Below are 54643 nucleotides of genomic sequence, written 5' to 3'. Positions count from 1 at the left end.
GTTGCTCCCGTTCCTCCAACGCAATCAACCGGGATCATCCCCGCAGGCGCGGGGAACTCCCCCCTGTGGAACGAACGGACTTTCGCTAACCGGGATCATCCCCGCAGGCGCGGGGAACTCCGTCCTTCTGTCTTGGTGATGAGGTCCCCAAGGGGATCATCCCCGCAGGCGCGGGGAACTCTCGCCATTTGTTCTATCCTTATCGTTGTTTCCGGGATCATCCCCGCAGGCGCGGGGAACTCGCCCGCCGTGCGAGCTCTGCGTTCGTCCAGCGGGGATCATCCCCGCAGGCGCGGGGAACTCATGTCCGACCTCACGGCTACGACGTCGCGCGCGGGATCATCCCCGCAGGCGCGGGGAACTCAAGACGGGGCTCTCTAAGGCGCTCATCGGCCGGGGATCATCCCCGCAGGCGCGGGGAACTCACTTGGATCCCATTGGGTCTAATGTACCTTGGTGCGGTCAAAAGATTCACTTTAGACAATACTCGGGAACATTAGTTTGATCTGCGTCCGTAGCGGCGCCATTTCGATGCGTTGCTGGAGCCAACCTTGGCTGAGCTCGAGGAAGGCTGATGCGGTCGCATCATGAGCGTTATCCCATCAAAGTCCACAGGCTCCCAATGATGCCCGTGAATCAAAAACTCAAGACCTTGTTCACTATTCGATTGCCAAACCAGGATCGCCCGGCCAGTGCGGACCGAACCCCGGATCTCTTCCCAAAGAGCCTCACGCACCCTCCGGGAAACGCTCCCAACGAAAACGCCAGGAGAAATCTCTAACAACCACCGAGTCACATGCCCCCGCAACCCTGCAGGCACCGCGGACAGAACTAACACCAACATGACTCAGCCGCCATAGTTGGTATTTGCTGCAACATCCTCACCAAAGCCTCCCCAGAGAAACAGCGGTGAAGAATCAGGATCTTCTTTACTATCCGCCCCCTCATCAAGGAGAAGAGAACGGAGGTCATTCACACACCGTTGAAGAAACTTTCCACCAACCATAAGGTCACGCACTGCACGCCGAGCGGCCGAACCCATATCGGGCGGCTGCTCCGCGGCCAGCCGGAAAGCCAGAGGGATAATCAACTCCGCCTTATACAGATCAGCGACATCCAACACAAACGATCTAACATTCCCAGTGTGAACAAACCCTAAACCAGGCGATAGACCCAACCCGACGACAACTGAATGAACCACTCCATAGAGAGCCGCGTTAGCCGCAGAGAGCGCTTGATTAACCGCATCGCCGTCCGCGAAATCATTCGGATCATACTCACGCGAAGACCACTGGATGCCATATTCCTCTGCAGCCGCACGGTATGCGCGGCGCATCCTAACGCCCTCACGCCCCCGCAACTGTTGCAACGTCAACCCAGAAACATCCTCGCCGGGGAAACGCATCTGATACATCGCTTTAGCTACCTTGAGTCGCCCCCGCGTAGTTGAGAACAACTTCGCCTGAGCCTCCAGCAGCCGCGAAGACTCCGCTAAAGGACGCCCATGACCGTAATAACGGACACCCTCCTCACCCGTCCAGACAGCACAAACACCCGACTGGTGAAGCAAAGTCATCGCCTGATGCGTCACCGTCGTACCCGGCCCCAACATCAGCGTCCCAAGCGTAGACGCCGGGATATGAACCGTGCCGCGCTCATCCGTCGCCGTAATCGCATTAGCGTCACGGTGTACACGGCACCGCTCCAAGTAGACGAAAGTCAACCTGTCAGCCGCCCGAGCCAACTGAGGAAGCTCGGGCGGGACGAACCCCGGCGGCGTTCTAGACATCGCTCGAAGCACTCACAGGCGCCAACGTCAGCAAGCCACAGCCGTACGCCTTCGCAGGACCAACACCCGAAACCAGAGCAGATCTGACAAGCTCCGCATCAGTGACCCTCAGAATCCCCTCGAACACCACCGCACGAATAGTGACAATCCGTCCACTCTGCTTAGAGAACTGCATGTTTTCCTGGCCATAGACCAGAACTTCAGGCTGCCCCATCCGTGAATGCGCCAACTCGAAACCGTGACGCTCAGCTTGACGCTCAAGCCAACCAAGCTGCGCGTCCAGCCCCACGATCGGAACCCGTGCAGAACGCTGGTTCCGCTCTTCCCGGTATTTATTAATGATCGGGTTGGCACGCAAACGGAAACGGAACTCCTGCCCATTCGACAGGGAATCCAGCAACGGCTGGTAATCCCGCGAAGCGATCGCATCTTCGTCGACAAGCAGCTCCTGCGACAGGCGAGAGACATCTGGAGCATCGGGCGAAACGACATACAACGTACGTTGCGCAGCTTCGCCGTCGATGCGCCACAAAACACGACGTTCAGCCCCAGCATCCGTTGCGGCGGCGATAACGGCGTGCATCACCTGCTCGCTTGCAAGCTTCCGTCGCGTACCGCTACGAGTCAGATCCAGCGGAACCCGCGTCAGAGTTGTAGACATCAAGACACTCCTTCGTCATCAGCCTGATCGAGTAACGCCATCGGGTCGTGAGCATCACGCGGCTCTACAGGCTCGCCCTCGCTGTCAGTAATCGCTTCCAACGCGACATAGTCGTGTGTCATGGCCCGGAAATCGTATTGCCGGTGTTCCATCGAGAAACTCACTGGGTTATCTGCAACTGTTTCCGCGGTCGCGAAAGTAGCGTCTCCTGGACGCGACTCGACCGTCAGATGTAGGCGTTCGGAGTCACCCCGTTGCAGGTTTCGCAAGCGTTTAGCCTGGTAGTCGGATGCCTGCCACGGGTAGGCCTTCAACACATCTTCGAGGCCGCCTTCACATATTTCCGTGTGTACTGGGCCGGCAGGTGGGAGAGCCCGACGTCCCAAATACAGAGGGTAGGCAGGTGCCTTGACAGCCTCGAAATACTTCTCGAGCTGTTCCCGGTTAGGGGATTCGAATCCAACGACAAAAACAGCATCCTCAAGCATGTGACGGCGAGTCACCGGCATAACTAATGGTTTCGGCCCCAAGGTTCTAGCGGTTTGGTAGTCCACAGTTAAAGTGCCCGGAACATCAGTACGAGTACCGAATCGAAGCTCGCGGAACTCCGAAAGGTCCGCGCTCCGCTCATAGCCAAGCGCTGAAGCCAGCAAGCCAGCCACACCGCTCTTGGTCGGTTGAGGTTGCGTTGTTCTCCGATTGAACCGGCTCCGGACACCCCAGGCTTGTAGTGGACCCCGTAAAACAAGTACGAGGGTGTACACCATGGTCTAGGCCTCCAGACGGCTCTCTACGGTTTCACCCAGTGCCGTAACGAGCCCTTCAAGGGAGGTGGACTCGCCTAGTTTGCCTAACTCTTCGATGTCGTCGTTGAGGTTGATCACCCACGACTTCACTGGGGTAGTGCCGTACTTTTCGTCGATCTTTTGCGACCACGCGGCCAAACGAGCGGCAGCAACGTCGCTCACGCGGGCGCCCCGAACGGGTTCTTCAAACGCGCCCACCAAGTTGACTGACTGTGAATCACGGACCTGAACCACAACCACCTCAGGCAACGTACGGTTCGCGAACGTATTCATTTTTCCGGAAGGCATCGATGTCAGGAACGCACGCACAAAAGCCTCGACACCAATACGCGTGGCTTCAACATTGCCGAGGTTTGCGGCCAGCGCGTTCACGTTCACAGTTGCGTAACGGTACAGAGTTGATGAGTTGAACTCGATGCTCTGGATCATTGCTGCGCCGGTATTCTCGTTATCATCCTCACCGGCCTCGCTGAATTCGTCCACTGCCGTGAAATAGTCAGCTTCCGTAGGCGTGTCGTGGACGCTGATCGCGTGTGCGACCTGAGCCGCCGCGTCAACGTTTAGGTAGGAAACGTTTGCGACCATCCTGCCGAACAGCGAGACGTCCACCGACGCGTCCTGGGCTGCTGCCTCTTGGATTTTCTTCTTATTTCCGCGGTCTTTCACGAAGGCCTTAACATCGCCCGAGGCGAGGGCGTCCACCGCCAGTTGCGCAAGATTGTTCACCTGAGCTGTAGAAAAGAATACAAGTGCTGGGGCTTGTTCGAGTTTTTCCTTTTCGCCTTTGCGAGCCTTTGGTTTAGCAACTTTGACATCAGCAGCGGTCAAAATTTCAATAGCGGCGGCTTCAAGTTGATCTTGAGCGATGTTTGGATTGAGTTCGTGCATCTTCGAAGCTAGAAGAGCCACAACCTTCACGGTGCGTACACCCAGCAGACCATCCGTTGCGATGTCACGGAACATCATACGTATTGCGCGCTTCCAAGCCTGACTTGAAACACGGGCACGAGTCACACCCCCAAAAAGCGCAGTCTTGGGAGAGCCCGTATCATCGCGGTTCAAGTTTGAAGGTGGGACTGTTTGGAGTGCGTGGATGTCAATAATGGTACGGGTCATTGGAAGAGCCTTTCTGGATGGATTAGGAATCTGAAGTGTGTGGGGTGGTCATCGAGGGGAGGCTGTAGAAATCACGGCCCCAACGGAGGCGTACGGTGTTTCTACGCTCGGGGAATTGCCAATCGAAAAGGTCTTTAGCTAGTTGCCCGTAGTCGAAGGCGTGGCGATCCTGTTTCAGCAGTTGAATCAGGGAACGGAGTCGTCCTACCAATTGGTCCCAGGAAGTAGCCGCTCCGAACTGTTCGAAACGGCGTTCAATACCGGTGCCGTTGGCGGCCGAATTAACAGCCTGGCGTACCGCCTGACCAAACTTCACCGCATCGGTGTGTGGCGAGGTGTCCTTTCGGGAACGGTGATGAACAGCGAATAGAGTCAGGGCCGCGTAGGCCGCCAACTCTGCGCGGGACGCTTGGCCATCTCTACTGACCCAGCCAGCAGGAGCCTGATCAATTGTCCATTTCAACGCTTGCAAAGAAGACCCGATGGGACGCCCCGCAGCCTGGGCAAGGACCGCGGTAGCTTCGACCGCACTCGCCCGATTGGAGCGATAGCCCTCTCCTAGAGTGTGCGCCCGGTGAAGCACAAAACGGACGAGCTCTGACGTCGTTGTGGCGCGGTTTTCAGGTGAAACCGTGGACATGCTTACGCCCTCTCTTCAGTAGTCGTGGGAGGAATGAAAGATTTACGGATTTTCGCTAGCGCGGAACGGAACCAATCTTCGGACAATGGTGCGTTGTAGCGGTGCTTTTCTAGTTCTCTGCCGGAAAAGGAAATTGAAACAGCGCGCGACGTCATGTCGAGACCGATAGCCCGGATCAGAGCTAGAGCCTGTTCGACCCACTCGGGAAGAAGATCAGTAATGTTCTCCGGGGTAGCCCGGGAAAACCACTCACGGAAGGGCGCGTCGAGCGCGTCATAGGCAAGAGTGCTAGCTTCATCCCTCCGCCCTGTAGCATTAAAGCCGCGGCTAGTGGCAAGGTTGGCGGCAAGATTGCGCAACGCTAGGACGGCTTGCTCGGATGCTTCGATCGCGTTGTTGATGGCTTGTTGCACGTGTGGGCTAGTGCTTGCAAACGTTGCAAGCTGGCCGCTGACAACATCGTCATACATTTCTTCGATGACGGAACTGTTTGTCCCATACGTCAAACCAACACCGTGCAAACGCACCGGATATTCACGGGGGAACATCTCCTCGAGGTAGAGGCGGCTCATCCATTCGAGGCTTTCGGATGATTTAAAGCGTTCCCCGACAGAGGTGCTGTTAGGTCCTGTAGGTAGCAGTGCACCGACGTTTCGCCACATCATTCGAGCCGGGTTATGCACCTGAGGCATATAGACAGCGTCAAGCGGCCTACGACTCTTTTTCTTAGCATTGATATTTTGCCAGCCAGACATTGGTTCGAGGTCATACTTGTCTTGCGTCGGTAGAGGGTCGCCTTGCGCAACCATCACATGTTTGATGGCACCGTCCTCCGGGAAGAGACGGACGCGACGGCTTTGCCAGGTGTACAGTGCTTGCGGTCCGGTGGCTTCGAGGTCCGGATTTACGGCAGCCTGAGCATCGCCGGCGGTCCAGTGAAAGGTTTCCCACGCGGGGGCGTCGTCTCGCCACCGATCGCCGCCGCCCGGATGAGTACCTGCCAGGTTGAGCATAAACGTGTCGTGAAGGTTGACGCCTTCGAAGAAGATTCCTCCAAGACGACCGCTCCAACCGGTACCTATTCCGAAGCCTTTGCCGTCTTTGACTCGTGGATCACCTATGGCACCGGTTTTGTTACCGGCAATGTCGAACGCGTGCAAGGTGACGAGGGCTCTGGCGCCTTCGCTGTAGGAGATCGATTCGAGACCTTCACCGATGCGCGTGGTCATGAATGGTTTGTTTGGAGGGACATCCAGAATCAAGCGTTCCAGGCCGAAGCGTTCGTCTTTGGAGTTACGTAGGCCAGCGACTTGGAAGAATGGTGTTTCCGGGTGAAACAGGTCGAAGTAATCCGAATGCTCCGCAAGATAGTGTTCGATCTCCTCGACCGGTAGCCCTTCGTCGAACCATTCAGCCCAAAGTTCGGTATCTAGAGTTTTATCGCGATGTGCGGCGTAGATGATCGCGAGGCAGAGTCGTAGCAGCGCGAAGTTTGTGATTGGCAGCTCCGATGCAATCGCTTTGAGTTGCTTCGCTTCTTTGAACACATCGATGAGTGAGTATTCTTTGACTGCGCCGTCCATTCCAAGGCAAGGAATCCACGGCTCGCTGATGAGCGAGAACGAAGGACGCTCAAGTGTTGCTTCAGTCATGTTTAACCACTTTCAAACCGAAGGTTGGGTCATAGTTCATGGTGAACCAATCTGTTGAATACGTTAGATCTTCATTAAAAATAAGTATGAGTTCGCCACGCAGTTCGGGTGAATTTTGCCAATCAAAGACTGCAGTCCGTTCCAGATGCTCGATGAACGAATCGATGCTTGTCTTGTGGAGCAAGTGTTCTGTGATGTTGAGGCTGCACCGTTTGAGGACGCGGGCAACATCAGCGGGAGGTGCTTCGTACATGGGCAGTGGAGTCCCACCGTGCTTGGAGACCCACTGTGGAATGCACAGCTGGCCGTCGATCATCTGCGCCATGAGCACTTCCACGTTGTCTGCGGCGTCGCGCACACCCATCGAAACGCGTTCATCGGTGCCGTCTTCACTCAGGCCACCTGAAACGAGTCCGAAAATATCTTTCATAGTGGAGGGCCCGTGAAGCAGTGCGGCCCGGGGCTTTCTCCGTGCCTCCTTCGTTTCTTCGCCGAACTTCTGCTCGGCTTTCTCGAGTGCATCTTCCCAACCCGCTGGCGGATGAACCGGCCTCTCATAAGTGCGGTCGACGAGCTCGGGGATATCTGCCGGGATCTGAACTTGGACTTCGCTCTTGTCAATGAGGCCGAGAGCCAGGGTTGTACGCAGCAGGAGGTGCTCGCCATATACCGCGCATGAACCCGTGGATGGAGCGAACGGTGTTGCGTTCCAATCGACTCCGCTGATCCACAGTTCAGCCTCACGCAACAGGGGCGGGCGGATAGCGTCCCGTTGCGTGTGCCGGTGTAGACGTCCTGAGCGCTGCAGGATCAAATCGACTGGGGCAAGGTCGGTGATCATGAGATCAAAGTCCAGGTCGAGTGACTGTTCGATGGTTTGGCTCGCAACAACGATGCTGAGTTCGCCTTCGGGTGCTGAGCCGCCCTTGCCGAAGCGATCCAGCAGCAAGTTGTCTCGTTCTGCACGGTCATTGCCCATGAACCGAGCATGAGAAATGTAGTGGTGGGCATCGGGGAACGCATCATGCAGTAACTCGGAGGTTTCTTGGACTTCGCGAACCGTGTTGCGGATGACGGCAACACGTCCTCCGTCTTTACCTTTGCGTTTGATCAGCTCGATGAGGTCTGCCGAGGTATTGCCTAGGCGATGGACGGTCAGCTCGCGCACCACGCCGGTGCTCTCGGAGGAGCGTTCCATAACACGACCCGAACGTTCCGCTAGGGTCAGCCGAGGGTACGCCTCGACGGGGAGGGTCGCTTGCCGGGGCTCTTCACGCCTCTTCGTGTGGCCCTGGTAAGCGCGGATGAACGCCCCCCTGCGACTGGCTGGAAGGGTGGCCGACAGCATGACTACGGGCACGCCCATCGCGCCGAGCCAGTCGAGCGCACCTTCGAGGAACTGGGACATGTATGTGTCTGCGGCGTGAACCTCATCCAGAACCACAACCTTGCCTGCAAAAGCAAGGTGCCGCAGGGTTACGAAACGCATTTTGAGAGCCAGCATCAACGCGTGGTCAATGGTGCCAATAGTGAAAGGCGCCAACAACCCACGGCGCCGGTCGGTCAACCAAGAGTGGGCCACAACGGAGCTGTGCAGCTTCTTCTTATTGGATTCGTCGCGGACGTGAGGGCCAAAGTAGCGGCGCCAGGCTTCTTTGTATGCGGCGTGATACGTCTCGTTGAGGTCACGCTTTCCGTGAGCCAGGAAGGTAGTAGGAGGGGCTTGGCCTTCTGTGAGCGGGAACTGCTCGAGCCAATGGGTGACCCGTTCAAACATCGCGTTTGTGGAGGCCTGGGTTGGCAAGCCAACGAAGACACCACCGTGGCCGAATTTCTTGGCAAGAATCTCTGCACACATGAGCGCAGCTTCGGTCTTACCTTCACCCATGCCGGCTTCGACGATGATTAGCCCCGGTTCTTGGGACTCTGAAGCAAGTTGGCGTGCCGTGGACTGCATTGGGCGGGCCTGGGCGGAAGCATCTAGGTTGAAACGCTCTCGGAGATGTTCATCGGCATCGGCGGGATGATCCCACGATGTCCATGGACCCGGAAGAGCTAGAGATTCCCAACCTTCTTGGGCTCGTTGCTGACTTGCTTCGACAAAGTCCAGAGGAAAATAATGCTCGTTTGATGCAATCCAGTCCGACATGATGACTGCACCGGAAAGAATCGTTTGAGCGTGCGAGGTCAGCCGGGGGAGAGCAGGAAGCTTTTCTTTGATGATCTTCGAGAAGCCTGTTACGGAATCAATATGATCGAGGAGAACGTTGCGGGCATCGGTCCACATCGGATCTCCTAGGCTCAAGGAATCGTCCAGAGCTGCGCAAAGGATTTGGCTGGATGCAGGTGCTCCGTGATGTGCAAGAACCGGGCCTAACCAGCTATGAACGATAGGAAGCCACTTCACAGCAAATGTGTTCCGCAACCAATGTCGTAATGCCACGCCGGAGATGACTTCGTGGCGCAACCGTGGTGTCAGTAACGTACCGGGGGCCAGCTGTGGGGGGTGGATGAAACCTGCGGCCTGTGCTTGATCAGCTGCGCGTCGATGTTGGGTTGAGAATACCGGGGCGGCCTTGCCTACGTCGTGCGTGCCGGCGAGGAATACGAAGGAAGCCCGCGCCACTTCATCTGAGCCAAGCTCAACTGCGAGCATCTCTTTAATATGTGGGGCAAGAAAGTCGTCCCAAATATGCCCGGCAACAGCGGCGGCATCTTCGAGATGCTGCCGGATCGAAAGAGTCTGCAGTGGCTCAACGTCACTCGAGGCATAGGGGCGAGCCTTAGCCCAAAGTGACTCTACATCTGTGATCTCCACCTTCGCTCCCTTACAGCTCGACTCGTTTATTGAGGAATATAGTCCAACAGCTACCTGTGCTCTGAGTATCCGATAGGGGTCTGACAGTTTGAAACCAGCCGCGTTTCAAGGGGCGTGAAAGCAAGTTGTCAGTCCCGTCTCTTGGTCCATGGTTAGTTGACCCATGCGGCACTCCTGCGCCCCGCGTCTACAGGTTCCAGGTGCGGGCCTTAGCGAAATCAACGAGGGCTTGGACCTTCGTTGAAGTCCTGTGGATGGCCGGCCAGATAACCTCTACTGCTACTGGGGTGACCCGGGGTGTTATCTCTCTTATAGTCAGCGCCAGGTCTTCATAGCTTGCGTCGTTTTCTGGCCGTTGCACGAGGATTCCGTAACCCAGCCCGCGAGCCACGAGGGTCCGAACCACTTCGAAACTCGATGTGCGGTGACGAACCTTCGGCTCAACCCCACGCTCAGCAAACATAGACAACGTATGTTCCCGTGACGGCGGCGAATCAAGCAGAATCATGTCGTGATCCGCTAGTTCCTCCAGCCGCAACGCTTCTTTAGCGGCCAACGGATGGTCAGGCGAAAGCACTACGTAGGCAGGCCTTTCCATGAGTTTGGCTCGCCGTGGTTTTCCTGGCACCAGCGTCTCGTAAACGAAAACCACATCTACTTCGCCGGAATCCATCTGAGCAAACAAACGGTCTTGGGAATCCTCCCTTATTTCAAGAGTCACAAACGGATGCGCAGCCCCGAACTCATCCAAAAGAACCGGCAGAATCTTCGGTGCAAGGGTTCGATAACAACCAATAGTCAACGAGCCAGCCAGCTGACCCTCAGGAGCTTTAGCATCCGCCTCAATATCCTGAGCCGCGGCAAGCAAAGGCCGTGCCTGACTCGCGAGACGCTTACCGGCAATCGTCAGCGTCAGCCCCTGAGACTGCTTCCTGACGCACAGTTGCGCCTGGAAGATCCGCTCCAGCTGAGTAATCGTATCTGACACAGCGGAAGGTGAAACATGCAGCTCAGCTGCCGCGCCGGCGATCGTTCCGTTTCGGGCAGCTGCCAGCAAGTACGAAAGCTGCCTCAAAGTGAAATCTGGCGCCTGCTCCAAAGCATAATTCGATTTTCCTCATCTAATGGTCGGAATAAACCGCTTTTCCTTCTTTCTTTGATTGTCCAGACTAATTATGTGAGGCACATCACAGCAAGGTTTGAATTGAGGAGTGGACCATGCTTACGCGGGAAGAAATGAGCGCGACCACCCAATCGCGTATTCCATCTGGAGCAAAGGAAGCCCCAGTAGCTGACTGGGTAACCATCCCGGAACTCTACAAAGACCCGTTCCCCATCTACGAACGGCTACGCACAGAAGGCGGCGTGCATTGGGTACCTGCAGTTGGCCGCTACCTCATCACGTCCTACAGCGCTGTCAGCGCAACGGAGCATGACCAAGAAACCTACTCCGCCAACGAAGAAGGGTCGCTGCAGATCTGCGCGATGGGGCACTCGATGCTACGCAAGGATGACCCGGAACACTACATCGAGCGAGCCGCATGGCAGCCAACGCTCAAACCCGGCTATGTGCGGCGAGTCTGGGCGAGCATGTACCGCGACCTCGCGGAAAAACAGCTCCAAAAACTCATCGAGAAAGGCCCTGGCGCGGACCTGATCTGGGACTTCGCGGCCCCGTTCGCATCGGATGCCCTCCGAAACATGATCGGTCTTTACAACGCAACGCAAGAGGACCTTCAGCGTTGGTCGCAAACCATGATCGATGCCACGGGTAACTACGCTGACGACCCAGACGTATGGGCCGCCGGTAAACGCTCCTTCGACGAGGTCGATGAGGCACTCGATGAGATGCTGAACTACCACGCGAAAAACCGCGACAACTCTCTCATCTCAGGGTTGCTGTCCATCCCTGACTATCGGATGCCGATCGAACAAATCCGCGCCAACATCAAGATGACAATCGGCGGCGGTCTGAACGAGCCCCGCGACGCCCTCGGAGTGGCCGCCTACGCGCTCATGACGCACCCTGAACAGCGCGCCGACGTCATGGCGAACCAGGCGTTGTGGCCAACAGTCTTCGAGGAAACCATCCGTTGGGTCGCCCCCATCGGTATGTATTCCCGGCAAATCACGCGCGACACTGTCCTCGACGGGACCTTCTTACCGCAAGGGGCACGCCTGGGTATCTGCGTGCTTTCTGCCAACCGTGACGAAAACGTCTGGGACAGCCCCGAGACATTCAATATCCACAGGGAAGCTAAACCACATCTCGCCTTCAGCAAGGGAGTGCACGTGTGCCTGGGTAGTTGGGCTGCGCGATCGCAAATCGCGGATGTCGCTCTACCGCTACTGTTCAACTCGTTCGAAGGCCTGGACCTCCACCCGGATAAGCCATCGGAGGCCGGAGGTTGGGTCTTCCGCGGAATGTTGAGCCTTCCGGTGACCTGGAAGTCAGTAGCTAAAACCCCTGGCTACGGTTCCTCCGGCACTACTGCTCGCTCTGGCAACCAAGCTGGGCCGCGGGTCGCAATCATCGGTTCCGGGCCATCCGGCAGCTTCGCCGCGAAGGAGATTCTGCGCAAGGTCGATGGAAGCAAGATCGACGTATTCGACAAGCTTCCTGTCCCGTATGGTCTGCTGCGCTACGGTGTTGCAGCGGACCACCAGGGAACGAAGACCGTGGAAGCGCAATTCGACAAGGTCTACAGCAACGCACGCGTACGTTTCATCGGTAACACGAGTATCGACCTGGATAAGGGCCTCACCCAGCTACGCGAAAACTACGATGCGCTGGTCCTGGCAACAGGTGCCGCTGATGACCGCGCGCTGGGCCTGCCAGGCGCTGACTTAAATCACGTCTATACAGCGGGTCGCGTGACGCGGTTGCTCAATGGGCACCCGGACGAGTTCAAGACCACTGAGGCTGGCGCGATTCTTCCGGAGCTTGGCTCTACCGTGGCTGTAGTTGGACAGGGAAACGTCGCGATCGACCTTCTGCGCCTGCTCGGCAAGAGCACGGAGGAACTGCATGGCAGCGACATCGGGGATGAGATCCATGGGCATCTTCGTGCGGGAATCCAGCGGATCCACGTGATCGGGCGTTCACCGGCGCATCAAGCGAAATTTGACCCGGTCATGGTGCGGGAACTCGCCCGTGTTCCTGGCATGACCCACACCTTGCACGGTGTCGATCTAGCAACAACACCTGAAGGTAAGGATGCCCGCCTAGACTCACTACGCGACCTGACGGAAGGTAGTGCAGCCCTCGCAGCTGGCGGTCAACCCATCGAGGTTCACTGGCATTTCGACGCTTCCCCGCAGGCCTTCGAAGGGACTCAAGCAGTTCAAGCAGTCCAGATCCAGGACCACACGGGTGAATCAGTCTCGCTTGATGTGGATTCTGTTGTCACTGCTGTGGGTTTCGAAAACCGTGAATACGGTTCACACGGACTCCAACATCTTCCGGCAGTGATCCCGGCAGACGGTCAGCTCGCCCAGGACGTGTACGCCATCGGTTGGGTGCGGAACAACGGCCGTGGAACCATTCCAGACCAGCGAGTTGCGGCTCAAGAGCTGGCCACAAAGATCGCCTCCGAGGTTTCGGCCGGCCGCATCTCCACCGGTGCGGCAGGCATTGAATCCGACCAAGAAGCGGTCGATTTCCGAGGCTGGAAGCGCATCGACCTCAAAGAGAAGATGACTGCACGAGCCGGCCGTTGCCGCGAAAAGATCGTGGACTGGGACGCACTCCTCGAAACTGCGCGCGATGATTCCCTTGACACCGCAGAATCTTCGGTCCACTCCGAAGCAGATGCGGAGCTGGCGGTTGACCAGCCGATCAGCATTCTTTACGGAACTGAATCCGGTAACGCAGAGCTCGTTGCTGAGGAGCTCGCAGAATTCCTGAGTGCACAGCCCGGCCTGGAGGTAAAGAACCTCGCCAACGTCACCCCAGAGGAACTACGCACCGACCGTTTCTACATGGTCATCTGCTCGACCTACGGTGACGGCGAAGTACCAACCTCCGCTCAGGCGTTCTACGAACAACTTGTTCGCGATGGCGCGGACCTCAGTGGCGTACGGTTCGCTGTTTTCGGGCTCGGGGATGCAAGTTACGCCAAAACCTATTCGCGAGGTAGCGAACTCGTTGCCGAAGCGATGGAAAAGAACGGTGCAAGCCGCCTTGGTGAATATGGACGCCACGACGCTGGAGGGCTGATTCCAGCTGACGAGGCTGCATGTGAATGGGCAGAAGGAATTCTGTCAACAGTTGGTGCAGCGGACAAAGAGTTCGCCGCTTAAGTTTCCGCTTTCGGGAATGTTCAGGGTCAAGGAGACCACATGTCTACACAAGTATCTAATGCGAAACCGCCAACAGGTTCGATGGACCGTAAAACTAATCAACGGCGTGTAGCCTTCGCAACCATCGTCGGTACCACCATCGAATGGTATGACTACTTTACGTATTCCGCGGCGGCGGCTTTGGTTTTCGCGCAGCTCTACTTTGCCCCAGCGGGACCAGCTGTTGCGCAGATGCTCTCGTTTGCGACCATCGGAATCTCATTTCTTTTCCGCCCACTGGGCGCGTTCCTTGCGGGACACTACGGTGACCGGTACGGACGCCGTGTCGTCCTCGTGGTCACGCTCATCACGATGGGTTTGGCAACCGCGCTCATCGGCCTGGTGCCAACATATGAATCCATTGGCGTGGCAGCACCATTGCTGTTGATTCTTCTGCGCATTATCCAGGGCCTTTCCGCTGGCGGTGAATGGGGTGGCGCCGCGTTGCTCGCCGTGGAACACGCGAATGATGACCGCCGCGGTCGTGCAGGATCCTGGCCACAGCTTGGTGTGCCCCTCGGTATGTTGCTTTCATCCGCCGTGGTTGCGCTGATGACCGGTTGGATTTCCCCGGGCGATGCGTTCCTCGAGTGGGGCTGGCGTGTTCCATTCCTGCTGTCGATTGTGCTGATCGGCATTGGCTACTGGGTTCGTCGCGCAGTCGAGGACACCCCGGTATATCAGGAGATGACTAAAGAAGCGGCTAAGCAGAAAGCCCCGATTGCGGTGCTCTTCAAGAAACACTTCCCGCTGGTCCTTGTGGCAGCGCTGATCTTTGCCGGTAACAACGCGAGTGGCTACATGACCACCGGCGGCTTCGTCACCAAGTACGCAACGGACCCAGTAGGACTCGACCGCACGGATGTGCTCCTGGCAATCACCTTTGGCTCATTCGTGTGGCTCGTTACTACGGCCATTGCCGGTGTCCTCGCGGATGTCATCGGCCGAGTGCGAACCTACGTTATTGGGTTCGTCCTCCTGACCCTGACAGCCTTCCCGCTGTTCTGGCTCATCGATACTGGCAATTTGGGTGCGCTCTATCTCGCATTGAGCATCTTCTCGCTCGGGTTGGGTCTAACTTACGGGCCGCAAGCCGCGCTCTATGTGGAGATGTTCCCGGCGTCGATTCGCTTCAGCGGCGTTGCCATCTCCTACGCTCTCGGCGCGGTTCTCGGTGGTGCTTTCGCCCCTACGATCGCACAGGCGTTGCTCGAAGCTACCGGAACTACCGCATCGGTATCTATCTACCTGCTGATCATGGCGCTGATTTCTTTGGTCGCGGTTAGCTTGGTCAAGGACCGCCCAGGAATCGACCTATCCGTGGCCAACGAAGCCGAACAGGAAAAGGGAGTCTGGCGCTTCAGCAAGAACTGAAAATCCCGTTGAACTAACCAGCGTGGGATTCAGTACATAACTACATAAACGATGGGGCGCGGACCGTTTGCGCGGTTCGCGCCCCAAACTGTCAGGCCCTTCGTCCACAATGGAGGCATGGCTTCTACCGGGAACGTCTCAGTCGCGCACGGCTTTCTCGCCGGCCCACGCGGGCGGCGCTTGTTGCTTGAGTATGCCCTCGAATCGGAACGGATCGAGGGACTGGATGAGCACGACGGCTCACTCGCTGAACTCGAGTTTTTCGCCTCCTACCGCCTCGACCCAAACCACGGAACAAGCGCACTCCGCGTCGTCGGCTCCGGAGATTCCATACCGAAAATCCCCGCCGTCACCCCAGCGCAAGTCGCCGAGCGGCTCGAAACCGTGCTCCTCGCCGACGTCACCCCGCGGCTTCTACTGACCTGCCTCGTCAACACAGTAGAAACCGCAAGGTACTGGCAAGAACCCGACGGCACCGACGTCCTCGCCGCAACCAAAGCCATGCGTGACGGACTGCGTCGCGTCGCCGAGCACCTCACCGCATCGGAACACACCGCCTGGTGGAACACCCCCATCGACACATCCACGCAGTGGACCGTCCAATGGGACAACGAACCCGGCACCATCCCGGCGGACCCGCTCGCCGTGCTGAAGACAGCGCGGGTACACGCCGTTAAAGAGGAACGCCGCGCTGCCCGCGAACGCCCCACCAACCCAACGGCATCCTGGAGCGGCGAATGGTGGTCCACACCCCACGGCGTCCCCGCATCAACCCGGGAACTCTTCGACACAACCCCCGCCGGGCTGTGGCTCGTCGAAGACAGCCTGGGATGGGAAACCGCCGAAACACTCCGCCTGAGCGTCCCCGGAGGCTGCGGATCTACGAGATCGACTCCGCAGAAGCTTGGGCCGAACTATGCCGCCGCTTCCCGCTCAACCAGACCGCACATAAACGCCACGACTGGTACCGCACCACCGGCCGCAACGGTAAATGGGTCACCCCAGACTGGGCCGAAATCGCCCAACACTACGATGCGGTCCACCTCCCCGTCGCAACCTACCTCGCGGCCGCGGGAACCGCGATCCCGGTCGATGATGCGACGCTCGATGGCGACACCGCGAGTGTCATCGCCGGCTGGGGACCCGACGTAACCTACTGGTTCACGCCACGCATCAACCACATCGGTAGCCCTGTCACTTGGGTTCTGAAAGAACACGACACCGGCGAGAACTGGGAACGCGAGTGACGACGGGTGGTCGCCGTGCTGCAAGGGAAGCGGGCGATGCGGTGGACCAAACTGTGAGACCCCTCCTTCACAATGGATGCATGGCTTCTACCGGGAACTGCTCAAACACGCATCCCTTGTTTGACCTGGATGTGATCGGGGAAGGGCTCGTCTTCGCAGACTCCCTCCCCGAGCTCGACGCCGCCCTCACAACCCACCGCGCCGCCGTCGTCCAAGCCCCACCCGGAACCGGTAAAACCACACTCGTCCCACCCGCGGTAGCCAACCACCTCGCCAGCGCAAACGCAGGTACGCCGCCCGGCCGGATCATCGTGACCCAGCCCCGCCGCGTAGCCGCCCGCGCCGCCGCCCACCGCCTCACTCAACTCACCGGAACCACACTCGGCGAACGCATCGGCTACACCGTCCGCGGCGACTCCCACACCAGCGCCGCCACCATCATCGAATTCGTGACCCCCGGAATCCTCGTCCGCCGGCTCCTCGCAGACCCCATGGCAGACGGCACCGCCGCGATCATCTTCGACGAAGTCCACGAACGCCACCTCGAAACCGACCTCCTCCTTGCGCTGACCGGCGAAACCCAACAAGTCCGCGACGACCTCACCATCATCGCGATGTCCGCAACAGTCGACGCCCCAACCTTCGCCCGCCTCCTCGCAAGCGACGGCACAGAAAACGATGGGATGGGAACTGGTCTTGAAAGCCTGGAACCCGTCCCGCACATCAGCTCCGCAACCGCACTCCACCCACTCACCATCACGTACACTCCACACACGGGAGACCGGATCGGGCCGCGCGGCGTCGAAACCAGCTTCCTCAACCACATCGCAACCACCGCGCTCGCTACCCACCGCGAAGCGCTCGCGACCAACCCGGATACCGATGCGCTCGTGTTCGCGCCCGGAGCCCGCGAAGTCGACCACATCACCCAACAACTCCGCGCAGCCGCAACAGACATCGACGTGCTCCCGCTCCACGGGCAACTACCAGCCCAACAACAAGACCACGCGATCCGCGGACGTGAACCCGGCGGGAAACCACGCATCATCGTCTCCACCACACTCGCCGAATCATCACTCACCGTCCCCGGCGTACACCTCGTGATCGACTCCGGCCTCACCCGCGAACCCCGCCGCGACGCAACCCGCGGAATGAGCGGACTCGTCACCGTATCCGCATCCCAAGCCAGCGCCGAACAACGCGCAGGCCGTGCCGCCCGCCTCGGCCCCGGAACCGCGATCCGCTGCTACAGCGAACGCACCCACGCCGCCGCGCCCGCACACATCACACCCGAAATCACCACCGCAGACCTCACCGAAACCGCCCTCACCCTCGCCGCATGGGGAGCACCCCGCGGCCACAACCTCCGCTGGATCAACCCGCCACCCGCAGCCGCCCTCAACGACGCCGAAAAAACACTCCACGCCCTCAACGCGATCGACAACACAGGACGCATCACCGACCACGGGCGAACCCTCGCTGCGATCCCACTCAACCCACGATGGGCACATGCCCTTGTAGACAACGCGGCGCGTTACAGGGCGGAAGATGTAGCGGCCGTGATCGCCGTGGCTACCGGTGAACAGCGCATCCCTGGCGCCAACCTCCCCGACGCGATCCGCCACCAACAACGCAAACCCCACCGACCAACCCAACGCGAAACGCAACGCCTCACGCGGCTCGCACACAAACACGCGGCAGCGGGAGAGGGAGTAGGCGAAGGGTCAGAGCATGGGGCAGCGCACACCAGCGCGGCAGAGCTCGCCGGCATCGTGACCGCAACAGCCTGGCCTGACCGGATCGCGAAACACATGGGGGAGGGGATCTACCTCCTCGCCTCCGGAACTCGAGCCGCACTCGCACCAGACGCCACACTCGGGCGCCCCGAATGGCTCGCAATCGCCGACGTCACCCGAGCACACGGCCACGCCGCCGCCGGAACCGGCGCCATCATCCGCGCCGCCGCACCCCTCACCACCGCCGAAGCCACCGAGGCCGCCGGGAACCTCGCCGGAACCACAACCCGCATCACCATCACACCCAACGGCACCATCAGCGCACGCAGCATCGAAGCGATCGGCGCGATCGAACTACGCGCAACCCCCACCAAACCCAACCCCGACCAAGCCGCGGAAGCGCTCGCCGAACACCTCACAACCCACGGGCTCAACGCACTCACCTTCAACACCAACGCCACCGCGCTACGCAACAGGCTCGCGTTCCTCCACCACCACATCGGCGACCCATGGCCAGCGATGGACGAACACCACCTAGCCGCGACCGTCACCGAATGGCTCGGCCCAGAACTCAACGACGTCGCACACGGCGCAAGCCTCAACAGCATCGACCTCACCGAACCCCTCCGCCGGCTCCTCCCATGGCCAGAAGCCGCCCACCTCGACGAACTCGCACCCGCCCGCATCACACTCCCATCCGGAAACACCGCGGCAATCCACTACCCAGACGCCAGCGAATACGGGGACGCGGATGGCGTGAGCGAGAGCGAGATACAGGCAGAGCCTCCACAACCCGTGGTCGCCACGAAACTACAAGAAACCTTCGGCTGGACCGAAACACCACGCCTCGCCGGCGGCCGAGCGCCCGTCCTCTTCCACCTGCTCTCGCCAGCGGGCAGGCCGCTAGCCGTCACCTCAGACCTCCACTCGTTCTTCACCGGCCCCTACGCCGACGTCCGGGCAGAAATGCGCGGCCGCTACCCGAAACACCCCTGGCCAGAAGACCCACTCACCGCCCAACCAACCCACCTCACCAACCGCAAACTCCGCGAAAAATAGCCAGCCAACCGGCATCCGATAAACTTAAACGCTGGTGCCCACACGCACCCAAAAGCCTCAAAAACAAGGGGATCGAACACACATGGTGGACAGCGCCAACAGCGCCAGCGCAAACAAGAACAGCGCCAACAACACCCGCACAGAAGCAACCACGGCAGACTACAAACGAGTCCTCGCCAAACCAATGCTCTACCGCGGCATCGTCAGCGCACTCTTCGCACTCGTCGGCGTCTTCTTCAACACCACCCCAACCGTCGGCGCCATCAGCGCAGCCTTCGCGATCCTCTTCCTCACCAGCGCCCTCTTCTACTGGCCCATCATGCGGCTCGCCCTAGCACCCAGCTACCGCACCGCCATCACATCCGCCGTACTCGCATGGGCCATCGCCGGCGTCCTCGCCATCATCATGCGCGACCCAGCCGGCATGGCCATCGCCGTAGCATTCGGCTACACCATCGGCGGCGCCTCAGAACTCTACGGCGGACTCAAAACCCGCGAAACCGGCCGCCCAAGCAAAGACACCACCATCTCCGGCGCACTCGGCGTCATCGGCGGCATCATCATGATCTTCATGACCACCAGCGACCCCCACGGCATCTTCGGCATGGCCTCCATGATCACCGCCGTCATCGCCGCCCACCACCTCATCGCCAGCATCGGCTACATGCAAGACCAACGCCGCGCCAACTAAACTAGAGGCAAACACAACACCAGAGCGCAGCGCAGACAACCCGCGCAGACCACGCACAAAGGAGAATCAGTGGCCAACAAGCCATCCACGTCCGGATCGAAAAAGTTCGGCTGGAAGCAAAGCGTCAAACCAGCACTCGTGCTATCGCTGGTCTTCGGCGTCGTCGCCGGCGTCATCTCCGCAGTGGCCGGCGCAGGCGGAACCCGCAACGGTCTCAACTTCCAGCTCGGCGCGATCTTCTTCCTCGTCGCATTCGTAGCTGGCCTCCTGGTGATCTCCCTGCTCATGATGGTCGCCAAAGACAACCCAGAAGACCTCGGCAAAGGCTCCGGCGTGAACCGCTCATCCGAACTCACCGACGCCGAACTCGACGCCATCGAAGCCCGCGAACGCGCACAACGCGCACGCCAAAACCGCGAAAACCGCGGCTAACTTCTCCTTGACCGCCGCGGCGCCCGCCGCAGCGCACCGTGGCCCGCGACCACGGTCCCCAGAACCAAAACCGCGGCTAATGCTCCTCGACGTAACGCGGCTTAGCTGAAACCAGCCCCGCAACCAACGTAATCACTGCAATACCCAGCAGAATCCACAAGGACGCCGTCCACGAACCCGTCGCCTCACGCACCACACCCAAAACCGGTGGAACAGACGCCGCAACCACATAACCAAACGTCTGCGCCATACCCGAAAGCCGCGCCGCCGACATCGGCGTCCGCGCCCGCGCCCCAAACAACGTCAACGCGACCGTAAACAACCCGCCCTGGGCAGTACCAAGCAACAACGCCCACAACAGCGCCAACTGCGGAACAAACATCGTCCCCACAAGCACCACAATCACCGTGGAAACCGCCACAGCAACAGTGGATCCCACCACGTCGCGTCTCATCAGCCAGCCCGCAACAAGCGAACCCACAATGCCAGACGCCTGAATCACCGCAATATGGAAACCGGCGCTCTCCTCAGAAATCCCCGACGACATCTCAATAGCCGGCCACCACGTCAAAACCGAATAAAACAGCGTCGACTGAAAACCCATAAACGCCGTAATCACCCACGCCAACGGGGACCGCAACAAACTCCGCGGACGCGCCGCCGCTGGTGACGCCGCCGCGCTGGCAGCCGACGACGCGGTGGCAGCCGACGATGCGGTGGCCGAGTTGGCCTGAGCGGTCGCCTCAGGCTCAGCTGAGCCAGCGCCCGCATCGGACGCCGCCGGGGCGACTTGGTTGCGGGCCAAGACCTGCTGACGCCGCACCACATGATCCGCGCGGACCTGCGGCGCGAACACCGCGACACCAATCAAACCGGCACCCAACGTTAGACCGAGAGCGCCCTGCCAGCCCCAACCTGGAAGACCAGCGATCGGGACAGCGACCGCCGCCGCAAGCGCTGCCATGAGCGACTGAAACGCCGAATACACGCCCGTCAACGTGCCCGCATGATCCGGGAAATCACGCTTAATCAGCGCCGGCAACAGAACGTTCATGATCGCGATCCCAACACCAATCAAAACGGTGCCAGCCCACAAACCGAACGAACCAACCCACGAACGCAAAATAATCCCCACGTTCACCGCGATCAAAGCGCCGAACAGGGAATGAGCCAACCCGAAACGCGCCGCAATCCGCGGCACAATCGGCGAGAACACCGCGAAACACAGCAGCGGCAACGAAATCAAAAACGACGCAGACGCCGCAGAAAGCCCCACATCTTCCCTAATGCGGGGCAGTAGCGGGCTCGCGCTGGTCATCGGCATCCGCAGATTCGTGGCGATCAGCAAAATACCCGCGATCGCCAAAGCCGGGCTCACAGCCCTCGCCGCAACGCCCGGCGTCTCTACAGAAGCACTATCCCGCATCGAATTACTCACCCTCGTAACGCTATCGCCCTTCCCGGGCCGCGCAAGCCGGCAACCGTCACAACTCGTCATCACAATCCGCGGCTGCAGGATTACGATGCGGTAGCAGGCACCGCGGGGCGTCCCACGGCACCCACTCGCCGGCTATGCGCGGCCGGAAGGGAAATGCTTAGCTGTGAGCCTCCACCAAAGCGCCAGTGCGGAAGCGGGAACCACGATGCGAATCAGGCAACCAATCCTGCCCCGTCACCGCGGCACGCAACGTCACGGCCTCCGCGGCATCGGCGTCGTCGCCTTCAGCGCCGGCGTCAGCCAACAAACCGCGTCGCCGTAGCTCGGGGCTCACGTATTCAACGAACCGTTCAAGATCAGCCGGCCGCACGCCACTACACACGTTGAAGCCATCCACTCCGGAGGCCGCTTGCCACGCCTCCAACTGATCGGCAACGCTCTCAGGGCCGCCCACAATCACGGGGCCGCGGCCACCCAACGTAACGAACGCGGCGATGTCCCGCACGGTCCACTCCCGCGTCGTGTCGCCAGAGGTCACCGAGCGCAGAGCAGACTGATTCGCGTCCGTCTCAACCTCGGCCAACGGGGCATCCGGATCCAGGCCGGCCAGGTCAACGCCGGTCCAGCCCGCGAACAGTGCCAAAGCACCCTCGACGTCCACATACTGCTGATAGGACTCGAAGCGGCGGCGGGCATCCTCGTCGTCAGCGCCGGTGACCACGGTGACCATCGCGAACGTGCGCACCGCATCGGCAGGCCGGCCCGCGGCCTCAAGCGCATCGTGCAAACGGTCAATGTAACCGCGCACAACGCTCGGCTCCGAACCGATCATGAACACGGCCTCAGCGTTCTCGGCGCCGAAACGCAAGCCCCGCGCCGAAGCACCCGCCTGGAACAAGAACGGCGTGCGCTGCGGCCCCGGATGCGTCAACAGCGCACCATCAACCGAGAAATATTCGCCCTTGTGCTCAGCCTTCCGGACACCCGCCGGGTCCACAAAGACACCCGCATCGGCGTCCTTGAGCACCGAGCCAGGAGCGAAACTGCCCTCGAACAGCTTGTACATAACGTCCATGTACTCGTCCGCGCGGTCGTAACGCTCATCGTGCGGCAGCTGCCTCTCCAAACCGAGGTTGCGGGCAGCGGAATCCTGATAAGACGTCACAATGTTCCAGCCCAGCCGGCCACCGGTGAGGTGGTCCAGGCTCGCGAACCGGCGCGCCAACAGGAACGGGTCCTCATACGTGCACGAAGCCGTCAACCCGAAACCAAGCCTGCGCGTTACCGCCGCCATCGCGGACACCGCAGCGAACGGATCCAGCAACGGAACCTGAACACCGCGCTCATGCGAAACCGCATCGCTGCCGCCGTACACGTCATAGGTCCCCAGCACATCGGCCAAGAACAGCGCCGTGAAGCCGCCTTTGTCCAAGGTTTGAGCCAGGCCGGTCCAGTAGCTCAACTGATCAAAATCCGCCGCCCGAGACTCCGGATGCCGCCACAAACCCGGCGACTGATGCACCGGCGTGGCCATCTCAAACGCGTTAAGAAGCACGGCGCACCTCACCGATCGCGTTGAGGCCCTCCGGCAGAGTCCCGTTCACGAGGTAGTCGCCGATGATCCGCTCACGGAACACAATCGGGTTGTGCGTCGCGACCGTCTGCGCGTTCCGCCAGTGGCGGTCCAGGTTCTTCTCCCGCGACGTGTTCGATGCGCCACCCGTGAGGAACAAGTCAGAGCAAATGCTGGTCACGATGCTCGGCGCAGTCACGTGGGCACGCTCCACAGCGAGCTCCGCTTCAGTTAGCAGGCGCTGCGCATCTGGCTCTTCGAGTGAGAGCACGCCCTCGGCGGCTTCAAGCCGCCGCGCAGCCTCAACCACCGCAGACTCCACTACGAAAGCCTGCGCCGAAAGCCGGCCCACAACCCCCAGAATCTGCGGGTCCTCAGAGTGCGGAACACCCAAACCGGTATTGAAGGAGCGGGTCCGCCGGCGCACGCCAGCCGCCGCATCGTTCACGACGTTGCGAGCAATACCCGCCAGCACAGCGAGCAGAACAATCTGGAACAGAGGCGCCTCAAACTGCGCCTCGGCGCTGCGGGGAACGCGGTTGAGAATGTGCTCGGGCGCAACTTTCACATCGGTGAAACGCGTGGTTCCCGTGCCAGTGAGGCTCTGACCGAAACCATTCCAGTCATCCTCAAGCTCAACGCCCGGAGCCCGCGTGGAAACGACAGCGAACTGTCGACCCTCGGTTGGCGTTCCGTCCGCGTCAAGCAGCGTGGCCGAAACCCGCGTATGCGTCGCGTACGCGGTGCCGGTGCAGTAGTACTTAGCGCCGTTGAGCACCCCGGAGCCGTCCGCCTGCACGGCGAGCGTCGTGTTGAGCGTATTCAGCGCATTCCCTCTCACCTCGGTGGACGCGTTACCCACAACATCGCCGGCAAGAACCTTCGCATACCAGAACTCGCGGGTCTGCTCTTCCTGGTACCGCAGCGTCTCCACGAAACCAGCGTGGGAACGGTACTGATGCGCGATGTTCGGGTCAGCCGCCGCCAGATCGATCAGCAGCTGCACCCAGTCGGAGAACGGAACGCCGGGGCCGCCGTACTCGGTAGGCACGCGCAGCACGGTGAAGCCGGCGCGGTTGAGTTCCGCGATCTCAACGAACGGCAGAACACGGTGCGCCTCACGCTCAGAAGCGCCGAGCGCGATGCGGTCAAAGATCGGGCCGAAATGCTCACGAAGCTCAGCCAGGCTAGGCGTGTGGCCGGCTTCCCATGGGGTGACCGGCGCGTCCTGCGTGGTGACGTAACGCAGACCTTCAGCGAAGCTCAAGTCAGCCGAGGAAACAGCGGTGCTGCCTTCCGCATCGGCGGTGATCTCAGCGCCAGCTGCAGGGTGGACAGGGGTGTGCGTGGACAACGATGACACAGTTATTCCTTTCCATCGTTCCTGGCGGGAGCACCGTGCATAAACCGGTTGCTGCGACTTCAACGAGCCAGGTCTCTCAGTCGCTCTGGATGGGTTACAAGCATCATTTCTATACGTGCCGGCAGGGCACTGTCAACAGCCCACCGGGCGATGCACGTCACAAAACGTCAACAAGAAACGCCCCCGCAGTGTCGTCTTAGGTGGTGCCTGCTTAGATGCAGGCGCCCTAGGTGGAGGTGATGCAGAGGCGTTTCGTGAGGCTTTAGCTGGAATCAGAAGGCGGGGCTCAGGAAGCAGAGATTAGAAGGCGACTTTCTCCAGCAATCGGCTCAGTTCCTGCCGTTCGCTGGCGCTGAGCGCGGCGAGCACCACGTCGTCGGAGGCCATGGTCAGCGCGTGTGCCCGCCGGTAGGCATCCTGCCCCTGCGGTGTGGCGACGACGATCCGGGAGCGACGGTCGCGGGGATCCACCTGGCGCTCGACCCAGCCCCGCTTCTCCAGGAAGTCCACCAGGTTCACGATCTGGCTCGGGTCCAAGCTCAGGAAGTCGCCGAGCTCGCGCTGGGACGGGTTCACGTCCGAGGCGGCCAGGGCCAACACGGAGTACTGGCGGACTTTCATCCCCATCACCTCCTGCAGGACGCGGTTGGCGTGGCTGTGGCCGATGCTGCGCAGCCGGGCCGCCAGGAACTGGACTTGGCCGGCGAGTTCCGATGACGTGAACTCCGCCATGCGCTCTGCCGAGAGTGCAGTGGAGGGGGCGGGGAAGCGCTGGGCGGCCTCGGCCGGGCTGCTTGTGGCTCCGGAGGTGTCCTTTGTGGTCGTCATGTGCTTGCTTCCTTGGTCCGTGTGCTTGAGGACGCGATCTGGCTGATCTTGTCTCTGTACTTGCCCTACAGGGGGCAAATCCTCTGCAGAGGATCGTACTCGAAAAAGCACTCTTCGAAAAATAATTGACATTCTCAATTATATGTACTGTCATGGTTCTTGTGTGGTGAACGCCACATCAGGACACAACCGACATCTAGAACGTCATCCCGAAGGAGAACCCCATGTCCCTCGACGGTAAGGTCGCCATCGTCACCGGCTCGGGCGCAGGCCTGGGCCTCGCCTACGCCCAGGAGCTCGCCCGCCAGGGAGCCTCCGTGGTTATCAACGACGTCAACCAGGAGACCGCGGACGCCGCTGTCGCCTCGATCACCGAAGCCGGCGGCAAGGCCGTCGCCGCCGTGGTCCCGGTCGGCACCAGCGAAGCTGCAGACCAGCTGGTCAAGACCGCCGTAGATACCTTCGGGGGCCTGGACATCCTGGTGAACAACGCCGGCATCCTGCGGGACAAGTCGTTGCTGAAGATGTCCGACGAGGACTTTGACCTCGTCATCGGCGTCCACCTCAAGGGAACCTTCACCTGCGTCCGCGCCGCTTACGCATACTTCAAGGAGAACGGCGTGGCCGGCCGCATCGTCTGCATCGGCTCGCCAACCGGCCAGCGAGGCAACTTCGGCCAGACCAACTACGCCGCAGCCAAGGCGGGCATCGTCGGTATGGTCCGCACGTGGGCCCTCGAGATGAAGCGCGCCGGAGTGATGGTCAACGCCGTCATCCCAGTGGCCGCCACCGCGATGACCAAGACCGTTCCTTTCTTCCAGAAGGCCGTCGAAGCCGACGAACGCGGCGAGGCCATGCCGTCCTTCTTCCGCCATGACCTCGGCTTCGGAACCGCCGACGACGTCGCCGGCCTGATCGCCTTCCTTTCCTCCCCGGAGGCCGACGGCATCACCGGCCAGGCCATCGGCGTCGGCGGAGATCGCCTGCAGGTCTGGTCCCACCCAGAGCCGGTAGCCACCGAGTACCACGAGGGCGGCTGGGATTACGCGACCATGCAGACCCAGGGCGCCGAGCTGGTCAAGGGCAACCTCCAGGAGGTCGGCGAGAAGATGCCTCCACTGCCTGCTGAGCTCGAGCCTGAACAGAAGAACTAAGGACAAGCACCATGACCGGAACCCAGGACACGGCTCCGCACGGGGCTGCGCACGGGAACGACAGCGGCGCCCCTGCCTCTGCCTCAACCTCTGCTCCCGGCCCCGCCCCAGACCCCGCCTCAAACCCAGTCCGCTACGAGCTGGGCGTGGACGCCTCGGCCATCGAGGCCGTGGACATGCACGTCCACCTCGAAGTGGACTCGTGCGGTCACAAGGCGCTGCCGGAAGACTTCTTCGAAGCCTCGGCGAAGTACTTCAAGTCCGCTGAGCGAACCCCGAGCGTGGACACCATCGCGGAGACCTACCGCCAACGCCGGATGGCCGCCGTCGTCTTCACCGTGGACGCGCGCACCCAGTTCGGCCACAAACCGAACTCGATCGATGACCTCGTGGCCGGCTGCGCCCGGAACAACGACGTCCTCATCCCATTCGGCTCCGTGGATCCCCGCACCGGGGCGGACGCGTTGGCCGAGGCCACCCGCCAGGCCGAGCAGCTCGGAGTGCGCGGCTTCAAGTTCCACCCGTCCGTGCAGGGATTCGACCCCTCGGACCGCCAGTACTACCCGCTCTGGGAGCGGCTCCAGGAACTGGGGCTGCCGATTGTCTCCCACACCGGGCAGAACGGCATGGGCGCAGGCCTGCCCGGCGGGCGCGGCATCAAACTGAAGTACTCCAACCCGCTGCTGCTGGACGACGTCGCCGCTGACTTCCCTGACCTGCAGATCATCATGGCCCACCCATCGGTGCCCTGGCAGGACGAGGCGAACTCGATCGCGACCCACAAGGCCAACGTGCACATCGACCTCTCCGGCTGGTCCCCGAAGTACTTCCCGGAGTCCCTGGTCCGCCAGTCGAATAACGTACTGGCTCGCAAGGTCCTCTTCGGAACCGACTTCCCGCTGATCACCCCGGACAAGTGGCTGGCCGCCTTCGCGGAGCTTCCGCTCAAGGACGAGGTTCGGCCTTGGATCCTCAAGGACAACGCGGTGCGCCTGCTGGGCCTGGACCGCGGGTCCGCGACCGAGACGAAGGAGGACTGAGATGGCTGAACCAGTGACCGGAAGCATCATCCCATCCGACTTCTACGGCTACGCCGAGCGGCTGACCGAAGCCGAGCGCGCCGTCATCCTGGACCTCCGGGAACGGCTCGAAACCACGGTGAAGCCGCTAGTCAACCCGGCCTGGGACGCTGCGGAGCTTCCCCAGGAGCTGGTGGACGCCGTCCGCGCGCTGCCGCTGATGGACCCGCCAGCCCTCAAGGAAGCCGGAGAGCCCATCCGTAGGATCCTCACCGGGTTCCGCAACTTCGAGCTGGCCCGCTGCGACATCAACGTCGGCACCCTATATAACGCGCACGCCGGCCTGTTCCGCACGGCCTGCACCCTGGGTGGCGGGGAACAGCAGGCGAAGGAGCTGGATGCGAAGATCCTCGACTACTCGTTGACTGGCGTGTTCGGGCTGACCGAGCCGGACCACGGTTCCGATGTGGCCGGCGGGCTCGCCACCACCGCGACCCATGACCCGGAGACGGACACTTGGGTGATCGACGGCGCTAAGCGTTGGATTGGCGGGGCGACCATCTCGGACGTCGTCGCGACCTTCGCCCGCGACACCGCCGACGGCCAGGTCAAGTGCTTCCTGGTTCCGCGGGACGCCGATGGGGTGAGCATGTCGATCATCCCGAACAAGGCTTCCCTGCGCATCATGCAGAACGCCCACATCGAGTACCGCGGGGTACGCGTGCCAGCCTCTGCCCGACTTGAGGGGATCAACTCCTTCAAGGACGTGGCCCGATGCCTGCGGGCCATGCGCTCGGACGTGGCCTGGATGGCCGTTGGCGCGACCGCGGGCGCTTATGAGGCCGCGCTGCGTTACGTCCGTGAACGGCAGCAGTTCGGCCGTCCGCTGGCCGGATTCCAGCTCATCCAGGAGAAGCTGGCCATCATGCTCGGCAACCTGACCTCCTCCCTGGGGCTGATGGTCCAGCTCACGGAGCAAGAGGAGCAGGGGATCTATAAGGACGAGAACTCCGCCCTAGCCAAGATGATGACCTCCCTGCGTCTACGCGAGACCGTAGCCCTGGCCCGCGAGGTCTGCGGCGGCAACGGAATCACCCTGGACACCGACGTGGCCCGCTTCCACGCGGACGCCGAAGCCGTCTACTCCTACGAAGGCACCCACGAGATCAACGCGCTGATCGTGGGCCGCGCCGTAACCGGCGTCAGCGCCTTCGTCTGATTCACCAGGCCAGCGGGACGCTGGCCCACCGACCTAACCACCCTTTCCACCCCTTTCCTGAGAGGACCGCAACATGACCGAGACCACCGCACGCACCGTCGTCGACTTCGACGCCGTCAAGACCATGGCAGGCACCGAACTGGGAGCCACCGAGTGGCGCGAGATCACCCAGGACATGGTGAACACATTCGCCGACGCAACCGATGACCACCAGTGGATCCACGTGGATCCGGAACGCGCCAAGGACGGCCCTTTCGGCGCCCCGATCGCCCACGGCTTCCTCACCCTGTCCCTGATCATCCCGTTCTGGGGCGAGCTGTTCGACGTTTCCGACGTCAAGACCAAGGTCAACTACGGCCTGGACAAGGTCCGCTTCACCTCCCCAGTCAAGGTTGGCTCCCGCGTCCGTGCGGTCATGAAGCTCGCCGACGTCCAGGAGGTCAAGGGCGACGGCCTGCACCTCGTGGTCGAGGCGACCTTCGAGATCGAAGGCGAGGAGCGCCCAGCCGTCGTGGCCGTCTTCCTGGCCCGCTTCTACCGCTGATCTCTACCGTTGATCAGCGTCGGGTCATGAGGTCGGCCGCCAGCGTGGCGGCCGACCTTCGGCATATTTAGAGTAGAGGCCCCGTTACCACTAGAGAGGGAGCGGGGCCTCGGCCGTGCCTGCCGTTGACATCGCGTTGGGGGCTCAGAGGTCGGGCAGAACCATTTGTTGCAGCCACCTCTCTCCTGACGCGGTTGTACAGGGGGACGTGGTTGAACAGGGGGACGTGGTTGTACCCTGACGTGGTTCTACAGAGCCGATGGTGCCCAGCTCTCGCCGGGCGTCATCGCATGAGAAGTCCTGGGAGGGGAGCTTGCCGCTGGGTTGAGGGCTGTCTGAGCAGATCCTCGGGCGTGGAACGAGGAAAGGCCGCGGTGGGCAAATGCCCACCGCGGCCTTGTGTCCTATCCGGTGCAGTTAGTGTTCGTGGATCAGCAGGTCATGATCCTTCGATTCCCGGGTCAAGAGGATCGCGATGGTGGAGACGGCTGCGATTGCACCGATGAACATGATGACCGGCAGTGTGCTTTCTCCGCCGCCGGGCCGGCGTAGAGCGACGCAACGATCGTTGGGGTGAAGCCGGCACCCAGCAGGGTGGCCAGCTGGTAGCCCAGGGAAGCGCCGGTGTAGCGGGACTCGGTGCCGAACTGTTCCGCGATGAATGCCGCCAGCGGACCGTAGATCATGCCGTGCAAGGCGAGGGCGATGGTGAACGCTGCGAGGATGACGAGCCAGCTGTCGGAACGAAGCATCGGGAACATCGGGAACAAGAACGCGACGTAGAGCACGAGCCCTGCGATCATCACCGGACGGCGGCCCAGTGCGTCAGAGAGCCGGCCGGAGCCGACGACCATGAAGATGGAGATGACCGAGGCCCACGCAAAGGCGTAGAGGACGTCGGAACGGGCCGTTCCTCCGGCCGCGGAGTAGCCGACGGCGAATGTCGGGAGCAGCACCTGGAGGGCGAAGCCGGCGGCGCCGGCGAACATCGTCAACAAGAGCGCCTTCGGGCGGCGAAGCACTGAGATCAACGGCACCTTTGGCTTTTTCTTGTCCTCAGCCTCAGCCTTGATCATGGCGGCCTGGAAGACCGGGGACTCAGAGACCTTAGAGCGGATGATGAGGCCTACGATCAGCAGCAGGAAGGAGACGAGGAACGGGATGCGCCAGCCCCAGGAGAGGAACTGCTCCTCGGAGAGCAGGGCTGAGACGGCGCCCATCATGAAGGTGCCCAACGCGGCGCCGGATGGAGCGCCGGCATTCGTGAAGGATGCGGCGAATCCACGCTTCTTCGTTTCGGAGTGCTCGAGAGCCATCAGAGCGGCGCCGCCCCACTCACCACCGACCGCGATGCCCTGGAAGATACGCATGATCACCAGGAGCACCACGCCCCAGATGCCGATCATCTCTGCGGAAGGGATCAGGCCGATCGCGGTGGACGCCAGGCCCATGAGGAGCATGGAGAGCACCAGCATCTTCTTGCGGCCGAGCCGGTCGCCGAAGTGGCCGAAGAGCGCCCCGCCCAGCGGGCGGGCGACGTAGCCGGCCGCGAAGGTGCCGAAGGCGGCGATGGATCCAGCCAGAGGGTCCGAAGCCGGGAAGAAAACGTGTGGGAACACGACTGCGGCCGCGGTGGCGTACAGCAGGAAGTCGTAGAACTCGATGGTCGAGCCCAGATAGCTGGAGAGGATGACCTTGCGGGACTCGCGGCGGCGTTCCTCGGGGGAGATGTTCAGCAAGGCATCTACGGTGTCTTGCTTCTCTCCGGCGGATGTGGCCGTGCCGTCAGGCCGGCTCTTGGGGGTGATGCTAGTCATGATGACCTCTGTGTCTCTTGTTTGGGGTGTGATGAGGGAAGGGTTCAGGCTACGGCGCTCTCGCGCAGCACGGCCTTGCGGATCTTGCCGGTCGTGGTGCGTGGAAGTTCTTCCACGAGCCGCACCTGCCCGGGCACCTTGTACTTGGCTAGCAGCTCGGCCAGCTTGCCGCGGATCTCTTCTGGATCTAACGAGGCGCCGTCCGCAGGGACCACGAAGGCTAGGCCTGACTCGCCCCATCGCTCGTTCGGGACGCCGACGACGGCCGCCTCGGCCACGCCGTCCAGGGAAAGCAGGGCGTTCTCCACCTCCGCGGGGTACACGTTCTCCCCGCCGGAGATGTACATGTCCTTGATGCGGTCCTTGATGGTGAAGTAGCCCTCGCCGTCACGGACAGCGATGTCGCCGGTGTGGTACCAGCCGCCCTCCAGTGCGGCGGCGGTGGCCTCCTCACGGTTCCAATAACCCTTCATGACCTGCGGACCGCGGACCCAGACCTCGCCGGCGGTGCCGTCTTCCACGTCCTCGCCGGTGAGAGGATCCACTAAGCGGACCTCGGCGAAGAAGTGTGGGCGGCCGGCAGTACCTGCATGGGACAGAGCATCGGACGCTTCCAGGAGGCAGACGCCGGGGGCAGTCTCCGTCATCCCGAAGCCCTGGACGATCTTCACGCCGCGGTCCTGCCACAGGCGGATGGAGCGTTCCGGCAGCGGGGACCCGCCCACCATGACCGAGCGCAGCGAGCTCAGGTCGGACTCGGCGAAGGCCGGGTCCTGGGAAAGGAAGTCGAGCATTGCAGGAACCATGAAGGACCCCGTGACCTTGGAGCGCGAGATCTCGTCCAACACGTCCTTCGGCCGGAAAGCGCGTTGGATGATGATCCGTCCGCCCATCATGAACGTGGGGATCGTGGTCATGTTCAGCCCGGCGATGTGGAACAGCGGGGCCACGGTCAGCATGACCTCGTCCTGGCGGAGGTCGGTGCCGGTGAAAGCGTTCAGGTACTGGAAGGTGAGGTTGCGGTGGGTGAGCATCGCACCCTTAGGGCGGCCCGTGGTGCCGGAGGTGTACATGATGAGGGCGACGTCGTCGTCGTCCACCTCCGCGTCCACCGGCTCTGCGGAGCTGGCGGCCAGTACCGCCTCGTAGCGCTCGCCGGGGCCATCCTCACCCTCCACGGCGATCAGGCGAAGTCCCGTGAGGTTGGTGGCCAGGCGCTCGGCCGTGGGTACCTGGTCGTTGCCGTAGACGACGACGGAGGCGCCCGAGTCCTCCACGATGAACTGCACCTCCGCAGGGGACAGCCGCGGGTTCACGAGTACCGAGGTACCGCCGAGCAGGGTGGTGGCGAAGAAGGTCTCCAGCAGCGCGGGATGGTTGAACCCGACGTAGGCGATCCGGTCCCCGCGGCTGGCTCCTCCGGCCACGAGGGCCTGGGCGAGCCGGTCGACGCGTTCGGCGACCTCGCCGTAGGTGTAGGTGGTGCCCTCGAACTCAAGGGCTACTGCTTCAGGGCGGACCCCTGCGCGGCGGCGAGGGTAGGTGCCTACTCCGATGTTCATGAGGCTGCTCCAAAGGTTGCTCGGGACGGGGATGCTCGGGACGGCCAGAGTGTGGCCGACGTCACAAAACTATGGAATGACATTTAGTTGAGATTGTCAATGGTTGATTTTGTCAGGAGATTCGCGTCAGCTTGAAGATGGACCCCGCGGGCAGTGGTTCGCGCACCTCTCCGGCGGTCATGGTGCTATGGCCTATGCTGGCGCGCGTCACAAATCGACAAAAAGAAACGCCCCCGCGGTGCCTGCTTGGATGCAGGCGCCGCGGGGGCGTTTCGTGAGGTTTTGGCCGGCTTGAGCCGGTTAGAAACCGGTGTTTTACCGGCTATAAGCCGCGTTTAGAGCTGGTTTCCGAGCTTGTATTCGCCCTTCTTCCAGTCCGGCATCTCCTTGTCGTCGTCGCTGCGGGTGTAGGAGAAGCCGTCAGCGCCGATCGTGACCTTCATTTCGGACTCGTCGGAGCGTGCAACAACTTCCTGTGGGTTGCCGTCGAGGTCGAGCACGAGGGACGCCTCGGTGTACCAGGACGGCACAACTGGGGTGCCCCACCAGTCACGGCGCTGGTTGTCGTGCACATCCCACGTGACAACTGGGTTGTCTGGGTCGCCGGTGTAGTAGTCCTGAGTGTAGATCTCGACGCGGTGGCCGTCCGGGTCACGCAGGTACAGGTAGAAAGCGTTGGATACGCCGTGGCGGCCCGGGCCGCGCTCGATCGCGTCAGACATGCGGAGCGCGCCGAGCTTGTCGCAGATCGCGAGGATGTTGTGCTTCTCGTGGGTCGAGAACGCGACGTGGTGCATGCGTGGGCCGTCGCCACCGGTCATCGCGGTGTCGTGCACGGTTGGCTTGCGGCGCATCCATGCTGCGTAGACGGTGCCCTTGTCGTCCTGAATGTCTTCGGTGACGCGGAAGCCGAGGTCCTGCATGTACTTCGCTGCGCGTGGAACGTCTGGGGTGACCTGGTTGAAGTGGTCCAGGCGCACCAGCGCGCCCGGAGTGTAGAGGTCGTAGCGCCATGCGAGGCGCTCAACGTGCTCGACGTCGTAGAAGAACTCGTATGGGAACCCGAGTGGGTCCTCAACGCGGACCGAATCGCCGATGCCCTTGACGAAGCCGTCCTTCTTGCGTTCAACGCGGCAACCGAGCTCCTTGTAGAACGCCTCTGCCTTGTCGAGGTCTTCTGGGGAGCGTACGCGGTAGGAGAACGCGGCAACAGCGGCGACATCGCCCTTGCGCAGCACCAGGTTGTGGTGGATGAACTCTTCCATCGAGCGCAGGTAGATCGCGTTCTCGTCTTCTTCCGTGACCACGAGGCCCAGGACGTCGACGTAGAACTCGCGGGACTTAGCAAGGTCCGTCACCATGATTTCCATGTAGGCGCAACGAAGCACATCTGGCGCCTCGGCCTTAGGGGTTGGGATCGGGTTGTCGGTCTTGACTGGACCTTCCTGGCCTACATAAAAGCCGGACGAGGTCTTCTGGCGGTTCACCAGGTTGCTCATGTTTGTCCTCCTGAGTTTGAGGTGGTGTGCGCTAGAGCACGTTCCCTTATCTCAAATCGTATATGATCCGGCGATGCTAGGGAAGCATGAGCAGAGAAAATCTAGCCGCAGCTAATCTTGCCAGCGGACTGCGCCGGTGAACATGCCTGGCTTATCAGGTGGAGGGCCGATGTGGCCGCGCCGCTTTGCCCACGCAAGCCACGCAAGCGATGCCGCATAGGCCGCTAACCCGCCCAGTGCAATCGGCAACCAGAGCGCCACCGCCGCATCCACATCGGCGAACTCTTGGTTGAACACATGCCACCCCAGAAAGAGGCCACCGATCAAGACAACAATGAAGCCCGGCAAACCAAGGATGAGTCCGAGTGCGATCGTTTTCCGGCGGGCCGACATGATGAGCAGATAAAGCATCCACGCGGTCGGCCACGTGGCCATCGAAACGGTATAGAGAACGAAAGCCAGCCACGCCGCACCATTCTCCGGGATGAGTGCCACGAGTGAACCCGGTGCATGCTGCTCGCGGTGCATGTTTGCGCCAAGGAACACGCACGCCGCCATGACCGCAACACCGAGGGCCTGCGAGATCACGAGCAACGGGATGTAGCGGGGACTCTGCACAATGAAGTTTTGGTCCTTGACGCCAGTGGCACGGTTATACACGACGTAACAGCCCTGGAGGCCAGCCCACGCGACGAGGATGTATGCAGGCTCGACCACGCTCCCGCTGCGTGTGTGGACGCCACCGAACCCGCCGCCCCACACGAATCCCAGCATCGTCAGGCCGGACAAGACCTGAAGCACAAGCATCTTGACTATCGCTTTGCCCCAGCTGAACTCGGCCCATGCCTTAGCTAGCTTGGACGACGGTGGCGGCTGGTTTGTATTTGCCATGAACCTTGTCTACCAAAGATGCGGCGAGCTGAACAGGCCGCGCCAACCACCGCATCGTGCGCTTAAAAGGAACTGCCGCCTGCCGCGGCCGACGATGAAGTCGGTTCCGCAGCAAGCGGCAGTCAGGCTAGGTACCTGTTGCTAGGTACCAGTCGCCGGCGCCCCTCAGGGCTACCGGCCGGGGCAGGTTTTAGTTTTCCTGCTTACCGAAAACTGGGTTGTGTACCTTGCCGAGGTTGATGTGGACGGCCTGCTGATCGGTGTAGAAGTCGATCGAGCGGTAGCCGCCTTCGTGGCCGAGGCCGGACGCCTTGACGCCACCGAATGGGGTGCGCAGGTCACGAACGTTGTTCGAGTTCAGCCAGACCATGCCTGCCTCAACGTTCTGAGCGAAGTTGTGGGCACGCTTGAGGTCGTTGGTCCAGATGTATGCGGCGAGGCCGTACTTGGTGTTATTGGCGAGCTCGAGCGCTTCCTCTTCGGTGTCGAACGGGGTGATCGCAACGACTGGGCCGAAGATCTCTTCCTGGAAGATGCGGGCGTCAGGGGAGACGTCAGCGAAAACGGTCGGCTGAACGAAGTTGCCCTCAGGGAACTCGTCAGGGCGGCCGCCGCCAGCAACCAGGCGGGCCTCTTCCTTACCGATTTCGACGTAGGACATGACCTTCTCGAAGTGCTCAGGGTGCACGATCGCACCGACCTCGGTGGTCTCATCCTGCGGCAGGCCGACCTTGACGCGCTTAGCCTGCGCCGCGTAACGCTCCACGAACTCGTCGTAGATGCTGCGCTGAACCAGGATGCGGGAGCCTGCGGTGCAGCGCTCGCCGTTGAGGGAGAACACGCCGAAGATGGTCGCGTCGATCGCGGTTTCGAGGTCCGCGTCCTCGAAGACGACGGCTGGGGACTTGCCGCCGAGCTCCATCGAAAGGCCCTTGAGGAACGGTGCGGCGTTGCCGAAGATGATCTGGCCGGTCTTGGATTCACCGGTGAAGGAGATCAGCGGGACGTCTGGGTGCTTGACGAGCGAATCGCCCGCGAAGCCCTCTTCGCCGTAACCGTGAACCATGTTGAACACGCCAGCTGGCAGGCCAGCCTCTTCGAAGATGCCTGGCCACAGCGATGCGGACAGCGGCGTGAACTCCGCCGGCTTCAGCACAACGGTGTTACCGGTTGCGATCGCTGGAGCGAGCTTCCACGATTCAAGCATGAACGGGGTGTTCCAGGGCGTGATCAGGCCGGCAACGCCGATCGGCTTGCGGTTGACGTAGTTGATCTGACGGCCCGGAACCTTGAACGTGTCATCGTGCTGAGCCACGATCAGGTCAGCGAAGAAACGGAAGTTCTCAGCTGCACGGTGCGCCTGGCCGCGCGCCTGGGAGATCGGGAGGCCGGTGTCGAAGCACTCCATCGCTGCGAGCTCGTCCGCGCGGGTCTCCACGACATCCGCGATCTTGTGCAGGATGCGGGAACGCTGGCGCGGAAGCATGGTTGGCCATGGACCGTTTTCGAAAGCGTCCTTCGCGGCGGCAACCGCAGCATCGATATCTGCGACCTTGCCGGAGGAAGCCTTGATGTAGGCCTCGTTAGTGACTGGGTTGAGGACGTCGAAAGTGTCGCCGTCGATCGAGTCAACCCACTTGCCGCCGATGTAGTGGCGGATCTGATCTGGAAGGTTCTCCGGGACTGCTTGCTGTGCCATATGTATGAAGCTCCTCAATCCGGTAGTGGTCCGGTGGCCGGTGTGGTCGCGCGGCGTGGCGCTGGCTTTGATGCCGCGTGGCCGCGCGGGCCGGGTTGTTGGTGGGTTGGTGCCCACTTATGTGTAATCGTATACGATCCGCGGGGGCATGGAAAGGGTTTAAATGGACGATGCGGACTGGCTCCGCGCGGAGCTTAAATCGATGGGCCTAAAGCGACGACGCCGGGCGCCCCATGGCCTCGAGGTATGCGTTGAGCGTGTGCATGCGGTGGGCGCGGGCCAGCGCCTCGATCTCGGTGGTCGGCTTCTTGGCGGCGATCGCTTCGATCAGCTCCGCGTGCTCAGCGACGGAATCGTGCGCGCGAGCCGGGATCGAATCGAAGCTCGAAACCCTGATCGCATCCATACGCGTCCACCCGCGGTGCACCAAATCCAGAAGGTGAGTGTTCGGGCAATCCGAATACAACACCGCATGCAGCTCAGTGTTCAGGCGCGTGAACTCGGCCGGATCAAAATCAGCCAGCAACGCACGCATCTGTTCATTCAAGTTCCGGGCGGCCTGCACATCGTCGGCTGAAATGTGTTCCGCTGCCAACGCGGTCGCGGTGCCTTCCAGGACCGCGAGCGTCTGCATCGTGTTGAGGTACAGCTCCGTATCAACTTCCGCGACCGTGGCGCCCTTGTTGCGAGTGAACTCGATGAGGCCCTCGGCTTCCAGGCGACGGATCGCCTCCCGCACCGGAACCACGGAGCACTTCAACTCATCAGCGATGGTTTGCAAAACCAAGCGATAACCCGGCTCATATGTGCGGTCCAAGATGCGTTCACGCACGGCATCGTAGGCGGCCTGGGACTTCGATGTGGTCCGGGGGCGGCGCTTCTGCTTGGGTGCGGAGGTCATATACGGATCGTATACGAGAGAGGGAGGTCGGTTCCGGAATTCACAGCGGCCGATGCGGTGCTTGCTTGTACACATTTCTTATGTAGCAGGTCACAGTGGCAGTCAAAACGTATACGATGAGGGATGAGACCGGCGCGTTCAACAGGGGCGCATTAGCACCAATGTCACTAACCAACGTCACTAACCAACGTCACTAGGAGTGTCAGTAGCAGTGTCAGTGTTCAGCACAACCAACCAGCCCATCGACGTAACCCAGGATGTCCTGGACAGCATCGGCAAGGTCATCGCCGTTCACCTGGCATATTCATCTCGCGCCGAACAGCGCGGCCGTACCCCTAAATACCCGTCCTACTTCATGAAGGCGACCTCCTCGCTCGCTTTGACCGGCGAGACCGTGGAACGTCCAGCGGACACCGAACTGCTCCAGTTCGAAGGCGAGATCGCGCTTGTGATCGGCAAGGAAGCCCGCCGCATCACCCCTAACGAAGGCTGGGCTCACGTCGGTTGGGTCACCGCATCCAACGACATCGGAATCCAGGACATCAAGTACGCCGACAAGGGCTCGAACGTCCGCTCCAAGTCCGGCGACGGCTACACACCGCTCGGCCCGGTCATGATCCCTGCCGAAAACCTCGACCCGATGCACCTGCGCGTGATCACCAAGCTCAACGGCGAAACCGTCCAGGACGCCACGACGCAGGAGCTGCTGTTCTCGTTCGGTCAGATCGTGGCCGACTTGTCCCAGCAGATGACGCTCAAGCCAGGCGACGTGATCCTCACCGGAACCCCAGCCGGCTCGTCGGTTTTCAAGCCTGAAGACGTCGTGACCGTCGAAGTTCAGGCCGGCGAGCAGTCCACCGGCGAACTGCGCACCACCGCGGTCCAGGGCACCGAGGGCTTCAAGGACTTCGGCAACCCAACCAAGGTCACCGACGCCGACCGCATCGACGCGTGGGGCGACGCGGAAGCCGCAGGCCTCGCAGCCGCCGCGGCAGAGGCCGACCCACTCACTGATGAGGTTCGCGCCAAGCTCATGGCATCCGCGACCGCAACCCTGTCTTCCTCCGTCAAGGCGGCAGGCATCGAGGCGTGCACCATCGCGGGCCTCACCGCAACACACGGAACCCAGAAGGTCATCGGCCGTGCACGCACCCTGCGCATGATCCCGCTGCGCCAGGACCTCTTCAAGCAGCACGGCGGCGGCTACAACACCCAGAAGCAGATGTTCGACGACCTCAAGGAAGGCGACATCCTCGTCATCGAAGGCCGCGGCGAACAAGGTGCCGCAACCCTCGGCGACATCCTCGCAACCCGCGCCAAGCTCCTCGGAGCGGCAGGCATCGTGACCGACGGCGCGGTCCGCGACCTCTCCGAAGTTGCCGAAGCCGACATCCCAACCTTCCACAACGGCGCGCACCCATCCGTCCTGGGCCGCAAGCACGTCCCATGGACCATGGACGAAACCGTTGCCTGTGGTGGTGCCGCGGTGCAGCCAGGCGACATCATCGTCGCTGACTCCAACGGCATCGTCGTGATCCCACCGGCAGTCGTGGAGCAGGTAGCCGACCACGCATTCAAGACCGAGGTCCAGGACGAATGGGTTATGGAACGCGTCAAGGAAGGCAACCCGATCGAAGGCCTCTTCCCGCCAACCGGTGAATGGAAGGTCAAGTTCGAGGAATACCTCGCAAACCGCGAAAACGAGCTGAACTAAGGAGCGAACACATGCTGGATGAAACCACCCGCGTGAAAATCGCCGACGAACTCGTCACCGCCGGCGAAACTAAAGTTCCCGTTCCGCTGCTCACCAAACGCTACCCCGACATGGAGATCGCAGACTCCTATGCGATCCAGCGGATCTGGCGCCAACGCGGCGAAGAAAAGGGCCGTGTTGTGGCCGGCCACAAGATTGGCCTGACTTCCAAGGCGATGCAGTACGCGACCGGCATCTCCGAACCGGACTATGGCGTGATCTTCAAAGACATGGTGCTCGAATCCGGTTCGACCCTCGAATGGGACATCTACACCAAGCCGCGCGTTGAGATGGAACTCGCGTTCAAACTCAAAGAGGACGTGAGCGGCCCAGACGCCGACATCTTCGACGTGTTGCGCGCAACCGAATACGTGGTGCCAGCCCTGGAAATCCTCGACGCCCGCGTTGAGATGGAAGGGCGCACCATCGTCGATACCATCGCAGACAACGCTGCGATGGGCGTCATGGTGGTCGGTGGACGCCCGGTCCGCCCGGACGACCACGACCTGCGCTGGCTCGGCGGCCTGCTGTACAAGAACCAGGAAATCGAGGAAACCGGCCTCGGCGGCGGCGTGCTCGGACACCCGGCGAACGGCGTGCACTGGCTCGCTAACCGCCTCCACGAGCACGACGAGGTTCTGCGTGCCGGCCAGATCATCCTCGCCGGTTCCTTCACCCGTCCAATGTGGGTGGATAAGGGCGACACCGTGATGGCCGACTACGGTCCACTAGGGGTTGTGACATGCCAGTTCGTCTAAACCACACCGAACGCAGCTTCAAGCACCTCTTCACCCGGCCGAGCATGGCCGACCAGCCACGCGGCCGTGCCGACGGGGTTGCTGGCCCGGTCGTGGGCATGTTCGTTGCCTCCGGGGATCCGACGGCCGCCGAAATCTGTGCGGGTGCCGGCTTCGATTACCTGTTGCTCGACGCCGAACACGGCCCGTTCTACCTCGAGGGGCTCATCAGTCAGCTGCGTGCGATCGCCGCGTACCCGAGCTTGTCCGTGGTCCGCGTTCCGCGTAATGACGCCGCGATCATCAAACAGGTCTTGGATGCTGGCGCGACCAGCATCATGGTCCCGATGGTCCACACGGTTGAGGATGCACGTGCGGCCGCCGCTGCGATGAAGTACCCGCAGCCAGGCGGCGCTGGTGCGTCCGGTTCCGCTGTCGAAGGTGTGCGTGGGGTTGGTTCCGCGTTGGCGCGTTCGGCGCGCTGGGGCCGTGTGCCTCAGTACTTGAAGCGGGCGCACGAGATCGTGAGCCTCATCGTCCAGGCGGAATCTGCGGAAGCGGTCCGCAACGCGGATAAGATCGCGGCAGTTGACGGCGTGGATGCGGTGTTCCTCGGTCCATCCGACCTCGCGGCATCCATGGGATACCTTGGCCAGCAGACCCACCCGGAGGTGGTTGCAGCCGTCAAGGAGGTCATCTCTAAGGTGCGGGACGCCGGCAAGATCGTGGGCGTCAACGCGTTCGACCCGAACCAGGCACGCGACTACCTCGACGCCGGAGCGCACTTCATCAACGTCGGCGCGGACGTCAGCATCCTCGCTCGCGGAACCGAAAACCTCGCGAACGAATTCATGCCCAACAAGGGCGACGACAACCTCGAATCCTACTGACGTGGCTTGCTAACAAACTGAGCTCGTTAACGCAGCGGGGGCGGGATACCGGTTGGTATCCCGCCCCCGCTGTCTGCTCTAGATCAAGCTGCGTCTGTGCCTCAGCTAGGCCGCGACCATCAGAGCAGGCCTTCGGCAGCCTCCACCGCATCGTTCTTGATAGGTGCCAGGCGCTGAAGCTGCGTCACGTGGCGAGGCTCGAGCTCCTCAACCGAAGAAACACCCAGCAACGTCATGGTGCGCTCGACCTCGGTGCGCAGAATCTCGATGGTGCGGTCAACACCCTGGCGGCCACCAGCCATGAGGCCGTAGAGGTAAGCGCGGCCGATCAGGGTGAACTTAGCACCCAAAGCCATCGACGCCACGATATCGGCACCAGTGCGGATGCCGGTGTCGATCATGACGGTCGCATCCTTGCCGACCCCACGCACAACCTTCGGCAGCAGCTGGAACGGAACAGGTGCGCGGTCCAGCTGGCGGCCACCGTGGTTGGACAGCACCAGGCCGTCGACGCCGTGGTCCAGCAAGCGGTGGGAATCCTCAACGGTCTGAACACCCTTGACCACGATCTTGCCCGGCCACATCTCGCGAATAACCTTGAGGTCCTCGTAAGAAATGGTTGGGTCCATCGCGGAGTTCAGCAACTCACCCACGGTGCCGCCGGTCGAAGACAGCGAAGCGAATTCGAGCTTAGGGGTGGTCAGGAAGTCGATCCACCACCATGGGCGAGGGATCGCGTTCAGCACAGTACCCAGGCTGATCTGCGGCGGGATCGAGAAGCCGTTGCGGGAGTCACGCAAACGGTGGCCCGCGATCGGGGTGTCCACAGTGAACATCAGGGTGTCGAAGCCAGCCTTCGCTGCGCGCTCAACCAGGCCGTACGAGATTTCGCGTTCCCGCATCACGTACAGCTGGAACCAGTTGCGGCCGTGAGGGTTCGCCTTCTTGACGTCCTCAATCGAAGCCGTGCCCAGCGTCGAAAGCGTGAACGGAATACCAGCGGCACCAGCGGCGGCCGCACCAGCGTGCTCGCCTTCGGTCTGCATCAGGCGGGTGAAGCCGGTTGGTGCGATACCGAATGGAAGCGCGGAGCTACCACCAAGGATCTCGACCGAGGTGTCGACGTGCTCGGCTGGCTTGAGGATGTCCGGGTGGAACTCGACGTCGCGGAACGCCTGCTCAGCGCGGTGCATGCTGATCTCTTCCTCAGCGCCACCATCGGTGTAGTCGAAAGCGGCGGCCGGGGTGCGTCGCTTAGCGATCTTCCGCAGGTCGCTCACGGTCAGCGCGTTGCTGAGGCGGCGCTTCTTAGGGTTAAGCTCGGGCTTCTTGAACTTCAGAAGATCAAAAATCTCGACCGGATTGGGGAGCTGACGGCGAATCAACGCTCTTTCCTTTCTCTGAAACAATGCGGCAGGTAAGTACGTGTCGCTCGGGTATTGGTCAGGTTTACGATGCGGTAGCGGCCGCAGCGGGCGCAGAGTCAGCGGCCTCGTTTTCCAGGATCTCATCTTCGATGTAGGCCACGCGATGGATGAAGAAGCTTGCGATCACGGAGATCGCGCAGCAGAAGATGACGTAGCACGCGATTGGCCACCACTGGCCGCCCGAGATTTCGAACAGCCAGACCGCGATGAGTGGCGCGGTACCGCCGAAGATCGCGGCACCCAGCTGGTAGCCCAGCGATGCGCCGGTGTAGCGGACCTGTGGTGCGAAGTTTTCAGCAATCAGGGTGCCCAAGATCGCGTTGACGGAGCCCCAGAGGATACCGAAGCCGAGGATGGTCGCGGCGAACAGCGCCCACGTCTCGCCGGTGTTGAGGATCCAGTAGTACGGGAACACGAGCACGATGGTGGTCATGGCGCACGCGCGGTAGAGGGCTCCGCGGTTCATGCGGTCGGAGATCGCGCCGAACACCGGCATCCAGATGGTTGCGACGAACGCGGCGGCAGCTACTGCGAGCAGAACCATGTTGTTGCGGGCGCCGAGAATGTTGGTTGCGTACGCGACGATGTAGGTTCCGAAGATGTAGAACGGACCGGTTTCAGCGGCCTTCGCGGCGATCGAAACCAGGACTGCACCCCAGTGCTTGGTGACAACTTCTTTGATCGGAAGCTTGAGCTGCTTGCCCTGTTCACGCATGCGGCGGAACTCAGGGGTGTCGTCAAGGCCGTTACGAATCCACAGGCCAATCAACACGAGCACGATCGAAGCAACAAACGGGATGCGCCAGCCCCACAGCATGAACTGGTCTTCTGGCATGAGGGTCAGGAGCGCAACCACAGCGGAAGCGAGCAACATACCGAGCGAGATACCCATCTGAGGCACCGCGCCGTAGAGACCGCGGCGGTTGCGTGGCGCGTATTCGTAGGCGAGCAGCAGTGCGCCGCCCCATTCGCCGCCGATGCCCAGGCCCTGCAGAATACGGAACAGGCACAGCAGGATCGGCGCCCACAGCCCGATCATCGAATAGTCCGGCAGCAAACCGATCGCTACGGTTCCGCCACCCATGAGGCAGAGGGTGATGAACAGGGTCTTCTTACGGCCGATGCGGTCGCCGATGTGGGAGAAGATCACGCCGCCGAGCGGGCGGAAGAAGAAGGTCAGCGAGAACGATACGTAGGCCAGGAAGGTGGCCATGAACGCGTTGTCGCTAGGGAAGTAGATCTTGTTGAAGACAAGGGCCGCGACGGTTCCGTAGATCAGGAAGTCGAACCATTCGATGACGGAGCCGCTGAGGCTTCCGAAAAGAACCCGATAGTTGAGGGGCTGTTTCTCTTGTGGTCCGCTGGCTTTGGAGCCTGCGCCGGCATTGTTGCCAGAGCTTGCGCTTGTGGCAGTTGCTGCCGGAGTCGTTGCGGCGGAGTTCTGATGCGTTGAAGGCTTCAAAGCCACTCCTGAATCTAGGTTTCAATGTAAAGAATAGGTGTGGTCAGACCATGTGGTCTAACCACAGAGAATATGACGTTCCTCACAATTGCGCAAGGGGTGGATTTCTGTGGGCCGGGCAAAGACGGCCGCGGTAGCGTCCGGAGTCAGGCTCAGGCCGAGGTTTCGGCGTAGTAGCCGCGGATGTGTTCCTTCAGCAGATCCGCGGCCGTGTCAGCCCGGCCATGGCGAGCGGCATCCAGGATCGCACGATGCTCGCTACGCAGACGCTTGGACGTCGCCTCCCAGTCGGGGAGAGCTTGGGCGCGCTCAACCGTGTGGTCTTCGATCGCGGTCCGCATCGCATCCATGAGCGTTGAGGCGAGCGGGTTATTCGCCGCGTGAGACAGCGCAACGTGGAACTGGGCGTCCAGGTTCAGGAAATCGGCAACAGGCAGAGCTGGGTCATCCATCATGTCCAGAAGCTTTTCTGCCTTCGTCCACACCGGATGCTGCGGGTCGGCGTGCTCGGGGCCAGCGTTCCGCACGGCCCAATCCTCAAGCAAGAGGCGCATCTCAAACACGTGGGGGTGCTCAACCTGGCTCGTAGCCAACTGGAGGTTCAGCGCAAGTGAAAGCGCTTGCTCAGGCGCCGCGGTAATCACGGTTCCAGCGCGAGGCCCCGACCCCGTCGAACTCCGGATAGAACCCAGCGCCTCCAGAACACGCAACGCTTCACGGATGGAACCGCGGGAAACCTTGAGGGTTTCAGCCAGGGCGCGCTCGCTGGGCAAATGGTCGCCAATGCTGAGGCGGCCCGCCGAAAGTTCGTCGGTCACCCACTGCATTACCAACTCATGAGCTTTCACGGTTGGTATCTTCTCACATCGTCATGCGGTCCCTAGCCGCCGTTACGCTGGCCGAAGCGGCGCAGACGCAACGCATTCAACACCACGATGACGGAGCTGGCTGCCATCGCGATGCCCGCGATCATCGGGTTCAGCAGCCCCATGACAGCCACCGGGAGCGCGGCGACGTTATAGAAGAACGCCCAGAAAATGTTCTGCCGGATGATGCGCAGGGTCTGCCGGGATAGTTCGATCGCGTCCGCGGCCTGCCCGAGCGAGGACCCCATGAGGGTCACGCCGGCGGCCTCGCGGGCAACATCGGTTCCGGCGCCCATCGCGAGCCCAAGATCGGCGGCTGTGAGGGCGGGGGCGTCGTTGACGCCATCACCAACCATCGCGACTTTCGCGCCGTCCGCTTGCAAGCGGCGGATCGCATCGACCTTGCCTTCAGGTTTCACACCAGCCAGCACGTTGGCCTCTGGGATGCCGACCTCGCGCGCGACCGCCGCCGCGACCTCGCGGTTGTCACCCGTGACCATCCACGGGGTCACACCCATCGAGGTGAGTCGCGCGATCGCGTCCGAGGAATCCGGCTTGACCTGATCCGCGACGCTCAGCAACGCAACGGCGCTACCGCCTGTGCCGGGATCACCGACACCGAGCGCGACCACCGTCATGCCCTCGCGTTCAAGCCGCGCAAGCTCAGCACGGTCAGCATCGGTGACGTGCATGCCGCGCTCGGCGAGCAGGTCCAGCGTTCCCACCGCGACGTCCTGACGCACACCGTTCTGGGCAACGATGCCGCTCACGCCGCTTCCGGCGTGTGACGCGAAGTCCTCGACCATGGGTTGGGAGATGCTGGCGCGGGCGGAGTTGCGGGCTGCAGCATCATCCGCGGCGACGACGATCGCGCGGGCGATGGGGTGCTCCGAGTTCCGCTCGAGCGCGGCGGCAAGAGCCAGCGCAGTGGTGGCGTTGATGTCCGCGGTTGCAGCACCGGGAAGTAGGTGCGTGCCGGTCAGCGTCATGCGGCCTTCGGTGATGGTCCCGGTTTTGTCGAGCACCACGGCGTCGAGGTGGCGGGCCTCCTCAAGAACGGCTGGCCCCGAGATGAGGATGCCGCGGCTCGCACCGTTACCGATGCCCGCCACGAGGGCGACGGGGGTCGCGAGCCCGAGCGCGCACGGGCACGCAACCACCAAAACAGTCACGGCGGCGATGAAACCACCCGAAGGGTCGCCGGCAATAAGCCACCATCCCACAAACGTCAGCATCGCTAGTGCTAAAACGATCGGCACGAAAACACCGGAGATCCGATCCACAAGCCGCACGAGCGGGGTCTTCTCAGACTGAGCCTCAGCAATCAGCCGACCCATGGCAGCCAGCGTCGAATCCTCACCCGCGGCGCTCACACGCACCAGCAGGCGGCCGGATGTGTTGATCGTCGCGCCAGTGACCTCCGCGCCGGGGCCGACCGGCACCGGAACGGATTCACCCGTGATCATCGAGGCATCCACATCGGAATGGCCTTCGATCACCACGCCGTCCGCCGCGATCTTCTCGCCGGGCCACACCAGAATCACGGTGCCGACAGCCAGCTCATCGGCCGGAACCTTACGGTGGCCGCCATCGGAATCAACCACGGTTGCGTGGCTCGCACCCAGCTCAAGTAACGCGCGGGTCGCGTCGGCCGCGCCGTGGCGGGCGCGCGCCTCAAGCCAACGCCCCAGCAACAGGAACGTGACGATGACGGCGGCGGACTCGAAGTACAGATGATGGCCGTGCATCGCGTGCACGTCACCGAGTCGGGCGTGGGCTGTCAGCGCCGGGCCGCGCAACAACTGAACCCACGAATAGATCGTCGCGGCAGTCACGCCGATGGAGACGAGCGTGTCCATCGTGGACGTCCCGTGGCGCGCGTTGATCGCAGCCGCCTTGTGGAACGGCCACGCGGCCCACGTCGCTACCGGGAGCGAAAACAGGCCAACGACCCAGCCCCAATGCTTGAACTGAAGCCCCGGGACCATCGAAATCACAAGCACCGGCGCGGTCAGGATCGCCGCGATCAGGAACCGCTTGAACAGCGGCACCCGGTAGCCCGCGGAGGAACCGTGCTCGCTTGTTGGGTCAGGGTGAGTTGGATCAGCCAACGCGGGGTCAGCCACCGGCTGGGAAGGATTCGTCGCCGGCGCTTTCTTGGGAGCCTCGACGCGCGCGTCGTAGCCTGCCTTCCGAATGACCTCGATGAGCTCGCTGTCCTCGACGTCTGCGGGCGCGGTGACTCGCGCGGTTTCAAGCGGGAGGTTGACGCTCGCGGTCACGCCGGGAAGTTTCCCGAGCTTCCGTTCAATCCGGTTGACGCAGGACGCGCACGTCATTCCGTCGATGTCGAGGGTGACAGCACGCTGCGTTTCACTCATGCGCGGGTCACCTTCGCGATGTCATAGCCGGCTTCGTCGATCGCGTCACGGATCTGATCGTCCGTAACGGAGGCGTCGGCATCGAAGGTCACGACGGAGGTGCCGCCGGTGTTGAGTGCGACGTCGACGTTGGTGACGCCGGCGATTTCGCCTAGTTCTTCTTTGACGGACGAGACGCAGTGGTGGCAGGTCATTCCGGTGACGTTCAGGGTTACAGACATTGGGGTCTCCTTCAGTGGGAGGGAAGTGCTGGTGTGTTTATGGCCGATGCGCGGCTTGGGCGAGCCGTTTAGCGTAGGAGGCGGCCGACGGCGGCGGTGACTTCGTCGACTTTGTTCGTGACGATCGCGGCGTCACCGGTGTTGAGGGATTCTTGCGCGGCGCTCACCACGCAGTGGTTGATGTGGTCGCGGATGAGCTCGAGCGAGACCTTGTGGATGGCCGAGTTCACTGACGCGACTTGGGTGAGGATGTCGAGGCAGTACGTGTTCTCCTCAACCATGCGGGAGATTCCGCGGACTTGCCCTTCGATGCGGCGCAACCGGTTGAGCAGCGCCGTTTTGTCTTGCGTGTAGCCGTGGCCCGCGTGCGGATCGTGATGCGTGGTGTCAGTCGTATCAGTCATGACCACCACTATACCCATACCCCCTAGGGGTATCTAGGGGCTGTGATGAGGTTCACCCAGAGCGGAACACATCAGAGTGTGATGCCGTCGGGCTTCAACCGGACGCCGCCGGCACAGCTACTACCACCTAAGCCGGCGGGAAGTCGCGGAACTTCTTGACGTAGTTGACCATCGCCATCGCGATATACAGCCATCGGCGAGGGCTGCGTTCAACCTTATAGAACAGCGGATTCGTGACCTTTCGAGCCTTGATGAGCGCCTTCGCCTGCTCGCCCGAGGTGCCTTTCGCGTACTTCTTCAAAAGCCACAACGGAAGCACCGTGTACAAGTGTTCGCGCGTCAGCACGCGCGTTTCGCCATCTACGCGGGAATCCGCATCGGACACCACCGGGCTGCCATCGGAGAGCCCGAACTCACCGGCATCCAGCCACTGCTGAACATACACGCGCGAAGCCGCGAGCCCCGCCGCCTGCATGTAGTAGTGGTTCCGGCCCAGGCGCGGGTTCATCTCGAACAGCTTGACCACGCCATCGCGCGGATCCAACTTGGCGTCCACCATCGCCCAACCGGTCCATCCGTAGTGCTCAACCAGGGCCTTGACGGACGGCACAATATCCGGGTTATCAGTGGTGACAATGCCCGCCGAGTTCCCCTCAACAATCGGGGAATGCTCCTCAACCACCACATTCGCGTTGGCGACAAACAGCGTCCCGGAACCGTCCTTAGCCCCGTACATCGAGCACAACCGCATGTTCTCGTCCCCGCCAGGAATCATTTCCTGCAGGATGAACGGCTGCGTGTACCCGGCCTCAGCCATGCGGCCCACCATCGTGACCACCGCATCGCGGTCCGTGAAGCGGAAAACCTTCTGCTTGCCTTCAAAGCGCGCGTTGACCCACGCCGCGGAATCAGCCGGCTTACCGATCAGCGGGAACTCAGGCAACTCAGCCGGAACAGCATCCTCCGCGCTGCCATCCGCCGCCTTGCCCGGATCAATCGCCACGGTGTGCGGGTGCGGGATCCCGAGCTTCTCGCACACCGCATAGAACTCGGCCTTATTCGCGGCCGCCGCGATGGTGCGCTCATCAGGGTAGGGGAGGGTATAGAACTCCTCGAGCGCCTCACGGTTGCGCACCAACTGCCCGATGTGGAGGTCCAGTGACCCTAGAAGCAACAGTGGTCGGCGTTGCGGGCCGGCAAGCTCGCGGCCCTGGTCGAGCAGGAACTGGACCACGCGGTCCTCGTCCGTCATGGTTCCGGCTGGTCGCAGGTCCACGATCTTGGAGTTGCTGATCGCACCGTTCGGCTCACCCGTCACGATGACCGACGTGACGCCGTAGTTCTCGTGGAATGCGCGCGCCATCGCGTAGGTTCCTATGTCGCCGCCATACAAAACGGGAACAAAGGGTTGGTTGGGGCTCACGGTCGTCACAGGATGCCTCCTCAGGTTTTGGGGCTGAAACGTGGCGCTGAATCTCGGAGTTGAATCTTGGCGTTGAACGGTGCTGGCGGCGGCGCTTTAGCGGGAGCGTGCCTGCATGTATTTATTGAACGCCCACGTGATCGGTTTGCTGATCGCGATCTCCCATTCGCCGACCATCCGGAACACATCCGCGCCCACGCCCGTCTTGAACCGGGTCAAACCGCCCGCGTGGTCGCCACCCATCTGCAACGTTGCCGTCAGGCCGCCCTGATCCAACACAACGCAGCCGCGCTCAATCGCGGCCTCAATCATCACGGCCTGCAACAGACGCGGGGCGCCAGCGTAGGCGCGGTCGAGAACCGAACCGCCGTACAGGTACCAAGACTGATTGCCATGCATGACCAGCATTGCGGTGGCGAGGTCGTGGTTTTCGTCGTCTGGGGCAGACGCGATGTAGATGCGGCACGAACCCGGTTCTTGATCGTTCAGTTCTTTGTAGAGAGTCTTGAAATACGACGCCGGGCGGGCCGTGAACTCCTGCCGCTTGGCGGTTTCATTGATCAGCGCAGTGAAACGATCGAAACCATCTGCCGGGTCTTCATGCAACACAAAACCGGCGCGCATCGCCTTGCGGGTATCGCGGCGGTTATTGCCCGAAAACGAACCCAGCACGCCATCCAGGTCCAGTTGGTTGCCGTCCGCATCCACAAGCGGAACGAGCGCGAGGTATGCGGGCTGGCCCGCTTCGAAATCCATGCCGCCACCGAGCGGGCGAGCGCCACGGGCGCGCAACACCTCGATCAGCTGCAGACCAACGTCATAGGTTTCGGCCGTCTCAAGCTCATCCAGGGTTTGCATGTTCCCGGCACCCAGAGCCTTCCGGACGTCAGCGGCATCCCACCGCTTGGCCTTGACATTCGGGCCGAAACGCAACGCGAACGCGCCACGGCGCTTCACATCTTCAACCAGCGCATCGACCACTGCCTCCGCAGGGTACTCCGACCAATCGATCACCGGACCCATCGGCACATAAGCGAGGCAACGCTTCACGACCGGCGCCCACCGCAACAAAACCAAAGCCGCGCCAACAAGCTTCTCACCGGCGTAAATACCGAGCGAAACCGAATCCCAATCCGCCTTCACCGCACCCCAAGCGGGGGTCTGCATGAAGCTCGCATCCGGGTGCTGAGCGAGGAACTCACGGTGCTCTTCAGCACTGATTTCACGCGCTTTAATCAAGGGAGCATTCAGTGGGGAAGTCGGATCAGCCATATGCCCGAGTATATCCGCAGAGCGCTCGCCGGCCGCGGACCTGCGCCCATTGACAACCGCGCCCCGCGCGCATCGGCAACCGCAGTCCCGCACTGGCCGCTACCGGGCCGCGCTTGCAACCGCTACAGTGCTTCGCGCACCATCGGCACGTGCGGGATTCCTACGTCGAGGAACTCGTCGCCGTCCACCACGAAACCGAACTGCTTGTACCAGTCGGCCAGGTGGGATTGCGCATCGAGCACGATGCGGCGCTTACCGCAACGGGCCACCGCGGTCTTCATGAGCGTATGCCCGATGCCCTGGCCGCGGCGTTTGCTGTGGACCGCAACCCGGCCGATGCGCTTGGTTTGCTGCGCCGAACCCGCCCCGTTAGAACCCGCGGCGCCGTTACCCGACGCGTTACCACCAGGGTTGAAGATGTTGATGCTCTGCGCATCCCCCAGTAGTCGTAGGCCGAGGCCGGTGCCTTTCGGTTTTTCGTTCATGATCCGCAGGGTCGCGAACACGACCCCGGCGCCGTCTTCGACCCACAAGTGTTCGGTGGTGTCTTCGAGGTCATCGAGGTCCTGGTCGGCGTAATTGCATTCCTGTTCGACGATGAAAACGTTCTGCCGCAACGTGGAAATGCCGGCCCACGTGGGCGCGTCCATCGAACGCAGGTTCCCTACGAAAGCGAGCAGCCCTTCCGGAAGATCGAGGGCACGAAGGTGAGTGGACACGGAACCTCCACGTGAAGAAATGGGTTCTAAACAACGATGCGGGGTGGGGTTTCGTGCGAAACCCCACCCCCTTACGTTATCGGCTACCCCGCACAACGATGCGGCTGACACCTAGCGGTGCGTTAGGCGTTGACAGTTTCCTTGTCCGCACCTTCCGTGCCTGCATCCTTGCGTGCATCCGCGGCGCGCTCTGCGGCGGCGATCTCTTCGCTGAGGGACTCGCCTTCAACGTCCACGTTCGGCAAGACCTTGTCGAGCCAGCGCGGGATGAACCACGCGTGCTTGCCGAGCAGCGTCATGATCGCTGGCGTGATGGTCAACCGGACCACGAACGCGTCGAACAGCACACCGAACGCGAGAGCGAAACCGATCGGCCTGATCATCGCGAGTTCGGAGAAGATGAAGCCCGCGAACACGGAGATCATGATGAGCGCCGCGGCCACCACAACTGGGGCTGCGGACTTCATGCCCTTGCGGACTGCCGCGCGAGGGGAGGCGCCGTGTACGAATGCTTCGCGCATCGCGGTCACGAGGAACATCTGGTAGTCCATCGCGAGGCCGAACAAGATACCGGTCAACAGGATCGGCAGGAAAGACATGATCGGGCCAGGCGTATGGACGCCGAACAGTTCACCGAGCCAGCCGAGCTGATACACCGCAACCGTCGCGCCGAACGCGGCCGCGAGCGACAGCAGGAAGCCGAGCGTCGCGATGAGCGGAACGACGATCGAGCGGAATACGAGCAGCAACAGCACGAGCGACAATCCCACTACGATCACGAGGTACGGCGGCAGAGCTTCAGCCATCTTCTCGGACACGTCGATCATCGCGGTAACCTGACCAGTCAACGCAAGCTTGGCGCCCGTAGCGTTTTCAATCTCCGGTTCGGCCGCGCGGATCCGGTCAACCAGGTCAACGGTCTTCTCATCGGCAGGGCCGGTGGTTGGGATGATCTGGAGCAGGCCGTAACGGTTGTCATCAGTCTGCTGGGTAGGGGAAGCGGCGATCACGCCGTCGAATTCGCGGACCTTCTCTGCGGTTTCGTAGAGCGCCTTCTGTGCTTCAGCCTCCGATGCGCCCTCTGGCAGAGTCACGAAACCGAGGATTGGGCCGTTGAATCCGGCACCGAAATCGTCGGCGATCTTCGTGTAAGCAACCTGCGCGTCCGAACCGTACGGCTCCGACGCGCCATCTGGCAGGGCGGTCGTGAGCTTGGTCGATGGGATCGCGATGACCCCGAGCAGCAGCACACCAACGAGCGCTGCGAGCCACGGCTTACCCGTCGTGAAGCGAGTCCAGCCGGTGTGGTTGCTGTGGTCCTTCGCGTCCTCAGCGCCTGCGGCAGCCGCGCGAGCCGCGCGCTTCTCTTGCTTCGCATCGAAAGCCTTCTGCGCACGCTTCGAAACGAGGCGCTTACCGATCAGCGAAAGCAACGCCGGGGTCAGCGTGACCGCGATCAGTACAGCCAACGCGACTGTTGCGGCAGCGGACAAGCCCAGAATCGAAAGGAACGGCAGGCCCGGAACCACCAGCGCGACGAGCGCAATCACAACCGTCAAGCCAGCGAACACAACCGCGCTACCCGAGGTGCCAACGGCAAGGCCAATCGATTCCTTGACCTCAACGCCCTGCATGAGCTGGCGGCGGTGGCGGTGAACGATGAACAGCGTGTAGTCGATACCCACAGCCAAGCCCAACATGAGGGCGAGCGCCGGGGTGATCGAAGCCATATCCACCACCGAAGAGAACGCGAGGGTACCCGCGACACCCGCGCCCACGCCGAGGACCGCTTGCAGAAGCGGCAGGCCGGCACCCACGAATGTGCCCATCATGATGAACAGCACGAGACCTGCAATAACCAGACCGATGACCTCTCCGATGCCGAAGATGCTGTTGAGGTCAGAGGAGATTTCGGTGGACGGGTAAACCTCAACACCCAGGTTTTCGACGCTGTGAAGCTCGCTCAGCAGGTGATCGCGCTTTTCGGACTCCATGGCTTCCGCCTGGCCTTCGAACTGCATGTGAGCGATAGCGGTAGCGCCGTCGTCAGAGACGAACTTCATGCCTTCCGCGGATTCGGCTTGCCGCTGGCCTTGAGCCAGATCGGCGCGGCCTTCCTCGAGCTGCTTCTTACCTTCGTCGAGTTCTTTCTGCTTAGCTTCGAGCTCAGCGCGCCCCGCATCGAGTTCCGCCTGCTTGGCCTTCAGGCCAGCTTCTTGCCGCTTGAGCGCCTGGATGGTTCCCTGCGCCTGCATGTACTCCGGGCTCTGGGTCATGCCAGCCGCTTCGAGCTGCTGCGCGGCCTCTTCGGCCTGCTTCAGGCCGTCCTCGAGCTGCTTCTTGCCGTCGTCGAGTTGTTTCTGACCATCTTCGAGCTCTTTCTTACCGGCATCCAGTTGTTTCTGGCCATCGGCAAGTTTCTTCTCGTTCTTCTCGAGCTCTTTCTTGCCCTCCGCGATCTTCGCGCCGGCGTTAGAGATCTCTTCTTGGCTCTTGAACGGGTTGACCGCGGTGAGCACGGTCTTGTCGTCCTCGAGGCCCTCGAGGATTGAGGCTACCTTCTGCTTCTGTTCAGCCGTGAACTTTTCGCCGTTCTCGGTCGCGAAAACGACCGAGCCGGTGCCGCCGCTGAAGTCAGGGAAGACCTCTTCAACCTGGTCGAGAGTCTTCTGGGTTTCGGTTCCTGGGATCGAGAACTGGTTGGTCAGTTTGCCCATGAAAAGAGCCGCTGAACCTCCCAAAAGTCCAATGATCACTAGCCAGGACACGATGAATGCCCAAGGGCGCCGCGCTGCTAGCTTGGCGAGTTGGTAGAGCTTATGTGCCATATTCTCGTGATTCCTCGCAGAGGTTGGGGTTGAAAAACGTGTGGATTTAGGGGTTGGGACGCGCTTGGGTTGATGCGTTCAGTGTCACCGGGTTGCCGGGTGTCCCACTTTGAACGCCTCATAGATTTCTTCGCGTTCATCGTTGGTGAGCCAGTCCGGCCACTCGGGGTGGTCGGTGCCAGTGTCCGATGTGGGCAACATTCTTGTCGGTGAGACCAGTGATACGGCCCGGCCGATGTCGCGACGCAACACCTCGACGTCCGCCTTGGTCGGGCTGTGGGAGAGCGCAGCGGCCCAGTGTTCGAAGGCCACTTGAGCGGCGGAAACCGCGGCTCTGACTTGAACCTCGGCCACGAACCGCGCTTTCGGCGAAAGGTGCCGGGTTGGCTCC

The 54643-nt window shown here is 61.7% G+C and carries 42 protein-coding genes, 1 pseudogene, 1 CRISPR repeat array and 1 riboswitch (1 of these 45 running past the window's edge); of the genes and pseudogenes, 13 read left to right on the top strand and 30 right to left on the bottom strand.

What is annotated here, in order from left to right:
• Positions 1-30: 30 nt before the first annotated feature.
• Positions 31-425: a CRISPR direct-repeat array (repeat unit 29 nt; unit sequence GGGATCATCCCCGCAGGCGCGGGGAACTC).
• A gap of 71 nt (positions 426-496) precedes the next feature.
• The 9 genes from cas2e to CAY35_RS07135 form a co-directional block, all read right to left on the bottom strand.
• Positions 497-844, bottom strand: coding sequence for a type I-E CRISPR-associated endoribonuclease Cas2e (cas2e, locus tag CAY35_RS07175; RefSeq protein ID WP_083285454.1), 348 nt, complete (start codon positions 842-844; stop codon positions 497-499).
• Between the two features lie 3 nt (positions 845-847).
• Positions 848-1789: a type I-E CRISPR-associated endonuclease Cas1e gene (gene cas1e / locus CAY35_RS07170; protein ID WP_109303956.1), complete on the bottom strand. Its 942-nt coding sequence runs from the start codon at positions 1787-1789 to the stop codon at positions 848-850.
• Positions 1782-2450, bottom strand: coding sequence for a type I-E CRISPR-associated protein Cas6/Cse3/CasE (gene cas6e, locus CAY35_RS07165; RefSeq protein WP_109303955.1), 669 nt, complete (start codon positions 2448-2450; stop codon positions 1782-1784). Before cas6e ends, cas1e begins: the two co-directional genes overlap by 8 nt.
• Positions 2450-3217, bottom strand: coding sequence for a type I-E CRISPR-associated protein Cas5/CasD (cas5e, locus tag CAY35_RS07160; protein WP_109303954.1), 768 nt, complete (start codon positions 3215-3217; stop codon positions 2450-2452). The genes cas6e and cas5e overlap by 1 nt, the downstream gene beginning before the upstream one ends.
• Positions 3218-3220: 3 nt before the next feature.
• Positions 3221-4372, bottom strand: coding sequence for a type I-E CRISPR-associated protein Cas7/Cse4/CasC (gene cas7e / locus CAY35_RS07155; RefSeq protein WP_109303953.1), 1152 nt, complete (start codon positions 4370-4372; stop codon positions 3221-3223).
• A gap of 22 nt (positions 4373-4394) precedes the next feature.
• The gene (gene casB / locus CAY35_RS07150) at positions 4395-5012 is read right to left on the bottom strand and encodes a type I-E CRISPR-associated protein Cse2/CasB (protein ID WP_109303952.1); all 618 of its coding nucleotides are present in this window, start codon (positions 5010-5012) and stop codon (positions 4395-4397) included.
• Positions 5013-5014: 2 nt separating this feature from the next.
• Positions 5015-6664: a type I-E CRISPR-associated protein Cse1/CasA gene (gene casA / locus CAY35_RS07145; RefSeq protein WP_109303951.1), complete on the bottom strand. Its 1650-nt coding sequence runs from the start codon at positions 6662-6664 to the stop codon at positions 5015-5017.
• Positions 6657-9482 (bottom strand): CRISPR-associated helicase Cas3', encoded by a 2826-nt coding sequence (cas3, locus tag CAY35_RS07140; RefSeq protein ID WP_109303950.1) that lies wholly within the window; start codon positions 9480-9482, stop codon positions 6657-6659. The genes casA and cas3 overlap by 8 nt, the downstream gene beginning before the upstream one ends.
• A 187-nt stretch (positions 9483-9669) precedes the next feature.
• Positions 9670-10581, bottom strand: a complete 912-nt coding sequence (locus CAY35_RS07135; RefSeq protein ID WP_109303949.1) for a LysR family transcriptional regulator — start codon at positions 10579-10581, stop codon at positions 9670-9672.
• A gap of 119 nt (positions 10582-10700) precedes the next feature.
• Between CAY35_RS07135 and CAY35_RS07130 the strand changes: the two genes are divergently transcribed.
• From CAY35_RS07130 to CAY35_RS09610, 6 genes are all read left to right on the top strand, one after another.
• The gene (locus CAY35_RS07130; protein WP_258265687.1) at positions 10701-13784 is read left to right on the top strand and encodes a cytochrome P450; all 3084 of its coding nucleotides are present in this window, start codon (positions 10701-10703) and stop codon (positions 13782-13784) included.
• Between the two features lie 39 nt (positions 13785-13823).
• A complete protein-coding gene (locus CAY35_RS07125; protein ID WP_109303948.1) occupies positions 13824-15197 on the top strand; it encodes an MFS transporter in 1374 nt (457 codons plus the stop codon).
• A gap of 830 nt (positions 15198-16027) precedes the next feature.
• Entirely contained in the window at positions 16028-16444 is a 417-nt protein-coding gene (locus tag CAY35_RS07120) for a hypothetical protein (RefSeq protein WP_109303947.1), read from the top strand.
• Positions 16445-16524: 80 nt separating this feature from the next.
• Positions 16525-19239 (top strand): ATP-dependent helicase HrpB, encoded by a 2715-nt coding sequence (gene hrpB / locus CAY35_RS07115; RefSeq protein ID WP_109303946.1) that lies wholly within the window; start codon positions 16525-16527, stop codon positions 19237-19239.
• Positions 19240-19321: 82 nt separating this feature from the next.
• Entirely contained in the window at positions 19322-19930 is a 609-nt protein-coding gene (locus CAY35_RS07110; protein ID WP_109303945.1) for a DUF308 domain-containing protein, read from the top strand.
• A gap of 69 nt (positions 19931-19999) precedes the next feature.
• On the top strand, positions 20000-20362 hold the full coding sequence (locus CAY35_RS09610; RefSeq protein WP_181377519.1) for a hypothetical protein: 363 nt from the start codon (positions 20000-20002) through the stop codon (positions 20360-20362).
• Between the two features lie 76 nt (positions 20363-20438).
• Here CAY35_RS09610 and CAY35_RS07100 read toward each other — a convergent pair whose 3' ends face one another.
• The 4 genes from CAY35_RS07100 to CAY35_RS07085 all read right to left on the bottom strand — a co-directional run bounded on the left by CAY35_RS07100 (position 20439) and on the right by CAY35_RS07085 (position 25564).
• Positions 20439-21800 carry an MFS transporter gene (locus CAY35_RS07100; protein WP_181377518.1) on the bottom strand — a complete coding sequence of 454 codons (1362 nt, stop codon included), beginning with the start codon at positions 21798-21800 and terminating at the stop codon, positions 20439-20441.
• Positions 21801-21957: 157 nt separating this feature from the next.
• Complete coding sequence (locus tag CAY35_RS07095; protein ID WP_309136531.1) at positions 21958-23355, bottom strand: LLM class flavin-dependent oxidoreductase; 1398 nt, start codon at positions 23353-23355, stop codon at positions 21958-21960.
• Entirely contained in the window at positions 23345-24736 is a 1392-nt protein-coding gene (locus CAY35_RS09485; RefSeq protein ID WP_146191935.1) for an acyl-CoA dehydrogenase family protein, read from the bottom strand. The genes CAY35_RS07095 and CAY35_RS09485 overlap by 11 nt, the downstream gene beginning before the upstream one ends.
• 9 nt (positions 24737-24745) lie before the next feature.
• A riboswitch (SAM riboswitch) is annotated at positions 24746-24832 on the bottom strand.
• Between the two features lie 204 nt (positions 24833-25036).
• Complete coding sequence (locus CAY35_RS07085) at positions 25037-25564, bottom strand: MarR family winged helix-turn-helix transcriptional regulator (RefSeq protein ID WP_258265686.1); 528 nt, start codon at positions 25562-25564, stop codon at positions 25037-25039.
• Positions 25565-25788: 224 nt separating this feature from the next.
• On the opposite strand from CAY35_RS07085, the gene CAY35_RS07080 reads away from it, so the two are divergent.
• The 4 genes from CAY35_RS07080 to CAY35_RS07065 all read left to right on the top strand — a co-directional run bounded on the left by CAY35_RS07080 (position 25789) and on the right by CAY35_RS07065 (position 29500).
• Complete coding sequence (locus CAY35_RS07080; RefSeq protein ID WP_109303942.1) at positions 25789-26718, top strand: SDR family NAD(P)-dependent oxidoreductase; 930 nt, start codon at positions 25789-25791, stop codon at positions 26716-26718.
• Positions 26719-26894: 176 nt separating this feature from the next.
• Complete coding sequence (locus CAY35_RS07075) at positions 26895-27758, top strand: amidohydrolase family protein (RefSeq protein WP_181377523.1); 864 nt, start codon at positions 26895-26897, stop codon at positions 27756-27758.
• A gap of 1 nt (position 27759) precedes the next feature.
• Complete coding sequence (locus tag CAY35_RS07070; protein WP_109303940.1) at positions 27760-28956, top strand: acyl-CoA dehydrogenase family protein; 1197 nt, start codon at positions 27760-27762, stop codon at positions 28954-28956.
• 73 nt (positions 28957-29029) lie between these two features.
• Positions 29030-29500 carry a MaoC family dehydratase gene (locus CAY35_RS07065; RefSeq protein WP_035755878.1) on the top strand — a complete coding sequence of 157 codons (471 nt, stop codon included), beginning with the start codon at positions 29030-29032 and terminating at the stop codon, positions 29498-29500.
• Positions 29501-29917: 417 nt separating this feature from the next.
• Here the strand turns inward: CAY35_RS07065 and CAY35_RS07060 are convergent.
• From CAY35_RS07060 to CAY35_RS07035, 6 genes and pseudogenes are all read right to left on the bottom strand, one after another.
• Positions 29918-31317 (bottom strand): annotated as a pseudogene (locus tag CAY35_RS07060) (MFS transporter).
• Positions 31318-31361: 44 nt separating this feature from the next.
• Positions 31362-32879, bottom strand: coding sequence for an acyl-CoA synthetase (locus tag CAY35_RS07055; RefSeq protein WP_109303939.1), 1518 nt, complete (start codon positions 32877-32879; stop codon positions 31362-31364).
• A gap of 335 nt (positions 32880-33214) precedes the next feature.
• A complete protein-coding gene (gene hpaD / locus CAY35_RS07050) occupies positions 33215-34378 on the bottom strand; it encodes a 3,4-dihydroxyphenylacetate 2,3-dioxygenase (protein ID WP_109303938.1) in 1164 nt (387 codons plus the stop codon).
• A gap of 111 nt (positions 34379-34489) precedes the next feature.
• On the bottom strand, positions 34490-35269 hold the full coding sequence (locus tag CAY35_RS07045; protein ID WP_109303937.1) for a hypothetical protein: 780 nt from the start codon (positions 35267-35269) through the stop codon (positions 34490-34492).
• Positions 35270-35459: 190 nt separating this feature from the next.
• Positions 35460-36968, bottom strand: coding sequence for a 5-carboxymethyl-2-hydroxymuconate semialdehyde dehydrogenase (gene hpaE, locus CAY35_RS07040; RefSeq protein ID WP_109303936.1), 1509 nt, complete (start codon positions 36966-36968; stop codon positions 35460-35462).
• Positions 36969-37176: 208 nt separating this feature from the next.
• Positions 37177-37869 (bottom strand): GntR family transcriptional regulator, encoded by a 693-nt coding sequence (locus CAY35_RS07035; protein ID WP_109303935.1) that lies wholly within the window; start codon positions 37867-37869, stop codon positions 37177-37179.
• A 211-nt stretch (positions 37870-38080) separates the two neighbouring features.
• Here CAY35_RS07035 and CAY35_RS07030 point away from each other — a divergent pair, with 211 nt between their 5' ends.
• From CAY35_RS07030 to CAY35_RS07020, 3 genes are read left to right on the top strand one after another with little or no spacing between them, the layout of a single operon-like run.
• On the top strand, positions 38081-39583 hold the full coding sequence (locus CAY35_RS07030; protein WP_445934050.1) for a fumarylacetoacetate hydrolase family protein: 1503 nt from the start codon (positions 38081-38083) through the stop codon (positions 39581-39583).
• An 11-nt stretch (positions 39584-39594) separates the two neighbouring features.
• Positions 39595-40380: a 2-keto-4-pentenoate hydratase gene (locus CAY35_RS07025; protein ID WP_109303934.1), complete on the top strand. Its 786-nt coding sequence runs from the start codon at positions 39595-39597 to the stop codon at positions 40378-40380.
• Positions 40365-41249: an HpcH/HpaI aldolase family protein gene (locus tag CAY35_RS07020; protein WP_109303933.1), complete on the top strand. Its 885-nt coding sequence runs from the start codon at positions 40365-40367 to the stop codon at positions 41247-41249. Before CAY35_RS07025 ends, CAY35_RS07020 begins: the two co-directional genes overlap by 16 nt.
• Before the next feature lie 119 nt (positions 41250-41368).
• Here the strand turns inward: CAY35_RS07020 and CAY35_RS07015 are convergent, their stop codons facing one another.
• From CAY35_RS07015 to CAY35_RS06965, 11 genes are all read right to left on the bottom strand, one after another.
• Positions 41369-42634 (bottom strand): alpha-hydroxy acid oxidase, encoded by a 1266-nt coding sequence (locus CAY35_RS07015; protein WP_109303932.1) that lies wholly within the window; start codon positions 42632-42634, stop codon positions 41369-41371.
• A gap of 64 nt (positions 42635-42698) precedes the next feature.
• Positions 42699-44138, bottom strand: a complete 1440-nt coding sequence (locus CAY35_RS07010) for an MFS transporter (protein ID WP_109303963.1) — start codon at positions 44136-44138, stop codon at positions 42699-42701.
• A 152-nt stretch (positions 44139-44290) separates the two neighbouring features.
• A complete protein-coding gene (locus tag CAY35_RS07005; protein ID WP_109303931.1) occupies positions 44291-44965 on the bottom strand; it encodes a FadR/GntR family transcriptional regulator in 675 nt (224 codons plus the stop codon).
• Positions 44966-45018: 53 nt separating this feature from the next.
• Positions 45019-47385 carry a heavy metal translocating P-type ATPase gene (locus tag CAY35_RS07000; RefSeq protein ID WP_109303930.1) on the bottom strand — a complete coding sequence of 789 codons (2367 nt, stop codon included), beginning with the start codon at positions 47383-47385 and terminating at the stop codon, positions 45019-45021.
• Positions 47382-47606, bottom strand: coding sequence for a copper ion binding protein (locus CAY35_RS06995; RefSeq protein WP_109303929.1), 225 nt, complete (start codon positions 47604-47606; stop codon positions 47382-47384). The genes CAY35_RS07000 and CAY35_RS06995 overlap by 4 nt, the downstream gene beginning before the upstream one ends.
• Before the next feature lie 68 nt (positions 47607-47674).
• Positions 47675-48010, bottom strand: a complete 336-nt coding sequence (locus CAY35_RS06990) for a metal-sensitive transcriptional regulator (RefSeq protein WP_109303962.1) — start codon at positions 48008-48010, stop codon at positions 47675-47677.
• A 127-nt stretch (positions 48011-48137) separates the two neighbouring features.
• Positions 48138-49442, bottom strand: a complete 1305-nt coding sequence (locus tag CAY35_RS06985; protein ID WP_109303928.1) for a carboxylate--amine ligase — start codon at positions 49440-49442, stop codon at positions 48138-48140.
• Between the two features lie 87 nt (positions 49443-49529).
• The gene (locus tag CAY35_RS06980; protein ID WP_109303927.1) at positions 49530-50705 is read right to left on the bottom strand and encodes a lipid II:glycine glycyltransferase FemX; all 1176 of its coding nucleotides are present in this window, start codon (positions 50703-50705) and stop codon (positions 49530-49532) included.
• A gap of 122 nt (positions 50706-50827) precedes the next feature.
• Complete coding sequence (locus CAY35_RS06975; protein WP_109303926.1) at positions 50828-51424, bottom strand: GNAT family N-acetyltransferase; 597 nt, start codon at positions 51422-51424, stop codon at positions 50828-50830.
• A gap of 122 nt (positions 51425-51546) precedes the next feature.
• On the bottom strand, positions 51547-54141 hold the full coding sequence (locus tag CAY35_RS06970) for an MMPL family transporter (protein ID WP_258265685.1): 2595 nt from the start codon (positions 54139-54141) through the stop codon (positions 51547-51549).
• 195 nt (positions 54142-54336) lie between these two features.
• A protein-coding gene (locus tag CAY35_RS06965; RefSeq protein WP_181377517.1) for a TetR/AcrR family transcriptional regulator crosses the window boundary here: on the bottom strand, positions 54337-54643 show its 3' end. Its footprint extends 497 nt past the window's final position; the window shows 307 of its 804 coding nt (coding positions 498-804); the start codon falls outside the window, past its right edge; it ends in the stop codon at positions 54337-54339.

The organism is Pseudoglutamicibacter cumminsii (assembly GCF_003143995.1).
GTDB classification, from domain to species: domain Bacteria; phylum Actinomycetota; class Actinomycetes; order Actinomycetales; family Micrococcaceae; genus Pseudoglutamicibacter; species Pseudoglutamicibacter cumminsii_B.
This window is presented reverse-complemented; position numbering and strand designations above follow the sequence as displayed.

Excerpts from the sequence above, each read along its gene's own strand:
- cas5e (WP_109303954.1), bottom strand. The coding sequence starts at position 3,217 with ATGGTGTACACCCTCGTACTTGTTTTACGGGGTCCACTACAAGCCTGG.
- cas2e (WP_083285454.1), bottom strand. The coding sequence starts at position 844 with ATGTTGGTGTTAGTTCTGTCCGCGGTGCCTGCAGGGTTGCGGGGGCAT.
- CAY35_RS07130 (WP_258265687.1), top strand. The coding sequence starts at position 10,701 with ATGCTTACGCGGGAAGAAATGAGCGCGACCACCCAATCGCGTATTCCA.
- CAY35_RS07110 (WP_109303945.1), top strand. The coding sequence starts at position 19,322 with ATGGTGGACAGCGCCAACAGCGCCAGCGCAAACAAGAACAGCGCCAAC.
- CAY35_RS07035 (WP_109303935.1), bottom strand. The coding sequence starts at position 37,869 with ATGACCTCCGCACCCAAGCAGAAGCGCCGCCCCCGGACCACATCGAAG.
- cas7e (WP_109303953.1), bottom strand. The coding sequence starts at position 4,372 with ATGACCCGTACCATTATTGACATCCACGCACTCCAAACAGTCCCACCT.
- CAY35_RS07065 (WP_035755878.1), top strand. The coding sequence starts at position 29,030 with ATGACCGAGACCACCGCACGCACCGTCGTCGACTTCGACGCCGTCAAG.
- CAY35_RS07120 (WP_109303947.1), top strand. The coding sequence starts at position 16,028 with ATGGGAAACCGCCGAAACACTCCGCCTGAGCGTCCCCGGAGGCTGCGG.
- CAY35_RS06995 (WP_109303929.1), bottom strand. The coding sequence starts at position 47,606 with ATGTCTGTAACCCTGAACGTCACCGGAATGACCTGCCACCACTGCGTC.
- CAY35_RS06990 (WP_109303962.1), bottom strand. The coding sequence starts at position 48,010 with ATGACTGATACGACTGACACCACGCATCACGATCCGCACGCGGGCCAC.
- CAY35_RS07080 (WP_109303942.1), top strand. The coding sequence starts at position 25,789 with ATGTCCCTCGACGGTAAGGTCGCCATCGTCACCGGCTCGGGCGCAGGC.
- CAY35_RS07005 (WP_109303931.1), bottom strand. The coding sequence starts at position 44,965 with ATGCAGTGGGTGACCGACGAACTTTCGGCGGGCCGCCTCAGCATTGGC.
- CAY35_RS07045 (WP_109303937.1), bottom strand. The coding sequence starts at position 35,269 with ATGGCAAATACAAACCAGCCGCCACCGTCGTCCAAGCTAGCTAAGGCA.
- CAY35_RS06970 (WP_258265685.1), bottom strand. The coding sequence starts at position 54,141 with ATGGGCAAACTGACCAACCAGTTCTCGATCCCAGGAACCGAAACCCAG.
- cas6e (WP_109303955.1), bottom strand. The coding sequence starts at position 2,450 with ATGTCTACAACTCTGACGCGGGTTCCGCTGGATCTGACTCGTAGCGGT.
- CAY35_RS07085 (WP_258265686.1), bottom strand. The coding sequence starts at position 25,564 with ATGACGACCACAAAGGACACCTCCGGAGCCACAAGCAGCCCGGCCGAG.
- CAY35_RS07070 (WP_109303940.1), top strand. The coding sequence starts at position 27,760 with ATGGCTGAACCAGTGACCGGAAGCATCATCCCATCCGACTTCTACGGC.
- CAY35_RS07075 (WP_181377523.1), top strand. The coding sequence starts at position 26,895 with ATGCACGTCCACCTCGAAGTGGACTCGTGCGGTCACAAGGCGCTGCCG.
- hrpB (WP_109303946.1), top strand. The coding sequence starts at position 16,525 with ATGGCTTCTACCGGGAACTGCTCAAACACGCATCCCTTGTTTGACCTG.
- CAY35_RS06980 (WP_109303927.1), bottom strand. The coding sequence starts at position 50,705 with ATGGCTGATCCGACTTCCCCACTGAATGCTCCCTTGATTAAAGCGCGT.
- CAY35_RS07055 (WP_109303939.1), bottom strand. The coding sequence starts at position 32,879 with ATGAACATCGGAGTAGGCACCTACCCTCGCCGCCGCGCAGGGGTCCGC.
- hpaD (WP_109303938.1), bottom strand. The coding sequence starts at position 34,378 with ATGAGCAACCTGGTGAACCGCCAGAAGACCTCGTCCGGCTTTTATGTA.
- hpaE (WP_109303936.1), bottom strand. The coding sequence starts at position 36,968 with ATGGCACAGCAAGCAGTCCCGGAGAACCTTCCAGATCAGATCCGCCAC.
- CAY35_RS07125 (WP_109303948.1), top strand. The coding sequence starts at position 13,824 with ATGTCTACACAAGTATCTAATGCGAAACCGCCAACAGGTTCGATGGAC.
- cas1e (WP_109303956.1), bottom strand. The coding sequence starts at position 1,789 with ATGTCTAGAACGCCGCCGGGGTTCGTCCCGCCCGAGCTTCCTCAGTTG.
- casA (WP_109303951.1), bottom strand. The coding sequence starts at position 6,664 with ATGACTGAAGCAACACTTGAGCGTCCTTCGTTCTCGCTCATCAGCGAG.
- CAY35_RS07000 (WP_109303930.1), bottom strand. The coding sequence starts at position 47,385 with ATGAGTGAAACGCAGCGTGCTGTCACCCTCGACATCGACGGAATGACG.
- CAY35_RS07020 (WP_109303933.1), top strand. The coding sequence starts at position 40,365 with ATGCCAGTTCGTCTAAACCACACCGAACGCAGCTTCAAGCACCTCTTC.
- casB (WP_109303952.1), bottom strand. The coding sequence starts at position 5,012 with ATGTCCACGGTTTCACCTGAAAACCGCGCCACAACGACGTCAGAGCTC.
- CAY35_RS07025 (WP_109303934.1), top strand. The coding sequence starts at position 39,595 with ATGCTGGATGAAACCACCCGCGTGAAAATCGCCGACGAACTCGTCACC.